We start from the raw sequence: 56,771 nt of genomic DNA on the forward strand, positions 1-56,771 counted from the left end.
CGCAAACCGCTGCCATTATCGTCAACCTTGCGCAAACGACTCTCGAGCTGCAGCGCCCGCACCAGCTCGGCCAGATCCCCTTGCAGGGTGAAGTTGAAGGTGACCTGATCCCCCTCCAGCTTGCCGATTGCCACCTTGCTGACGTTGGCCATCCCCTGCAGCATCTTCTGCACGGCGATCATGCTGTCCACTTCGGAGAGGCCATCCACCACCAGGGTCTGGCTGGTTGCCGGACCCGAAATGCGGGCACCGTAGTTTTTCACCAGCCAGGCCGCCAGGGTATCGGCGAACCCTTGCGCCACTTCGGCCTGAGTGCCGGTGTTATTGCCACGGGTCAGCTCGGCCACTTCACCGGCCGCTTTGGGGCCGTAGAGTCCCCAATCGATGCTCCACTTGTCACCTTCCGGTGTCAGCTTGCCCAACACCACCATCTCGGCGCCATAGCGCTGGCTTGCCTGCAAAATCGGGTCGGCAAAGCGTCCCCAGACGTCGGTGGCACTGACCGCCATGTTGTCATCGAGATCCATCAGCGGAATGCTGATGGGTAGCCCCAGCGTCTGGGCCTGCTCGCGCAAGGCTTGCGCCCAACCATCGCTGGATTGATCCGCCAGCAAGCGACGCTCACCCTGATCCACCACCAGCCAGATGGCCATCTGGGGACGCGCAGGGCCAAGCAGGGCAAACTGGCTCTCGGAGACCAGGCTGTTGACCTTATCACTCTTGAACTCGGCTTTCAGATACTTGACGGCGTCCTGATCCTGATAGCCATAGCTTTTGACATAATCGCCCGGGGCCGCCAGCGCCTTGACCACCACCGGCTGGGTGAGGATGTCGCGCTTGCCGGTCACCTTGATCAGCACCTGACCCAGTGCCTGCCCTTGAGCGGCCACCATGTCGCCACTGGTCGGGGCCTTGCCCTGATAGAGGTCGGTCACCTGAGCGGCCGAGGCCATGAATGACAAGCCGCAGCAGAGGGCGGTCACAACACGTTTGAACATGAACAGAGTCTCGAAATGGGAGAGTGTGCTTATGGTAGCGGCAAGGCGCATCCTGCGGCAAGGCTGGCACAAGCGGCCACAAACAGCAGAGCCGGCGATGCGCCGGCTCCGCTCACCCCTTCCACATGGGAAGCAGGTTAAAGCATTAAGTTACTTGGTACCGAAGATCTTGTCGCCTGCATCGCCCAGACCCGGCACGATGTAGCCCTTCTCGTTCAGCCCCTGGTCGACAGAAGCACAATAGAGCTCTACGTCAGGGTGTGCGGCTTCCAGCGCCTTGATCCCTTCCGGCGCGGCAACCAGTACCAACACCTTGATGGATTGGCAGCCTTTCTTCTTCAGCAGATCGATGGTGGCGATCATGGAACCGCCGGTGGCCAGCATCGGATCGATGACCAGCGCCAGACGCTCTTCGATGTTGCTGACGATCTTTTCGAAATAGGGAACCGGTTGCAGGGTCTCTTCATCACGGTAGATACCGACCACGCTGACGCGGGCGCTCGGCATGTGCTCCAGCACGCCATCCATCATGCCAAGGCCGGCACGCAGGATGGGTACGACGGTTACCTTCTTGCCTTTGATCTGGTCAACTTCTACTGGCCCATTCCAGCCATCGATGATAACCTTCTCGGTTTCGAAGTCAGAGGTCGCTTCATAGGTCAACAAACTGCCCACTTCTTTGGCCAGTTCACGGAAACGCTTGGTGCTGATATCGCCTTCACGCATCAGACCGATCTTGTGTTTGACCAGGGGGTGTTTGACTTCAACGACTTTCATTATTATCTCCTCTAACCTGCCGCAAAAAAATCGCGGAATCATACAACAAAAGCCACCGCTTGTAGAGCATTTCCGCGCAAAAACGCGCAAACGATTTCTTTTCTGGTTTTTCACCGCCACTGTTAGAATACGCCCCGAATTTTACCCTCCACTTCTTTATATGACGGGGAATACTCGTGACTGACAAAACCTCACTGAGCTACAAGGATGCTGGCGTAGATATCGATGCCGGCAATGCACTGGTTGAACGTATCAAGGGCGTGTCAAAGCGCACTCGTCGTCCTGAAGTCCTTGGTGGTCTTGGCGGCTTTGGGGCCTTGTGTCAAATCCCTGCGGGCTACAAGGAGCCGGTACTGGTCTCCGGTACCGATGGTGTGGGCACCAAGCTGCGGCTGGCCATCGACCTGAAGAAGCACGACACCGTGGGCATCGATCTGGTGGCCATGTGCGTCAATGACCTGATCGTACAGGGCGCAGAGCCGCTGTTCTTCCTCGACTACTATGCAACCGGCAAGCTGGACGTGGACACCGCAGCCGCGGTAGTCACCGGGATCGGTGCCGGTTGCGAGCAATCAGGCTGTGCCCTGGTGGGCGGCGAGACCGCCGAGATGCCGGGTATGTATGAAGGGGAAGACTACGACATCGCCGGTTTCTGCGTCGGTGTGGTGGAGAAGAGCGAAATCATCGACGGCAGCAAGGTCGGTGAAGGGGATGCCCTGATCGCGCTGGCTGCCAGCGGCCCTCACTCCAACGGCTTCTCCCTGATCCGTAAAATTCTGGAAGTCTCCAAAGCCGACGTGCATCAGCCGCTGGGTGACACCACCCTGGCAAACGCCCTGCTGGAGCCGACCCGCATCTATGTGAAACCTGTGCTCAAGCTCATCAAGGAGTGCGAGATCCACGCCCTCTCCCACATCACAGGTGGCGGCTTCTGGGAGAACATCCCCCGTGTCCTGCCCGCCAACACCCAAGCGGTGATCGATGAGCAGAGCTGGCAGTGGCCGGCGGTGTTCAGCTGGCTGCAGCAGGCTGGCAACGTCACCCGTCACGAGATGTATCGCACCTTCAACTGCGGCGTCGGCATGATCATCGCCCTGCCCGCCAACCAGCTGGAGAAGGCGCTGACTCTGCTCAAGGCAGAAGGCGAGAACGCATGGCACATCGGTCATATCGCCAAGGCAGCAGACGGTGAGGAGCAGGTCGTCATCAAATGATGCGGATCCTCGTCCTAATCTCCGGCAGCGGCAGCAACCTGCAGGCGATCCTCGACCACTGCGCCAGCGGCAAGATCGCCGGTGAGGTGGTCGGCGTTATCAGCAACAAGGCCGATGCCTATGGTCTGGTTCGCGCCAAAGAAGCAGGCGTGGCGACCTCCATTCTGGCCCAGCAGCAGTTTGCCAGCCGGGAGGAGTATGACGCCGCCCTGTTGGCGCTGATGGCAGACTATCAGCCGGATCTGGTGGTGCTGGCCGGGTTTATGCGGATATTGAGCGGCGATCTGGTGCGCCATTTCGCTGGCAGAATGATCAATATCCACCCCTCCCTGCTGCCCAAGTATCAGGGACTACACACCCACCAGCGCGCTATCGACGATGGGGAGCGCGAGCATGGCGCCAGTGTCCACTTCGTGACCGAAGAGCTGGATGGTGGCCCGGTGATCCTGCAGGCCCGCGTGCCCATCTTTGAAGGGGACACGGCGGACGAGGTAGCAGCACGGGTACAGGCGCAGGAGCACAGCATCTACCCGCTGGTGGTACGCTGGTTCTGCGAAGGCAGGCTGCAGATGGTGGATGGCGCCGTGCAACTGGATGGCGCCCTGCTGGGCCCCGCTGGTTACGCCTGCGAGTAACCGCTAACAACTGCATGTCAGATACAACAAGGGAGGCTTAGGCCTCCCTTGTCATTTCTACCTACCGCACGATGGCTTAGGTCAGGTCCGATTACGCCGCTACGCGGCCAAACGACCCTACACCGGATTGTCGATATCGATAAAGGTGACATCCAGCCCGTGCACGGTCGCCAGCCACTCCCCCAGCGCCTTGACGCCGTAACGCTCGGTGGCGTGATGGCCCGCGGCGTAGAAGTGCATCCCCATCTCGCGAGCGGTGTGAATGGTCTGCTCGGAGGCTTCACCGGAGATAAAGGCATCGATGCCCTGCTCCGCCGCCAGATTGATGTAGCTCTGACCGCCGCCGGTGCACCAGGCCACGGAACGGATAAGCTCGGGGCCGGTATCGCCACAATAGAGTGGTTCACGGCCAAGGCGCTCGGCAATCAGCTTGGCAAAGTCGCGGCCGCTCATCGGCTCTTCAAGCTTGCCCACCATGGCGACGCTCTTGCTGTTCCAAGGCTCCAGACCGCGACGCACCTTGATGTCGAGCAGCTTGGCGAGCTGGGCGTTGTTACCCACCTCGGGATGGACATCCAGCGGCAGATGGTAGGCAAACAGGTTGATGTCGTGGGTCAGCAGGGTCTTGATGCGGCGCTGTTTCATGCCGGTGATCTGGGCCGGTTCACCGCTCCAGAAGTAGCCGTGATGGACCAGAATGGCATCGGCTTCGGCAGCCACCGCCGCGTCAATCAGCGCCTGACTGGCAGTGACACCGGTCACTACCTTGCGAATGCGCTCGCGACCCTCCACTTGCAGGCCGTTAGGGCAGTAATCCTTGATGGCGTGCGGTTCGAGCAGATGGTTCAGTACGGTTTCGAGTTTTCGATGAGAGATCATAGGGGTCCCTTATTAAGGCTCGGTCCCCTGCTTTACCAATAAAAACAGGGCCCAGGCTCAAAGCGCCAAGGACCCCATGATAATCGAGCCGGGCCGTCAAGACCATGACAGCCCCCACGCAGTGCGGTTTCCCACATGCCTCAGGCTGGCAGGTCGATCCCCGCCTCCCGCATCTGGGCCAGCTTGTAGCGCAGAGTGCGCGGGCTGATGCCGAGTCGGTCGGCCACCGCCTTGCGGCTGCCGTTACAATCTTGCAGGGTGTCGAGGATGATCTGGTGCTCCTGCTGCTTGAGCTCGCTGCCGAGGCGATCGCCACCATAGCTGCGCTCCACGCTGACAAACTCCATCTCCTGCTCGTCCAGCTCCTCCAGAATGAGGTGGTCACAATCAATGACCCCGTCGGGGCTGAGGATCAGGGCACGCTGTACCACGTTGTCCAGCTCCCGTACGTTGCCGGGCCAGGAGTGAGCCAGCAGCCGTTCCCGCGAGGCGTCCGTCAACTGTGGTGTCGGCAGCCCCTGCTGACTGGCATGAAGCGCCAGCAGATGCTCCGCCAGCGGCAGAATGTCGCCGGACCGCTCACAGAGGGCAGACCAGCGCAGCGGAAAAACGTTGAGGCGATAGTAGAGATCTTCGCGAAACAGGCCATCCTGCACCGCTTTTTTCAAATCCCGGTTGCTGGTGGCGATGACCCGCACATCCAGCGGGATCATCTTGCGACTGCCGAGCCGCTCCACCTCTTTCTCCTGCAGTACCCGCAGCAATTTGGCTTGCAACCCCTGATCCATCTCGGTGATCTCGTCAAGCAGCAGGGTGCCCCCCTGCGCCTGCTCGAACTTGCCCGGGCACCCCTGCACCGCACCGGTGAAGGCGCCCTTCTCGTAGCCAAACAGGGTCGCCTCCAGCATGTTTTCCGGAATGGCGGCGCAGTTGATGGCGACGAAGGGCTGCTCGGCGCGGCTGGAGTTGTCGTGAATGTAACGGGCCAGCACCTCTTTCCCCGTCCCGCTCGGGCCGGTCACCATCACGGTCGCTTCGCTTCTGGCCACCCGAGTCGCCAGCTGGAACAGCTCGGCAGTTTTGGGATCCCCGTAGACCACAGCGCGCTTCTCCACCTTCTGGGCGGGCACATAGCGGCTGACCTGATTAAGCAGCACCTCCGGGGAGAACGGCTTGGCCAGATAGTCGATGGCCCCTTCGCGCATGGCGCGCACCGCGCCGTCGATATTGGCGTAGGCGGTCATCAGCAGCACAGGTATCTGCGGATATTGCTGGCGGATGGTGGCCAGCAGGGTGAGACCGTCCATCCCCCCCATCTGGATATCGGAGATCACCATGTCAAACGGCTGACGGGAGAGGGCCAGCAGAGCCCGCTCGCCGCTGTCCGCTTCACGGCACTCATAACCCCCCAGTAACAGGGTGTCCACCAGCGCTTCGCGCAGGCCATTGTCATCTTCAACTACCAGGATCCTGGCCTGTGTCATGCTACACCTCCAAGCTGCACCGGTTGCTGGTGCAGGGGGAACGACAGAGTAAAGCAGGTGCCTTCACCGGGAACCGAGGCCACACCGACCTCCCCCTGATGGGCACGCACTACAGATTGCACCACCGCCAGCCCGAGACCTGTGCCCTGGGAGCGAGTGGTAAAGAAGGGTTCGAATACCTGACCGAGCTGATGGGAAGGGATCCCCTTGCCATTATCGATGACCCGCATCTCCACCCGGGCACCGCTGCGTACCGCGCTGACCAAGAGTGAGGTGGCCCCTGCCTGCTGGGCATTGGCAATCAGATTGTTGATGGCCCCCGCCAACGCGCTGCTGTTGGCCAGCAGACAGAGATCGGGCTCCGGCGCCTCCATGTGCAGCTCGCAGCCCTGTTGCTGACAGAAGGCCTCGGCTCCGGCCTGAACTTCGGCCAGCAGCCCTTGTACCGAGATGGGGGTGACCACCTGATTGTCGCCATTGCGGGCGAACAGCAGGATGTCGTTGATCTGCTTCTCCAGATCCTGCAAACGGGCCATCAACTTTTGCTGAAACTGAGAGCGAGATTCCGGCTTGAGGGTGCGGTTGGCCAGATTGGCGGCATAAAGCATGGCAGCGGAGAGCGGTGTGCGGATCTGGTGGGCGAGCGAAGCCGCCATATTGCCCAGCGCCGACAGCCGCTTCATGTGGTTGATGCGGTCTTGCAGTTTGCGGGTTTCGGTCAGGTCGTTGATAAAGACCAGCTGGCCGGGCTGATCCGGCAGCGGTTGGGTCGAGAGCTGCACCCGGCGCCCGTCGCGCAAGGAGATCTCGTGGCCATCATCCTCGCGCGGTTCGAAGCAGCGAGCAATGATGTGACGCCAGAGCTCCCCTTCCAGCGGCTCCCCCAGCAGGGAGATGGCCGCCGGATTCGCGCGGGTGACCACCCCTGCCCCGTCAAGCAGCAACACCCCGGTGGGGAGCGCCTTGAAGATGGCATAGAGCTGGCTCACTTCGTGGGACTGGAGTGGCATGTCCTGCTGCTGGATTGTCATAAACCTGACCTCAAACTGGCTATTGGGTCAGGTTATTCAATTTCCATGCCACTAAATTATATTAACTAAAACAATGGATTGCGTATTTGCGTCAAGGCTTTGACCCTCAGACGTCCTTGCTCATCCCGTACTTTTTCATCTTCTCCACCAGGGTGGTACGGCGCATGCCGAGCAGATCGGCGGCGCGGGCCACCACCCCGTCCTGAGACTCCAGCGCCTGACGGATCAGCTCCACTTCGAGGTCGGCCAGCATCTCTTTGAGGTTGACCCCCTCCTCCGGCAATTGCATGGTGCGGGCCGAGGCGAGGGCGTGATCCAGCTCGGGCGGATCCTGGAATACCGCCGCCAGCGCATCCCGTTCATCCATCTCGGTCAACCGCTCATCCCGCGGCTCGCTCGGCAGCAGGCGATAACGGCTCGGCAGATCGGCTACATCGACGATCTGGTGCGGGTAGAGGATCAGCAGCCGCTCCAGCAGGTTGGATAGCTCGCGCACGTTGCCGGGCCAGGGGTACTGCATCAGCGACTCCAGCGCCCGCTGGGTCAGCCGGATAAAGCCGTGGTGCTGCTCGGCATGGCGGTTGAGCAGCTCCTGCAGCAGCAGCGGGATGTCATCGATGCGATCCCGCAGCGGCGGCGTCTCAATGGGGAAGACGTTGAGGCGGTAGTAGAGATCTTCACGAAAACCCTGAGTGCGGATCATCGCCTCCAGATCCCGGTGGGTCGCCGCTATGATGCGCACATCGGCCTGAATGGGCTTGCCGCCACCGACCCGGTCGAACAACCGCTCCTGCAATACCCGCAGCAGTTTGACCTGCATCGGCATCGGCATGTCGCCGATCTCGTCGAGGAACAGGGTGCCCCCCTGCGCCAGCTCGAAGCGACCGCGACGAGCCGCGATGGCGCCGGTAAACGCCCCCTTCTCGTGGCCAAACAGTTCACTCTCCAGCAATTCGGCCGGAATAGCGCCGCAGTTGATGGGCACGAAGGGGCCTTGGCTTCGGGAAGAGAGTTCGTGGATAGCGCGAGCCACCACCTCTTTACCGGTACCAGACTCCCCGAGGATCAGCACGTTGGCATCGGTCTCGGCTACCTGGCTGATGAGCCGACGCACCTCCTGGATCCCCTTCCCTTTACCCACCAGCAAACGCAGCAGGGCCTGCCCCTTGTCATGGGTCTGCTGACGGGGATGCAAGGATACAAAGGCCTGACAGAAGTGCAGATGACGGGTGAGGGATTCATAAGTAAAAGGCGAGAGCGCGACCCCGATAAAGTTGCTGTTGGGCAGATCGGCCTCAACCAGCGAGAGGAAGGGGGTACGGGGGAAAGCAGCCAGCAGCTCTGACAAGGGACGGTCGGTCAGCTCACCCACCAGCACCCCTTGCAGCGGACCGGAGGATTCGATGGCCACATCCAGATCGCTTTGTGCCACCTCCTGCCACGGGATCCCCATAAACGAGAGCACGGTTCCCAACTGTTGGCGCCGCTGCGCATCGGCATCAACAATCAACACGCCCATCTCCACCATATCCATTCCTCGCGATGTCCTGAACTAACTTATTGTTTTATTTAATGATAAAACAGCTACTGACTGTCTTTTTGCAGGCACACAAAGTGCCAAAATTCCGACACATTGTCAAAAATTGTCGTATTCAGGCTAAGTGTATCGACAGAAACGGGAGATTAGATAAATTTTGCCGAGGAATTTTCTGCATTGGCGCCGTTAACAAACGCCGCCAATGGCGGAAAGAAAACTGCCCTCGTCAGAGGGCAGCATGGGACACGGTGAAGCGCATTCAGTGGCGATTATGATGGTGCGGCGCCGCATAACGACACTCGGGAAAACGGCTGCAAGCCAGAAAGAGTCGACCGGCGTGGGGGCCTTTTTTCGCCTCCCGCTCCACCAGCGGCGCATCGCAACGAGGGCAGTGGTGTACCTCGTGCTCTTCATCATCTTCCACATCGGCGAACAGGCTATCGACCAGCTCACCCTCACTCTGTGGCGCCTCCATCACCCCCTTGGGCTGGATGGCGGGCTCGCGGAGCGACGCAGGCGAGACAGCCTCGGCATGGGCAGTGCGGCCACGCATCCCGGCACCGACATCTACGCCGTCCAGCAACAGAGGGTTGAAGGTGGGCTCGCGGCGCGCTCCGTGCGGCAAATCGTCGATCACCGGTTCGCTGGTTTTGACCAGCAGCGGCAGGATCTGTTCGCGCAGCTCTTCCACCAGATAGCTGGCACTTGCCGGGATCTGCAGCAACGGCAGACCGGCGCTGTCGCAGGCGGTTTTCAGAAAGAGATCCCGCGCCTTGCGCTTCTGGTGACGATGGGAGCTGTCATCGAGTTCGATGGCGCAGATAAAGGAGAGATCCGCGGGGTGGCAAAGCAGATAGTCGAAATGCTTGGCGCTGATCTTGTTGAAGTACTGCTGCCATTTGCTTTTGCCGATCCCGGCCTGCGGCGTCAGCACATCGGCCACCCGCACCTTGGCAAAGACCCGGGCCTTGTCACCCACCGCCAGATCCAGCACCCCGAGGAAGGATCGCTCGGCGGGACTGAAAAGGGTCTCCTGCACATCATAGGGCAGGCGCTTTTGCTGTCTGCCTCTGCTCCAGAAGATCGCCAGCACAAGCAGCGCCAGCAACAACAATCCCGATAGGACAAGGGTATTCATGAGAGCACGATCCAGTTCACGACACGAAAGGGGAATTACTTTACCACAGCCGCCACGGAGCAAGGCAGCAGACCCGTGTATAGAAAGTGAAAAGTCCCGTCTTTTTATCTATTTGTCAGCAGGCGGGGGTTCATATGACCAGTCCCAGCAGGCACAATAGGGATAGAGCAAGAAATCCCATTTCAAGGAGAGCAGGATGCAAAAGCAATTGGTGGTCACCGTGATCGGTGCAGACAAACCCGGTATCGTCGAGAGTCTGGCTGCAGTCATCAGCCGCGAGCAGGGCAACTGGCTGGGCAGCGCCATGAGCGAACTGGCGGGCCAGTTTGCCGGTATCCTTCATGTCTCTGTCCCCGATGAGCACTATCGCAGCCTGTGCGAAGCACTGGCCCTGCTACCGGGTCTGACCATCAGCTTTGCCGAAGGGACACCTACCGCCGAGCCAGCCCATCAAGTCATGATGACAGTGACCGGCAACGACCGCCCCGGCATCGTCCACGAAGTAGCCAGCATCCTGCGCCAGCTCGAGATCAACGTGGCCGATCTCACCACCGGCTGTGAACCGGCTCCCCACTCCGGCGCCCCGCTCTTCTATGCCCATGCGCTGGTTGCCCTGCCCGACGGGCTCGCGATGGATACGCTTATCACCGCGCTGGAATCCCTCTCCGACGATCTGGTGGTCGACATCGACGAAGCGTTCAGCGAGCAGTAACAATACTGCCATTTATTTGTCATATATTAACGCCATAACTGCCGCGCAGACGCGACCTGAAACAGAGGCACAAGATGAGCACCGACAAGCAGTATGAAGAGAAAGAGCTGAGCTGGCTCTCATTCAATGAACGGGTGTTGCAAGAGGCAATGGACAAGACGGTGCCCCTCATCGAGCGGGTTCGTTTCCTGGGGATCTTCTCCTCCAACCAGGATGAGTTCTTCAAGGTACGGGTATCGGACGTCAAGCGTCGCATCCTCATCAATGAAGTACATGGTGGCGACGATGAAGCAAAAGTGCTGCTGCGTGCCATCCAGCAGAAGGTGATGGCGCTCGGTGAAGCGTTCGACAACACCTATAAAGAGCTGTTGATTGCGCTGGCCCGCCACAACATCTTTCTGGTCAACGAGAACCAGCTCTCTGATGCCATTCAGAAGTGGCTGCGGGTCTTCTTCAAGGAGAAGGTGCTGCGTCACATCATCCCGATCCTGCTCAACAAAGAGGTCAATCCGGTCAAATTCCTCAAGGATGAGTACACCTATCTGGCCATCGAGATGAAGAAGAACGGTCAGGTGATCCAGTACGCCCTGGTGGAAGTGCCGACCGACGACCTGCCCCGCTTCTTCCAGCTGCCGCCGGAAGGGACCCGCCGCAAGAAGCAGATCATCATTCTGGATAACGTCATCCGCTTCTGCCTCGACGAGATCTTCAAAGGCTTCTTCGACTACGACGAGATTGCCGCCTATGCGGTGAAGCTGACCCGGGATGCCGAATATGATCTCTCCGACCAGCTGGACTTGAGCCTGGTGGACAAGATGAGTGACGGTTTGAAGCAGCGCCTCACCGCCATGCCGGTGCGCTTCGTCTACGAGCGGGAGATGCCCGCTGCCATGATAAGCTTCCTCAAGCTCAAGCTGCAGATCAGCTCCTACGATGCCATCATGCCGGGCGGGCGCTATCACAACTTCAAGGATTTCATCGGCTTCCCCAACGTGGGCCGTGACTATCTGGAAAACCCCAAGCTGCCTGCCCTGGATTGCCGCGATTTTGACGGCTTCGTCAACGCCTTCGATGCGATTACCAAGCAGGATATCCTGCTCTACTACCCGTACCACAAGTTCCACCACTTCACCGAGCTGGTGCGCCAGGCGGCGTTCGATCCGGCGGTGAGCGCCATTCGCATCAATATCTACCGGGTCGCCAAGAAGTCGCGGATCATCCACTCCCTCATCGATGCCGCCAACAACGGCAAGAAGGTGACCGTGGTGGTCGAGTTGCGCGCCCGTTTCGACGAAGCGGCCAACATAGACTGGGCCAATATTCTCACCGATGCCGGGGTCAAGGTGGTGTTCGGGGTGCCGAGCCTCAAGATCCACTCCAAGCTCTGCCTCATCACCCGCCACGAAAATGGCGAGGCGGTGCGCTACGCCCATATCGGCACCGGGAACTTCAACGAGAAGACCGCCAAGATCTATACCGACTTCTCGCTGCTGACCCGCAATCCGGATATCACCGCCGAAGTGGAAGGGGTGTTTGAATACATCGAGTACCCCTATAAGCGTTACAAATTCAATCACCTGCTGGTCTCCCCCATTAACAGCCGCCGTCAGCTCTATCGCCTCATCGACAACGAGCTCTCCAACGCCAAGGCGGGCCAGCCGAGCGGCATCATCCTCAAGATCAACAATCTGGTGGACAAGGATCTCATCAACCGTCTCTATGCCGCCGGACAGGCGGGAGTACCGATCCAGATGATCATCCGTGGCATGTGCGCCCTGCGTCCGGGCGTACCGGGCCTAAGTGACAACATCAAGGTGATCAGCATCATCGACCGCTTCCTCGAGCACCCGCGGGTGATGGTGTTCCACAACAAGGGCAACCCCCAGCTCTATATCTCCAGCGCAGACTGGATGAGCCGCAATATCGACGGCCGTATTGAGGTGGGCACCCCCATTTATGATGAGCGCCTCAAGCAGCGCATCATGGACATTCTCGAACTACAACTGAGTGATACCTGCAAGGCGCGGGTCATTGATGCCGACCAGCAGAACGAATATGTGAAGCGGGGCAACCGCCGCAAGATCCGCTCTCAGGTGGCGATTTACGACTATCTCAAACGTATCGAGTCAAACAATGGACAATAGTCTCTATGCCGCCGTGGATCTCGGCTCCAACAGTTTTCATATGGTGATCGCCCATCTGAGCGAAGGGCGTTTTCGCATCGTCGATCGCATCAAAGAGCGGGTGCGGCTGGCGGAAGGGATGGATGAGCAGAAACGCATGAGCCCGGAGGCGATGGAACGCGGTCTCACCTGCCTGTCGCTGTTTGCCGAGCGGCTCACCAACATCAAACCGGATCAGATCCGCATCGCCGGTACCTACACATTGCGCCGTGCCAGCAACGCGCGCGAATTTGTGAGTGAAGCAGCCAAGGTGCTCAACCACCCTATCGAGATCATCAGTGGCCAGGAGGAGGCACGCCTCATCTATCAGGGGGTCGCCCATACCCAGCATATCGAGGGCCAGGTACTGGTGATCGATATCGGCGGCGGCAGCACCGAGCTCATCATAGGTGAAGGGTTTGAACACAAAGCGCTCACCAGCCGCAAGATGGGCTGCGTCAGCTTTACCCAGAGCTTCTTTGCCAGCGGCAAGCTGAGCGACAAGCACTTCACCAATGCCGTGCTGGAGGCGCAGCACCAACTCGCCCCCATCGTCAACCAGTACCGCAAGCTGGGCTGGCAGAGCTGCCTTGGCAGCTCAGGCTCCATTCGTACAGTACGGGATGTACTGCAAGGTGAGGGGCTGACCGATGGCAGTATTACGCTGGAGGGGCTGGAGCGGCTCAAGGCGCTGATGATTGAGCGCAAGCGAGTCGATAACCTCAAGCTGACAGGGCTTACCGAGGAGCGTCAGGAGGTGTTTGCCGCTGCGGTCGCCATCCTGCTCGGGCTGTTTACCTCGCTGCCCATCGAGCGGCTCGACTACTCCGATGGTGCCCTGCGCGAAGGGTTGCTTTATGAATTCGAGGAGCGCTTGCAGCACCACGATATTCGCGAGCGCACCGCACAGGCGCTCGGTACCCACTACCGGATGGACAAAAAACAGGCAGCCCGGGTGGAGCAGAGCGTGCTGACCCTGTTTGATGCCTTGCAAGAGCCCTGGCAGATGGAAGTAGAGCCCTATCGCGCCATCCTCGGCTGGGCGGCGCGGCTGCACGAAATTGGCCTTGCCATCAACTACAGCGGCATTCATCGCCACTCCGCCTATATCCTGCAACACACCGACCTGCCAGGCTTCAACCAGGACGATCAGGGCCTGCTGGCAGCGCTGGTACGCTTTCAGCGCAAGGGGCTCAAGCTCTCCGAGCTGCCTCCCCTGCCCAACCACGACATGCAGACGGTGCTGCGCTGCATCCGCATCCTGCGCCTCGCAGTCGCCGCTCACCACAAACGTCAGGACAACCTGCTGCCCGAGTGGAAAGTCGCAGTGCAAGGCGATCAGCTGGTCGTGACCCTGCCGATCGACTGGTGCGAGGAGAACCGTCTCCTGATGCAGAATCTGGAGAAGGAGCACCGCTACTGTCAGGAGCAGGGCTGGCCACTGTTGTTCCAGCTCGGCTAAACCGGAAAGATAAATACAAAAGGCAGCCCACTGGCTGCCTTTTTCATCTCAATCTCCCGGTTACTGCAACTCAGGCAGCAACCACTTGGCCATCTCGAAGTAGATGATAAGGCCGGTACCATCCACCAGTGTCGCGATGAACGGCGCAGAGACCACCGCCGGATCGATGCGGAAACGGCGCAGCACCATGGGAATAATGGACGCGACTGTGGCACTCCAGAGCACGATAGCGATGATGGTAAAGGTCACCACCATGCCAATCTGTGGACCGACGCCAAGGCTCCATGCCCGCACCCAGGCCGCCATGGCAATGGCCCCCGAGATGAGCAGACCGGTGGAGAGCTCCTTTTTCAGCACTGTGCCGAGATTGCGCAGGCTCACCTCCCCGACCGCCATGGCACGTACTATGGTGGTGGTGATCTGGGTGCCGCTGTTACCACCAGTACCGATCAGCAAGGGGATAAAGAAGGCCAGCGCGATGGCCGCTTCCAGCTGCTCCTCAAATGCCCGCAGCACGGTACCGGTGTAAGCTTCCGCCACAAACAGGATGAGCAGCCAGCCCACCCGTTTGCGCCACAGCTGCCAGGGCGTCGCCTGCAAGTAAGGGGTATCGAGCGGTGATGAGCCTCCTTGCATCTCGGCATCCTCGGTGGATTCGAGCTCCAGAATATCCGCCGCATCATCGACATGGAAAATACCGACCAGTCGTCCCTGATCCTCGACCGGCAATACCGACAGGTCGCGGTCGATGAGCAGGCGCGCTGCCAGCTCCTGATCCGCACGGGCGTTGATCCGTACCGTCTCCCGGTCCATCAGAGTCGCGACACTGGCCAGCGGGTCGGCGATCAGCAAGGTCTTGAGGGAGAGGCTCCCTTGCAGACGACCATCCCCGTTGACCACATAGATATGGCGAAACAGCTGGGCATTGTCCCAGGCATCGTGGATCAGCTGTTTGGCGTGACCGACCGTGTCCTCCTCCCGCACCGCCAGATATTCGTGGCGCATGTTGGCCCCCACCGACTCGGTGGGCCAATCCAGCAGGGAGTAATACATGCCCTGCGCCAGGGTCGGGAAGCGAGCCAGCAACATGGTGCGATCCTGACGACTCAGTTTGCGCAGGATGGCGACCATATCACGGCGGGGAATGGCCTCCTGCAACACGCTGACGATGCTGCCATGGAGCCGCTGCAACAGGCGCCCGGCACTCTCGGCCGAGAGTGAACCAAGCAGTTCGGCACCTTGCGGAATTGGCAGGGTATCAAAGATACAGTTGAGCTCTTCCGGACGCAGGGTCAGCAGTTGATCGGCGCGCTGAACCGGATCCAGATTATGTTCCAGCCAACCCTGCAGGGCGGCCAGATCGAGCAGTTGGTGACGGTTAAGAATGGTATGTGTTTTCTTCATCACAGATATCCTCATGTGATTTCAGGCGAACCTGAATGCCTCCGGAAATAGCCGGAGGCAACAACAAGAAAACAGCAATTTGATTGACGAGTAATAGGCAGGAAATGACGCCGTTCGGCGTGTCATCATCCCCACGTACCAGCTTTAGCACTGTATAACGTATCCGGCATGCCGGAAGCCACTTGGGTTTACACCTTAATCCGATGAAAACTGTCCTGATCTTGGGCGTCTCTGGACGTCGTGAGATCAGTGGCCTGTGTTTATACAGGAGCCTCGCCTAACGAGATGCTGCAAATAATTCGCACAACCCTCTGTTGTGCGGGCGGCATGATTATCCAATCCCGCTGGGAGGTCAACCCCGCAACCACCATTAAATTGGCAACGGCAACAGCTTGTTACAATTGGCAGGAGATGACACGGAACCAATTTACAGAACCTGGATAAAAGAAAAGGCCCCAAAGGGCCCCTCTTTAATTAGCGAATATAGTCAAATAACGTCAGACGGCTTATTTTGCTGAAAGAGAGTTGCGAGGCACTCAATGCCGCATCCTCTTTTGACAGCGCGGAAATCACTTCATAGAGATCAGCTTCCGATACCTTGGCTCTCGCCTCGGCGTTGAGGGTACTCAATCCCTCGTTAGAATCCGTGACTGCCTCGAGACTGTTCATCCTGCCACCCAACTCCCCCAACCCATGATCGATATTCAGGCGAGCATTTTTCATATGGACGGTAGCATCGGCTACTTCCAGCGCAAAGTTGTCAGCGGTAATAGCGGGGTCACGCAAAGCGGTAATAAAATCCGACATACCATTCAATATGTTGTCATTCTTCGGTGGATTAAGGTCAAACTGCTGAGCCGCACCACCTGCAGGCAAATCAAGGGTCAACTCCAGACCATTGAAGGGGATCTTGGTGCCAGCAGTGTAGTTACCCGTTTGCAGGGTAGTACCACCGGCATCCTTGATATCATAGGTATCAGGCGGGCCTATGGTGGTTGATACGGTATAGGTGTTGCTGGGCAGTGCCGAGTTATAATTGGACTTATAGAAATTATCAAAGTTACCCTGATCGCCGACCCCGACCTTGATATTTGCAGTGGTTGCACTGGCAGTTCTTCTGGTCGCCACGATTTCAAACAGATCCTGCCCGGAATCATTGGCAGCAATTTGTACTGTGGGTGAGACCTGAATATTTCGCTGACCTGGGTCTCCCTGATAAATATATTTTCCGTTAGCGTCTTTGATATATGGCTGGGTCTTGCTCTGATTGCCACCGAATATAAATTCACCCGAGGAGTTTTTGCTATTCATCAGGTCAAACATCTGCTGCTGCAACCCTTCCAGCTCGCTGGCTATGGCCTTGCGATCATCCATGCTGATCGCGCCATTATTTGACTTCTGGATCAGAGTCTGGGCACTAAGCATCGCATTATTAATCGACGTTAATACCGTCTCCTCATGTCCCAGGCTGTTTTCCAGCAAGCTGCCATTGACACTGTACTGCTTGAACAGGTCAATCTCCTTGGTCAGTGCCATCTTCTGGCTCATCCCCGCAGGATCTTCTCCGGCAGTCTGAAATTTATTGCCGGTTTGCAGCTGTTGATAAGCAGTATTCAACCGCTCGTTGGCGCTGTTGAGGGAATAGATATTCCGGTCGTAGATCATGTTGGTGGTGATGCGCATGACGTTACCTCACGGAAGAGAGCAGTGTATCGAAAATGGTTTTGGCCGTGCTGACGATTTGCGCCGATGCCGCATAGGATTGCTGGAAGCGGATCAGATTGGCCGCCTCCTCCTCCAGATTGACCCCTGACACACTTTCAAAGATGCCAGTGCTCTGGATAAGCTTGGACTCATTGGCCTTGAGCAGCGTTTTTGCCTGACTGGTATTGTTACCCACTTCCATCACCAACCCGGAATAGGCCTGATTGAAGGTCATCTTGTCGTTGGTCGTCCCACCATTGGTGCTCTTGCGCACCAGATCCTTGTTTTGCAGCTCGGCCAGAACCAGGCCATTGCTGTTATCGGCAAAGCCATTGCTATTGTAACTGAGCTTGAAACTGTCTTTGGGATCCACCGTTCCGGTGATGCTGAACTCGTAGCCGGGCGCCTGTTTCGGGTTGGCATAGACTGCAGCTCCGGCGGGGAAAGGGTTAACGATAGCCGACATCAGGTTTTGCCCCTTGCTGCTCGCGGGGGCCGTGCCAATCAAGGTAGTGCCATCGGCTTGAAACACCTGATAGTTACCACTGCCATCGATTTTGACCACCTGAGGCGCTGTCGGGCTCAGACTATTGGTACCAAAACCTGACCCCGCACCTGTATTGAATACGCCACCCAGTTTGATATCCGCCCCGCCGCCATTATTGGTGGTCTTTTCCGCTTTAAGCGGAGAGGCCAGGGCCAAATCTTCCGGTCGGGTGATCAGCTGACCCAGACCGGCGGCCGCACTTTTGGTTGGTTGCAGCAACAGTTTGTCACCCGCAGCCGGCGTGCCGGTGAGATCGATCGAGATCCCGTGCCCAGTCAGCTCAAAGGTTGTTGGTGGGGTAGCCCCCGCAGTGATCAAGGTACGATTGCCAGACTTGTCGAGCGAGAACACCTCATAACCGGTAGCGCTGCTAAATTGCACTTCGTAATCAAACGGGGTCACTGATGTCCCCTTGCCCGGCACGAAGCTGACATTCGCCCCGACCGTCCCCGTGTTATTGCCGTAGGGTAAGCCCTTGCTGGTAGGCAGGGTGAAGATATCGCCGCCAATCTCGTTATCCAGATCCATCCCGAGGCGGTTCTGCTGGTTCATCGCATCCGCCATCGCCACGGCCAGCTGCCCCAGTTCGCGCTTGGTCGGCTCAAGGTCGGTACGCGCCTTGAACAGCCCCCCCATGGCACCACCAAACGTATCGTGATCGATGGTTGCCTTGTTCGCCCCCAGGGTCAGCTGCAGCTCCTGATCCCGGGAGTCAGGATCTCCTGCAATCACCTTGAACTGGGCGACGCCCCCATCGAGGATCAGCGAATGGCCGGTGCTCATATTGACCAGCATGCTGCCGTTGGGTTGGGCTACGGTGCGAATATCCATCTTCTCCGACAGCTGGCGGATCGCCTCATCCCGCTGATCAAACAGCATCAGGTTCTCTTCGGGTGACCCCTGGGTGCGGATGATGGCCTGATTAAGATCATTGATGCTGGTGAGCAGGCTGTTGACCTGCTTGGTTTCATCTTCAATGCGGGTGTTGAGGGTATCGCTCTGCTTGTCGAGCTGCGCCGAGAGGGTATGAAAACGGTTGACCATGCCACTCAACTCCGTCATCACCACCTTGCGCCCACCGATCTCGGCAGGCGATTCATTGGCAGAGTGAAATGACTTGAAGTAGGAGGTGATGGCCGCCCCCACGCTGTTGCTGGTATCCCCAAGCAAGCTGTCAACGCCAGCCAGCTGTTCATAATGGGTCAGGGAGGCATGATAGGCGGAAGTATCACGGCGCACCTCCCCCTGCATATAGTCGTTGATCACCCGCTCGGTCTTGATGTCACCGGTCCCCAGACCGATGGTATTGGTATACACCAGCGTACGCTCACGCACATAGCCCTGGCTATTGACGTTCACTATGTTGTTACTGGTGGTCTGCAGCAGGCGTTGCTGTGCCAGTACGCCCGATGAACCAATCCCAAGCAGGTCGCTTGCCATACGTTACAGCTCCATCTCGTTGTATTGGGCAATGGCATCACTGCGCAATACCTGTTTCAATTTTCTGGCGTAGTGCGGGTCGGTGGCATAACCCGCCTGTTGCAGCGCCTCAAAGTAGCGATCAGGACTATCCACCTTCGCCAGGGCTCCCTTGTAGCGAGAGCCGGAAGTGAGGAAGTCCACATAGTCGTTGAAGCTCTCTTCAAACGACTCATAGGAGCGAAATGCCGCTTTCTGACGGGAGGCAACACCTTGCTCATACTCGAGCGTGCTGACCACCGCCTTGGGCCCTGCCCAGCGCGGATCGGCCTTGATACCAAACAGGTTATGGGTCACCTGCCCCTCACCATCCTTGATCACCCGCTTGCCCCAACCGCTCTCCAGTGCCGCCTGGGCGACCAGTACCGCCGGGCTTAACCCCAGCTTGTCGGCCGCTTTCTTGGCCAGCGGCATCAGACGATTGACAAACTCTTCCGGCGTATCGAACTCTTTGCCCCCACTACCGGTGGCACTGCCCTCTTCGCTGGCCATGCGCCCCATGGGCGGAATGCTGCGGTGCGCTCGACGGGGCATAGTGAGTGCGTGGCTCTCCTTGACCCCCTCGGTCATCTCTTTTTCAGCAAAATCTTTGCCAACTTTTGATGCCGCGATCAAATCATCGGCAGCCGCCGTCGGTGGCTGATAGGGTTTGTAGGTCCGTTCGGTGCGCTGCGGCATCTTGAGCACCCGTCCATCCTGATGGGTAAAGGTCTCGGGAGAGAGCTGCTTGGCCACCATGTCAGCCAATCCCAGCCCACCCTTGCTGGACATGTCGGCAACCCGCTGCTCATCCAGCATCCCTTCATAGAACTGGGTATAGCTGCTATTCATCGGGTTGTCCTGAGTCAACACCCCGTTGGCCTGACGCATGCTCTGAAACAGCATCTGGGTAAAGATTGACTCGAACTGGCGTGACGCACTCTTGAGCGCTTCGGCCTGTCCCTCTTTGCTTTGGCTCATCTGGCGCAGACGGTCCAGGTTCTTGATGTCCTGTACCATCCCGAGATTCATGCCGCTGTTGCTGTCAAACTCCGCCATTTTGCTTACCTCATTGCCACCCGTGGCAACCACTTGCCGCTTGTTACAATATGACCAGTTGCCCTTCGATGGCGCCTGCCTGCTGCAGCGCCTCAAGGATGGCCATCAAATCACCCGGGGCGACCCCAACCTGATTGACCGCCCGGACCAGATCGTCCAGGGTCGCACCGGTATCAAATTTGAACATCCGCCCCGGCTCCTGCTGGACATTGATGGTCGAGTTGTTGGTCACCGTTGTCTCTCCTCCTGCCAGCGGGTTGGGCTGGGAGACCTGCTGGTTTTCGGCGATGGTCACCGTCAACCCGCCATGGCTGATGGCCGCCGGTTTGAGCTTGACCTGACTGCCGATCACTATGGTGCCGGTGCGGGAGTTAACGATGATCTTGGCCGCCTCGTTGGCCGGATCCACCTCCAGATTCTCGATGGTGGCGAGATAGGAGACGCGCTGACCCGGATCTCGCGGGGCATAGACCTTGACAGAGGTGGCATCGAGCGCCTGAGCGGTATTGGGCCCCACCAGATCGTTGACCACATCGGCCAGACGGCGCGCCGTAGTAAAGTCGGGGCGGTTAAGGTTGAAGGTGATGGTGTCCCCCTGACTGAAGGAGTTGGGCACCTCCCGCTCCACGGTCGCACCGTTGGCAATCCGTCCGACGGTCGGGGTATTGATCACTACCTTGGAACCATCAGCCCCCTCGGCCCCCAGACCACCGACCACCAGACTGCCCTGCGCGACCGCATAAACCCGCCCATCGAGCCCTTTCAGGAAACTCTGCAGCAGAGTGCCGCCCCGCAGGCTCTTGGCCTCGCCAATGGCAGAGACCGTCACATCGATGGTCTGGCCCGGCTTGGAGAAGGGGGGCAGGTCGGCATGGATCGCCACCGGCGCCACATCCTTGATCTTGGGCTTGATGTTATCCGGCACCTTGATGCCAAAGTTGTTGAGCATGGTACGGAAGGTTTGCTCGGTGAAGGCGTTGTTCTTCTCGCCAGTGCCGGGCAACCCCACCACCAGACCGTAACCAATCAGCTGGTTGTTACGCACCCCTTCAACCGAGCTGATGTCCTTGATCCGGGCCGCATTGGCCACACCCAAGGGCAGCAGACAGCAAAGCAGAGTGACGAGACGGAGTGACTTCATAACATCTCCTAGAGCGGCCACCAGGGACCATTGAAAAAGCTGGTAAGCCACCCTTGCTCCTGGCTATTGGCCAGATCGCCGGTACCACCGTAGTAAATGCGGGCATTGGCCACTTTCTGGGACGAAACGCTGTTATCAGACGTCACATCCTCCGGGCGAATAAGGCCGGTGATCCGGATATATTCATTGCCATTGTTGAGCATGATCCACTTCTCGCCGCGCACCACCAGATTGCCGTTGGGCAGCACCTTGGCCACGCTGACCGAAATATTGCCCTGCAAGCTGTTGCTCTGGTCCGCTTTGGCCTGGCCCTTGAACGCGCTGTTTTGTCCAATGGAGGCAGAGAGATCATAGGGACTGGCGGTGACCGGCACACCACCCAGCTTGACTGGATCCAGATTGAATTTATTGTCCTTGCCACTCTGGGTATTGGCCTTTTTCGAGGCTGAGGTCGACTCCGACAACTCGATGGTAATGATGTCGCCTACCTTGTGCGCCTTGATATCCGAATAGATGCCATTGACCTGATCCGGCTGGAAAATCGCCCCTGTCGGCCGCACCGACACCGGCTCCGACTCCCCGTAGACGGGGGAAAACTCGGGATCATCAGGCTTGGGCGTATTGGGAGTGCTGCTACACCCTCCCAGCACCAACAATCCCAGCATCCATAAGGCTTTCATCATGCACCTCCTAATTAGGTACGCTGGATCAGGAAGGACATCATGCCGTCCACGGCGGATAGCACCTTGGAGTTCATCTCGTAGACCCGCTGAGCCTGAATGAGGTTCACCAGCTCTTCGGTCACGTTGACGTTGGAAGTCTCCAGCATCCCCTGCTTGATCACCCCCAAGCCATCGGCACCGGCAGTCCCCTGGGCGGCAGCACCACTGGATTGGGTCTCGACGAACATGTTCTCCCCCATCGGCTGCAAGCCGCTGGCGTTGACGAAGTCGGAGATGTTGATCTGACCGACGACCTGAGACGCGCCATCTCCCTTGAGCTGTACCGAGACCTGGCCATCTTCACCCACTGTAACGCTCTGGGCGTTTTCCGGGATCTGGATTTCCGGTTGCAGCGGGTAACCATTACCCGGCGTCACTATGGTCCCTTCATCGTTGAGGGTGAACTGACCGTTGCGGGTATAGGCTGCACTGCCATCCGGCAGCTGAATTTCAAAGTAACCACGACCACTGATCATCAAATCCAGCGAGTTGTCGGTGGTTTGCACGTTGCCCTGGCTGTGGTTTTTCTGGGTCGCCACCACCTTGGCACCCGCCCCCAGCATCAAGCCGGAGGGGAGCTCGGTATCGGCAGAGGAGCGGCCACCGGGCTGGTTGATGTTTTGATAAAGCAGATCTTCAAAGATGGCCCGTGACTTTTTGAAGCCCACGGTGCTGGCGTTCGCCAAGTTGTTCGAGGTGACCGAAATATTGGTCTGCTGTGCATCCAACCCGGTCTTGCTGATCCAGAGTGCAGGATTCATAGGTAACTCCTTGATTAGCTGATTCGCAGCAGTTGGGTTTGAGCTTCATCATTCTCTTCGGCCGTCTTCATGATTTTGACCTGGGTTTCGAACTGGCGTTGCAGCCGGATCAGGTTGGTCATCTCATCCACCACATTGACGTTGCTCCCTTCAAGGGAGCCAGCAATCAGGCCGACATTGGCCGATGCGGGTTCATTCTGGCCATCCTTGCGGCGAAACAGACCATCTTGGCCCTTCTCCACCGCATCGGCGGCCGGATTGACCAACTTGATCCGCTGAAAATCTTCCGGCAAGTTGGCGGCAGCCCCCTCAGGACGACCGCTGATGGTGCCATCCCGATTGATCTCGAGTTTCTCCATCGGCATCGGCAACACGATTGGCTGACCGCCGTCATCCACCACATTCAGGCCAGTCGAGGTCTGTAAATTGCCGGTCGCATTGACCTGCAGATTCCCCATGCGGGTATAGGCCTCGCCGCCCTTTGGATCCTGCACGGCAATCCAGCCCGGACCATCCACCGCCACGTCCAGATCCCGTCCGGTGGTCATCAGCATGCCATGCTGCAGGTTCTGACCCGGGCGCTCAGCCATGGCAAACACCCGGCTTGGCAAGCCCTCTCCGAACGCCTGCATGCTTCTGGCCTGCTCGAAATCGGACTTGAAACCGGTGGTATTGGCATTGGCGAGGTTGTTGCCGCGAACAGCCAAGCTGTTCATGGTCTCTTTGGCCCCGGACATGGCGATATAAAGCAGGTGATCCATGGAATTCTCCGTCAAACAGATGACTCTGACAGGAGAAATGCAATTAGAGTGCCAACAGCAGAAATATGGGGGATAAGGAGGATGGGAATCCGACAGAAACAGAGAGGGGGCCAAGCCCCCTCTCATTATCATTTATTGCGCGATTAACGGATCTGCAGGATGGTCTGCTGTAGCGAACTGTTGACCTCCAGAGAACGGGAGTTGGCCTGGAAGTTACGCTGGGCCGTGATCAGGTCCACCAGCTCGGAGGTCAAATCCACGTTGGACTGCTCCAGCGCCGATGATTTGATGGTGCCAAATGTCCCTGAGTTTGGCGTCCCCGGCAAGGCATCGCCAGAGAGCAGAGACTGACGCCAGGAGGTATCGCCAACCTGAGTCAATCCTTGCGAGTTGGCAAACTTGGCCATTGCCACCATGGCCACCTTGATGGTGGTTGCGTTACTGTAAGTCGCGGACACGATGCCGTCCGGAGTGATCTCCACCTTTGTCAACCGGCCGACAGTGGAACCATCCTGAGTCAACTTGTTGACTTCAAACGGTGAAGCATACTGGGTCACCGTTCCGAAGTTGATATCCACCTGCTGAGTGGGATCTGCACCATTGGTGATAATGCCAGCACCTGCCGGGGGCGCGGCTCCCAATTGCTCTGTCTTGATGGTCGCCGGTGTAGTCGGGGTAATCATCTTGCCATCAGCCCCGAAGGTCACTCTTGCACCAGCAGGCGCCTGACTCAAACCAGTTGCCATAGTGGGTGTGACACCACCGACAATATCAATAGGCTTATCACCTTGGTAGAGGTACATACGCCAAGCTGTAGGATTGGCGGGTTTGGTCAGATCTGCCGGGTCAGCTTCTTTGACAAAATATTGCGTGATGGTATGCGGCTCACCCAATGAGTCATAAATCACCACGGAGGTAGAAGATGAGTAGGTTTTCGAATCTTTTGGATCAAAGGTTGATGCATCACCGGCACCGGCGCCAGCAGGCAACGGCGACGCTGTAGACGGCAGGTTGAAACTGGCGTCAATCTTGGTTGTCTTGATTGGTTCACCGGCCTTGTCAGGTATCTGAATCGGCTTGGTCGCATTGATACTTACCGCCTTAGGCGTGCCATCGGCGTTGATTTCATAACCTTGCAGGTAATGCCCCTGATTATTGACCATGTAGCTGTTTTCATTGAGCTTGAAGGCGCCAGCACGGGTATAGGTACGATCCAGATTGGTCAAGCCATCAGAGGTCACAAAGAAGCCATTCCCCTGAATCGCCAGGTCCAGCGCGTTATTGGTAAATTGCAGCGCACCCTGGTGGAACTGCTGAGCAACCGCACCTGTCGCCACACCGTTACCGACCTGGGTCTTGGCATTGACAAAAATGGAGTTGGCGTAGACATCCGCAAACTCGGCACGGGACTCTTTAAAGCCCATGGTGTTAACGTTGGCAATGTTGTTGGCGGTGACGTTCAAGTCTTTTTGTGCCGCGTTGACACCGCTCAAGGCATTGTTAAATGACATATCCAGCTCCTTAGATCGATGCTGTAGACGTGGTTTTTGACTGAGTTGTTGGTTTGTTCTGATTAGATCCTGAAATTTGCAGGATACTGTTAAGCGTTGTAGTGCCTAGACCTCTCAGATTAAGTTGAGTCGGGTTGGTTCCGTTCCCCAGGACCACACTATCAACCTTGCCATAGGTCAGGGCCGAGATGCTCTCCGACTTTCCATCCATGGTGCCGTTAGCTTTAATCACGTATTTTCCAGGCTTGGCCGGATTGCCACTCTTGTCTTTACCATCCCAAGCAAATTCAACATTGCCGCGTAAATCACCTTCCAGAGGAAACTCCTTTATCACCTGACCCTTTTCATCTTCCACCGTGATTTTCACATTCGAATACTTGTTCTCAACACCGACAGCCACAACCCCGGATATGGACCCCTCTTTCTCCAAATAACCGATATTGCTAGGGAGCAGCACATTTTGTCCGACCAGTGCAGAGGCTTGCAGCGCCTGACTAGATGTCATCAGAGTATTGAGATTGCCCATCTGGGTGGACAAGCTGTTGATCCCCTCAGAAGTCGACATGGATGTCATCTGGGAGAGCATCTGTGCGTTATCAACTGGTTTGAAGGGATCCTGATACGACAACTGCATGGTCAGCAGCTTCAGAAAAGAAGCTTGATCCAGCTCTTTCTTCGGCGTTGTAGTGGTGCCTGTCGTCTGGGTCGTGGTACGGCTGATGCCGTTCACATTATTGGTTGTATCGACCATGCTGCATCCCTCCTATCAGGACTTGCCAAGCTGGAGCGTCTGCTGCAGCATCTTCTTGGCCGAATCTGCAACCTGTACGTTGGTCTGGTAGCTGCGCGAGGCGTTGATCATGTCGGCCATCTCTTCAACCATGTTGACGTTTGGCTTGAAGATAAAACCGTCTTTATCCGCCATCGGGTGGTTGGGGTTGTACTCCTTGAGTAGTGGCGCCTTGCTCTCGACAATCCCCTTCACCTCAACCCCGACCGAGCCCTGCTTGTCAGACATCGCCTGATCGAGCTGGGCGGCAAAGACTGGCCGCCTGGCGTGGTAAGTATTTTCCACACTGGAGCTGACGCTGTCCGCGTTGGCCATGTTGCTGGCAACTGTGTTGAGGCGCACTGACTGTGCACTCATAGCCGAGCCTGCTATGTCAAAGACCTTGAACAAACTCATCACTGCTCTCCTTTCAGGGCCTTGAGCAGGCCACTGATCTTGCTATTCATAAATTCAAGGGAGGTTTGATACTCGAGGCTATTGCGCAGAAATTCGCTGCGCTCCTGCTGCACATCGACTGTATTGCCGTCACCGGTATCCGGTTGCAGCGGGTTGCGATATTGCACGGTACCTGGGGCGTCCATATTCAAGGCAAAGTGCTTTTCGCTGGTCGTTGCCAAACCAAACCCCTGATGCGACTGGGCCTCCTGCAATGCCTGAGCAAAATTGATATCCCTGGCTTTGAAGCCCGGGGTATCTGCGTTGGCAATATTGCTGGAAAGCACCTCAGCACGCTTGGCGCGAACGCTTATGGTGTGTTGATGCACACCGAATGCCTTGTCAAATGAAAGAGCCATAGCACACCTCCTGCTTGGTTTATTTTGTTTGCAAGAGGTGTGCCATAAGCAAATCACTCAGTTCGATGGTTTTGGTATGAGCACATTGCAAACCGAAAACGACAGGAACATCTCGTGCCCTGAGTCAGACGGCATCATTTGGCCACCTTAAGGTTTTAACCACTTTTGCAGTGGCGAGATATGGTAGGTAAATAGAAAGACTGAGCTGTAGATAAAGAAAGAGGGAAGCTCGCTGCTTCCCTCTTTGCATGAACTGGCAATATCCGGCAGACCCCGAATATCAAGGAGATCAGGCCTATTTGACCTTGTAGACAATCCCCGGATTGCAGCGGATCATCTCGAACCGGTCGGTCAACCCGGCCAGTGACTCCGACGCGCCCAACATCAGATATCCACCGGGATTGAGACTGGCAGCAAACTGGTTGAGGATCTTCGACTTCACTTCCGGCGCAAAATAGATGAGCACGTTACGGCAAAAGATAATGTCAAACTTGCCGAGCAGACTATAACTCTCCAGCAAGTTGAGTGGCCGGAAGGTGGTCAATTTTCTGACTCGCTCGGCAACCCGCATCTTGTTGTCACCGTAAGGCTCAAAAAACATCTTCTTGCGCTCCGGTGACAAACCGCGTGCCAGAGCAAGGCTATCGTAAACGCCTTCCTTACACTGATTGAGCATGGTCGTCGAAATATCCGTCCCGACAATCTGCACGCCACCAGGCAAGGTCCCCGGCTTTTTCATCTGCTGCTCCAGTGCCGTCATGGCAATGGAATAGGGCTCCTGACCTGACGAGGATGCGGCAGACCAGATCTTGATGGGGCGGCCACTTTTCCCCAACTCGGGGAAAATCTTGTCGGTAAGAAGCTGAAACGGATAGGTATCACGAAACCAGAGGGTCTCGTTGGTCGTCATGGCATCCACCACGGCCATTTTCAGGTCACGCTCTCGCACACTCATTGCACGGGTAACCAGATCAGACAGACTCTCGATGCCAAACTGAGCCATCAAAGGTGAAAGACGGCTCTTCACCAGATACTGTTTGTTATCCCCCAGCACAATTCCGCTCTGTACCGCCAGAAAGTTGCTGAACTGTTTGTATAAGTCGTCCGAAAGTGTCTTCATGCAGCTGTTCTTCTTTATTAGAGTGCGTTTTGTACGGCCTTGGCCAATTCATCAGGCTGGAACTTGGCGATAAAATTGTTCGCACCAACTTTCTGCACCATTGCCTGGTTGAATACTCCACTGAGCGAGGTATGCAGAATAACATGCAAATCCTTGAGATTGGGATTATTCCGGATCTCGGCAGTGAAGGTATAGCCATCCATTTCCGGCATTTCGATATCCGAAATAACCAGCGCAACCTGATCCTTGATAGGACCATTTTTGGTCATTTCCAGCAGCATGTTCAATGCTTCGCGGCCATCTTTTGCCAACACGCACTCGACACCGATAGCCTCAAGCGCACGTTGTACCTGTTTGCGTGCCACTGAGGAGTCATCCGCAACAAGAACAGGACGCCCCAGAGTCGGGTGGTCGACACTGGCCTGAACCAACTCCTCACTCACATCCGTTGCAACCGGCGAAATTTCGTTCAATATCCGCTCAACATCAAGAATTTCGACCAACTCGCCGTCGACTTCAGTCACGGCAGTCATGTAGTTGATGCGACCCGCACCTTTAGGCGGAGGCAGGATGGATTCCCAGTTCATGTTGATGATGCGCTCGACCGAATGCACCAGAAAACCCTGAATAGAGCGGTTGTACTCGGAGATGATAATGAAGCATTTGCTCAGGTCATCAATCGGGCGTTTGCCAACCGCCATGCTGAGGTCGATGACCGAGATAGTCTGGCCACGAATATGTGCGACCCCGCGGATGCAGGAGTTCAATTTGGGCATCACAGTCAAGGGGGGACACTGCAACACTTCACGCACTTTGAATACGTTGATGCCAAATCTTTGACGTCCATTGAGACGAAACAACAACAACTCCAGCCGGTTTTGCCCCACTAGCTGGGTACGTTGGTTGACCGAGTCCAGGATACTGGCCATAAACACTCCCTAAAAACGCTTGGCATTAATCATGCATGCGTGATGGATTGCGTCAGACTATCGATGTGACAACGAACAGATTCTGAAGCAATCATAGTTAAATATGGTGATATGCGTGAACAACTTATCGACCAACGAGCGAAAATGATTAACCGACTTTTACTCATCAGCCTCTTTTTTGGCAGCATATCTTCCAGCTACGCCTCGGACGTCACTACTTATCTGCAAGAAAAGGCACAAGAGTTCGTTTACAGCCAGCTGGATATTCCGTTGGATGCCAGAGCCGAGGTCACCTCTGCCACACTGGATGAACGGCTCCCACTGACCCGCTGCGAAGATCTGCTCACTATCAGCTTACCAGCAAAAATGGAAATTCGCCGTAATACAACAGTTTACCTTAAGTGTGAGGAAGACAAGCCCTGGGACGTCTATCTCCCGGTGCGGGTCAGCATTCAAAAGCCCTATGTCACTGTGACCAACCCCATCGCCAAGGGGGACCTACTGAGTGAAAGCCAGCTGGTGTTGGCCTATCAAGATCAGACCCTGATCCGCGGCGACTACCTGACTGACACAGCCCCTCTTGTCGGAGTACGCAGCAAGCGGGAGTTAAAACCGGGGCAACCCATCCGTTTGAGCCAAGTTTGTGTAGTGTGCAAAGGGGATCAGGTCACCTTGACGGCAGAAAACAGCAACTTCCAGATCAAAACCATGGCCCGAGCCTTGCAAGATGGCAGCTTCGGAGAGATCATCAAACTCGTCAATATTCGCTCCGGCAAAACCGTTGAGGGTAAAGTCAGTGCTGTGGGTGCCGTATCGGTCACGTTTTAAATTCGGATCCTTGACAACTTTTTTCTAAAGTTTTGACCTGCCGCACCGATAAACAGGTAAGCAAACCTTAAAGCAGACGAAGGTAACTAAAATGGCCATCAACAATATCAACAACTTGGCGAACAATCGGTTGCAAAATACCGCTAATAGCCAGGGGACAGGCAGCAAGTCAGTCACCTCATCGCCCGAAAACAAAGCGGCTACTGTCAAGCTGGACTCCGTCTCCTTGACCAGCGAGGCGCAACAATTGCAAAAGATGCAACAAAACCTCAATACCGCCTCGACCGGCAATGAGAGCAAGGTCGAACGGCTGAAAAAAGCCGTCGCGAGTGGCGAATATCAGGTTAACAGCGACGCTGTGGCCAAGAAGATGTTCAGTTTCGAGGCCAATCTGGACAAAGTTCTGGGATGATGGATTTACCTTCGTTACTGCACACCCAAGATGATTACCTCAGCCAGATGCAAGGCATTCTGGAAGAGGAGTTCAGCTTGCTCGAACAGCATCAGGCACTGGCCCTGCCCGCACTGACCGAGCGCAAACAGCAGTTGCTTGCTGCGATAGAAACGCTGGACAAGACCCTCGCAGAGATGCCGGAACTGGCACTGCAGCTGGCAGCCTATCCCGACGAGATGGCGCAGCTTCGTGCAAAACTGGATGCCTGCCAGGCACAAAATGATATCAACGGTCGCTTGCTTGAATTGAGCATCGTCTCAAACCGTCGTCTGGCAACCTTTCTGAGTCAGCTGCGCGATCGCAACAGCCTGACCTATGACGCCAAGGGTAACACTCGCTCTGGCACCCGCTCTTACGGTATCAAGGCCTGACATCTCTTATCAGGCCTTGCATTTTTGCACTCCGTTTTAAAGCACCAGTCGCAACAACTCTCGCCCGTCCTCACACGCATTGACGCGCAGTACCCCGTCCTCATAGCTCCCGTAACTGGCAGGCAACTCGCCGCGCGGGAAACAGATCGACCCCGGGTTCATCAATACCCGCTCCCCCTGCCACTCCAGCACCGGCACATGGGTGTGACCGCTCAGGAACAGACTACCCGGCGGTAGCTGAACCTCGTCCGGGCGATAAAGATGGCCGTGGCTAACAAACCAGCGCCGCTCGTCGATCAGCAACTGGTTGTAGGGGGCGGTGATGGGAAAGCGCAACAGCATCTGATCTACTTCGGAATCACAATTGCCCCGCACCGCGATGATTTGCGGAGCCAACTCGTTGAGCCGATCGGCCACAGCGGCCGGGTTATACCCTTCCGGCAGAGGATTGCGCGGGCCATGGTTGAGCAGATCGCCGAGCAGCAGATAGTGGTCCGGCTGCCAGGGCTCAAGTTGGGTCAGCACCCGTTCCAGCGCAATGATGCTGCCGTGGATATCGGAAATGATGGCAAGTTTCATGAAATGCTCCTCACTGCGGGCTGAAATAGAGATCCTTGGTGGCAATCGTCCCTTTCAAATTCTGGCTGGGCAGTCCCCGCAGGGTGGGATCGACCAGTCTCATCTGATTGTAATGATACACGGGGAGGATCGGCGCCTCCTCAAGCAGCAACTGTTCGGCATGCCGGTAGAGTTCAACCCGGCTCGCGCTGTCCAGCGTATTGGCAGCCTGCTCCAGCAACAGATCAAAGTCGGGATTGCAGTAACCGCTCTCGTTGCGCAGATCCTGACAACGGAAGCTGCCCAACATGGCAGACGGCTCCACGTAATCGCCAAACAGGAAGCTTCTGGCCACCTGGAAATCACCGCTATCCTTGGCCACCTGATAGGCACCCCACTCCAGACTGTTGAGGGTGACCTGTACCCCCAGCTTCTGCCACATGGCGGCAATGGCCATTGCCATCTGCTTGTGGGTTTCTGCGCTGTTGTAGGTAATGCTCAGCTTGAGTGGATTGGCACTGTTATACCCGGCCGCTGACAGCAACGCTGCCGCTTTGACCTGGCGGGTTGGCATATCTTCAAGCGCCACAGGCAATATCACCCGGGGGTAACCTAGCATCTCCGGCAACAGCGACCATGCCGCCTGTTCATCCTGCCCGCTCACCGATCCAATGAGCTGCTGTCGATCAACCGCCATGGAGAGCGCCTGACGCACCCTCACATCCTGCAGTTCGGGTCGCTTCAAATTGAACGCATAGAGATAGGTGCCAAACAGCGGCAAGCCCCAGAGCCGCTCCGGAGACTCGCGCTTCATCTTCTGGTAATAGCCGAGGGAGACCTTGTTGGTGAGCTGGATTTCACCAGCCTCATAGCGCAGCCGTTCGGCATGTTGCGAGGTGATCGGCAGGTAGGTGACCCGTCCGATACGGGTGTGAAGGTCATCCCAGTAGTGGATATTGCGCTCGGCTTCTATCCGCTCGTTTGGCGTCCAGCTTGCCAACCGATAAGCACCATTGCTCACCAGCTTGCCGGGCTCGGTCCACTGCTTGCCAAATTTGGCTATCGCCTTCTGATTGACTGGCACAAAGGGGCGCTGACTGATGAGTTGCAGGAAATAGGGAGCCGGCCGCTCCAGAGTGATTTTCAGGATCTGATCGCTTTGCGCTTCAATGCCAAGATTGCCGAGCTCCAGCGCACCGGCATAGATGGATTGCGCATTGTTGATCCCCGTGGCCAGCAGCAATCCGGCAGAAGGGGAGTTGATGGCCGGATCGAGCAGACGGCGCCATGCATAGACGAAATCAGCGGCCACCAGCGGCTCGCCATTGGACCATTTCAGTTGAGGGCGCAGGAAGAATCGCCACTCCAGCCCATCTTCACTCACCTCCCAGCGCTGGGCCTGAGCAGGAACGATATGCCCCTGACCATCTTCGCTGACCAGCCCTTCAAACAGATCGACCAGTACCGCCTCCCCCGGAAAACCGGAGCGCACCAGGGCCGGATCCAGTGACTCCGGCTCGGCACCGTTGCCCTTGACCAGGGTTTGCCGATCGGCAAGCAGAGGCTGCTGCTCAACGGTGGTAGCATGGGCCAGGGGCCCTGCCAGCACGGCAAGCAATAGCGGGGAGAGCCAGCGTTGCGCCAGCTTGGGGAAGAAACCATACCTCATGACAAAACCTCGAATAAAACCACTGCAGGAGGGGAAGGCCGACGGCGCGCCTGATGAATGCCTGATGCCGCTCTTGTTATCCCCGAAAACGCCCCGTATTGTATCGGGCTTGCCCGGGAGATGGAGTCTTTCGGGTTAATTTTTTCAGGAGTTTTTATGGGTTATGAGTGGCTGGCCCTCGCGTCGGCCAGTTTATGGGCAATTGCAGCGCTAATTTCGGTCAAACCGGCCCGTCATCTCGGCGCATTTGCCTACAGCCGCTGGCGCATGTTTCTGGTCAGCCTGATGCTCGGCACCATGAGTCTGCTCACCGGTGGCTGGCAAACCCTCACCGCAAGCGTCTTGCCCCTGCTCGCCATCTCGGGGCTGGTCGGCATCTTCGTGGGCGATACCGCGCTGTTTGCCTGCATGAATCGGCTGGGGCCAAGACGCAGTGCCCTGCTCTTCTCCTGCCATGCGCTGTTTTCCGCCCTGCTTGGGCTCTGGCTCTTTAATGAACAGCTGACAGGCTGGCGACTGCTGGGGGCCGTGCTGGTCTTTGCCGGCGTGATGCTGGCGATCCTGTTTGGCAGACGCAATAGCAGCAACGAGTGGGAGCAGATCCGTGGCAATCTGGCGCTGGGAATTGGCCTTGGCCTGACGGCGGCACTGTGTCAGAGCGTGGGAGCCATCATCGCCAAGCCGGTGATGATGAGTGGTGAGGTGGATGCGGTGAGTGCATCGGGTATCCGGATGGGCAGTGCCCTGCTGGCCCATTGCGTCCTGCGGCTGGGGCGCTTGCCGCTGGCCATGCCGCTCAAACCGGTCAATCGCCATATCCTCGCCATGATTGCCACCAACGGTTTTCTGGCGATGGGGCTGGGGATGACGCTGATCCTGATGGCGTTGCGGCAGGGCGAGGTGGGCATGGTGGCCATTCTCTCCTCCACCACGCCGGTACTGCTGCTGCCGCTGTTGTGGTGGCACTCGGGGGAGCGGCCATCCATTGCCGCCTGGGCGGGTGCACTGATTGCCACCCTGGGCACGGCGCTGGTGCTGGGTTTCAGCACTCACTGACACCCGGCACCATCCCAGATCAGAACAGGGCAATCTCCTCAACGGTCAGCTCGCGGTATTCACCAGGGGCCAGCTCTTCGTCAAGCGTCAGGCCACCCACCCGTTCGCGATGCAAGCCAACGACCTTGTTGCCGATGGAGGCGAACATCCGCTTGACCTGATGGTACTTGCCTTCGTGGATGGTCAGGCGGGCCTCGCACTCGCCGAGAATTTCCAGCTGGGCAGGACGGGTTTTATCGGTCTCGTTACGCAGGTAGACCCCTTCGGCGAACAGCGCGATTGCATCCGGGCTTACCGGATCGGCCAGCCAGACATGATAGGTCTTGGCACACTCGTGGCGCGGCGAGGTGATGCGGTGGGACCACTGACCGTCGTCGGTCACCAGCACCAGACCCGTGGTATCGAGGTCGAGGCGACCCACTACGTGCAGCTTGCCCATCGCCGGTTCATCCATCAGGAAGAAGACGGTCGGGTGATCCGGATCCTCGTTGGAACAGACATACCCTTCCGGCTTGTGCAGCATGAAATAGCGGTTGCGCTGCTCCAGCGTCAGCAACACGCCGTCAAACTCGATCTGGCTCTGCTCATTGATATGAAAGGCGGGCTGCTTGACCACAATGCCATCCACCATGACCTCGCCCTGACGGATCAGTTTGCCTGCCAGCGAGCGGGTCAAATCGGAACAATCGCACAGAAATTTATCAAGCCGCATTCACAACCTCGGAGTCCAACAAGTAAAGGGGCGTCATTATATCGGGCGGGGGCGACAACGCCACTGTTAAGGGGTTGCCAATTATGACGAACTGGTCATCCGATGTTACACTTCTCCGGTGTGACCCATCCGAACGATACTCATAATAATAAGAGTCAGGAAGCCCTCATGAAGTCTCAAGCATCCTATCCCGTCATTCCCGTCAACCAGCTGAAACCCGGCATGTATGTCATTGCTATCGCCAGCCAGACAGGTGGGATGGAGATCGCCCAGATGGGCTTGGTGACCAGCGTGGCGCAAATTGCCAATCTGGTGCGTCAGGGGGTACTCACGGTACGCATCGACCTAGCTCGCAGCAAGCTGGGCAGTGCCGAAAGTGACGCCGTTACCTCCCCCGACCTCAATGCCAACAGCGCCCAGGTAGGACGCCGTGCCAGTGCCAACGGCGAAGGACGGGAGCTTAAAATCCGCCGCCTCTATCAGGAAGCGCGCGAGCTGCAAGGCAAGTTCATTCGTCACCTCAAAGCGGGTGAGCCCATCGACATCACCCCGCTGGCCGAAGTCGCCGAAGAGATGGTGGACACCATGTTCACCCACGGCGATGCCATGCTCTGCCTGGCCCGTATTCGCGCCAAGGATGCCTACCTTATGGAGCACTCCATGAACGTGGCCATTCTGCTGGCCAACTTCGGCCGCTATCTGGGACTGGAGCGCAGCGTGCTCAAGGAGCTGACCCTAGGTGGCCTGCTGCACGACGTGGGCAAGATCATGACCCCGGACGAGGTGCTCCACAAACCGGGCAAGCTGACCGATGAGGAGTTCGCCATCATGCGTCAGCATGTGGTGCACAGTTACGAGATCCTCAGCAATACCCCGGGCATCACCCCCACCATGCTGGAAGTGGCAGCCAACCACCACGAGCGGCTCGATGGCTCCGGCTACCCGCAGCGACTCAAGGGGGAGCAGCTCTCTCTCTATACCCGGATGAGCGGCATCGTCGATGTCTATGATGCCATCACTGCGGATCGGGTCTACAAAGCAGGTATGCAGCCGACCCAGGCCTTCCGCATTCTGCTCAAGGGGATCAATCAGCACTTCGATGCCGAACTGGTCACCAAGTTCATCAAGTGCATGGGAGTCTATCCGGTGGGAACCCTGGTACAGCTCTCAAACCAGCGCCTGGCTATCGTGATGCAGCGCAACGAGCAGCAGCCGCTCAAGCCGGTGGTCAAGGTGATCTATCACGCCACCCAGCGTCACTACCTCGACGTACAGTGGCTGGATCTGGCCAAGTCAGGGGTACAGGAGAGCATCGAAAACACGGTCGACCCCAAAGAGTTTGGCATCAACCTCGCCAACTTCTTCTAAACCTCTCACCTCAGATATTCATGATTGGCGCTGGCTGTCGAGCCAGTGCCGGATCAGAAACTCCTCATCCAGCGGCGAGAGATCAAAACGCAGGCTGGCCTCTTCAATGGCGGCGATATCGTGCTGGTGATGCTCGCTGAGCCAAAGCACCGCACGACGCAAATCTTCACCATGGGGGAGCAGCAAATGGTCGCTCATGGGATACCTCCGGTAGACTGCAGGGCGGCCAGCGAATGTAGCCACCTCTTTCCAGTCTAGTCGGTCAATCCCCATCACCCGCGCTTCTTCACCCTCCCCCCTCAATCACGGCAATCAGCTTGTCACCGGGATCAGCGACCGAAGGCGCGCTGCCAATCCTGATCGAACTTCACCAGCGCCGCATCCACCGCAGGCACGTTCAGCAGCTGCTCCGCCACATCGAGCGGCAAGGTGATCGATTGGCAACCGACCAGCAGGCAGTCGAGCGCTTGGCGCGGGGTACGGAATGACGCCGCCAGCACCTTGCTGTTCGGTGCGTGCAGCGCAAGCAGCTGTTGCAACTCCTGCACGGTGGCAATGCCATCGCCCCCCTGGGCATCCAGCCGGTTAACGTAGGGCGCGACATATTCCGCCCCCGCCACTGCCGCCAGCCAGCCCTGCAGCGGGGTATAGACAGCGGTGCCCAGGGTCGGCACACCGTTGGCGGTCAGGCTCTTGATGGCTGCCAGCCCCTCTGCACACACCGGGATCTTGATCACCAGATCCGGGTCCAGTTCACGCAAGGCAAAAGCCTCGCGCACCATCTCGGTTTCGGTTTTGGCCATCACCTGGGCAAACAGGCGCGCCTTGGGCCCCAGTACGTCGCGCAGGGCGGGCAGCAGCTCACAGAGCGGCAATCCACCGGCCGCGGTAATGGAAGGATTGGTGGTGACACCGGCCAACGGCAGGATCCGTGACCAGCGACGCACTGCCGCCACATCAGCGGTATCGAGATACAGCTCCATCTCTGACTCCTTAACGGGATGTTCAATTTGTCGCCATTCTAGCGATAAAACATCTGCAAACAGCTTGATCGAAATCAAGTCAACTTTCGAATGAAAGCAAATAGAATGCAAATACAAAAGGAGGCGGTATGATTTTCGACCTGCAACGATATTCAACTCACGATGGCCCCGGCATTCGCACCCTGGTGTTTCTCAAGGGGTGCTCGCTGGCCTGTCTGTGGTGTCAAAACCCGGAAAGCCGCTCTCCCAAGCCGGACATACTACTCGACCGGCGCCAGTGCATCGAGGGATGCCAGCTATGCAGCCAGGCTTGTCCGGCAATCTTGCGTGACAGCGAGGGCATCCAGCTCAGCCGTTCTGCCCTCAAGGCCGGCGATATGGAACGGCTGCGCGGCCTCTGCCCAAGCGAAGCGCTGCAGGTGTGCGGCCGCGATGAAACGCTGGACACCCTGATGGACACCATCCTGCGGGACCGTCCCTTCTTCGAGCACAGCGGCGGTGGCGTCACCCTCTCCGGTGGCGAGCCTTTTATGCAGCCCGAATTTGCTGCCAACCTGCTGGCCCGCTGCAAGGCCGAAGGGCTGCACACCGCAGTTGAGAGCTGCCTCCATGTGCCCTGGCACCAGATTGAGCCAAGCCTCCCCTCATTGGATCTCGTGCTGGCGGATCTCAAACACGTGGATAAAGAACGTTTCTTCCACTGGACCCGCGGCAAGGTGGAGCTACCCATCGCGAACCTCAAACGCCTCGCCGAGCACGGCGTGCCGATGCAGATCCGGGTGCCGCTCATTCCCGGCTTCAATGCCGACCGCGCATCGATCGAAGCTATCACCGACACCGCAGCCAGTCTCGGCACGGTGCAGGAGATCCACTTCCTCCCCTACCACACGCTGGGGATGGGCAAATATGCCCTGCTGGATCAGCCCTATCTGGCGCCGGACACACCGCTCGACGATCCCGATTTACTCAGCTTTGCCCACGCATACGCCCAACGTCAGGGGCTGACCCCTGTGACCAGAGGATAAGATCATGACCCAGCTCGACCTCAATACCCTCAGCCCGCGGATCCGCGCCCACAAAGAGAGCCTGATCCACATCGTTCAGCCGCCGGTCTGTACCGAGCGTGCCCGCCACTACACCGAGGCCTATCAGGCCCATCTGGCCCGGCCGCTGCCGGTGCGCCGCGCCCTGGCGCTGGCTCATCACCTCAAGGAGCGCACCATCTGGATCAAGCACGACGAGCTTATCGTCGGCAATCAGGCCAGTCAGGTACGGGCGGCGCCGCTGTTTCCCGAATACACGGTGAGCTGGATTGAGAAGGAGATCGACGAGCTGGCAGACCGTCCCGGCGCCGGTTTTGCAGTCAGCGAAACCGACAAAGAGATCATCCACACCCTCACCCCCTTCTGGCGCGGCCAGACGGTGCAGGATCGCTGCTTCGGCCTCTTTACCGACGAGCAAAAAGCGCTGCTGGAGAGCGGCATCATCAAGGCCGAGGGCAACATGACCTCGGGAGATGCCCACCTCGCGGTCAACTATGAGGAGCTGCTCACGCTGGGTCTCGATGGCTTCAAGGCCAAGGTGGCCGAGCGCCGCAGTCGGCTGGATTTGGCGGATTGGGCCGATCTGCAGCGCGAGCAGTTCCTGCACGCCGTCGCCATCACTCTGGATGCGGTCAGCGCTCACATCGCGCGCTACGCCGCACTTGCCCATGATATGGCAGCACAAGAATCTCGCCCCGAGCGCCGAAACGAGCTTGAGACCATCGCGCTCAACTGCGCCCACATCGCCCACCAGCCACCCGAAACCTTTTGGCAGGCACTGCAGCTCTGCTACTTTATCCAGCTCATTCTGCAGATCGAATCCAACGGCCACTCGGTGTCGTTCGGCCGGATGGATCAGTACCTCTATCCCTGGTATCGCCGCGAAGTGGAGCTGTCAGAATCCCTGTCTCGCCCCCGCGCCATCGAGCTGCTGCAAGGGTGCTGGCTCAAGTTGCTGGAGGTGAACAAGATCCGCTCCGGCACCCACTCCAAAGCCTCCGCTGGCAGCCCGCTCTACCAGAACGTCACCATTGGCGGCCAGAACTGGCGGGATGGCAGTGCCCATGACGCAGTCAACGGCCTCTCCTACGCGATTCTGGAGTCCTGCGGCCAGCTGCGCTCCACCCAGCCCAACCTCTCGGTGCGCTACCACGCCGGGATGAGCGAGGATTTCCTCGACGCCTGCATTCAGGTGATCCGCTGCGGCTTCGGCATGCCCGCCTTCAACAACGACGAGGTGGTGATCCCCGAGTTCATCAAGCTCGGGGTGAGCGTGGAAGATGCCCACCACTACGCCGCCATCGGTTGCATCGAGACCGCCGTGCCCGGCAAGTGGGGCTACCGTTGCACCGGCATGAGCTTTATCAACTTCGCCCGCATCCTGCTGGTCTCCCTTGATGGCGGCCGCGATGCCACCACCGGCAAGGTCTTCCTGCCCCAAACCCAATCGCTGCGAGACGGTAACTTTGGCAACTTTGACGAGGTGATGGCCCGCTGGGATGAGCAGGTGCGCTACTTCACCCGCAAATCCATCGAGATCGACTGCGTGGTCGACAGCGTGCTGGAAGCCCAAGCCCATGACATCCTCTGCAGCACCCTGGTAGATGACTGCATCGAGCGCGGCAAGACCATCAAGGAGGGGGGCGCCGTCTATGACTGGGTCTCCGGTCTGCAGGTGGGGATCGCCAACCTCGGTAACAGCCTGGCAGCCCTGAAGAAACTGGTGTTCGAGCAGGGCGTGGTGGAGCAGCAAGAGCTGGCTGCCGCCCTGGAGCAAGACTTTGCAGGGCTCCAGGGCGAGCAGTTGCGCCAGCGCCTCACCAACGCCGCCCCCAAATATGGCAACGATCTGGACGAGGTTGACCTGCTGCTGGTGCAGGCTTACCAGAGCTACATCGACGAGCTCAAGGGGCTGCACAATACCCGCTTCGGCCGTGGCCCCATCGGCGGCACCTACTATGCCGGCACCTCCTCCATCTCCGCCAACGTGCCCTTCGGTGCCGCCACCATGGCTACCCCAGATGGTCGCCATGCCCGCACGCCGCTGGCGGAAGGGGCCAGCCCCTCCTCGGGGTCGGATCGTCTCGGCCCGACGGCAGTATTCAACTCCATCGGCAAGCTGCCCACGGCGGCCATTCTCGGCGGGGTGCTGCTCAACCAGAAGCTGAGCCCGGCGAGCCTTGAGAACGAGAGGGACAAAGCCAAGCTGATGAGCCTGCTACGCACCTTCTTCGAAGTGCACAAGGGGTGGCATGTGCAGTACAACATCGTCTCGCGGGAGACCCTGCTGGCAGCCAAGGCCCATCCCGATCAGTACCGGGATCTGGTGGTACGGGTGGCGGGCTATTCAGCCTTCTTCACCGCCTTATCCCCGGATGCGCAAGATGATATCATCGCCCGCACCGAGCACAGTCTCTGACGGGGCGCACCCATGGCGCCAGTGACGTCATATGATTGGCAAGCCACCCCACGGGTGGCTTGCCGCTATCCAACACCTTCTATGTGAGCGCACCATGAATCCACGCCACCAACTGATCCTCACTCTGGTCCATCAGGCTCGCAAGATGAGCGTGAGTGAACTCTCCCGGCACACAGGCGTGTCTGAGGTGACGGTGCGCAACGACCTCACCGCGCTGGAGAAACAGGGACTGCTCAGACGGGTACACGGCTCGGCCATGGCGCTGGAGACCGATGACCCGGATGCCCGGATGAACATCAATTACCTGCTCAAGGAGCGCCTCGCCGAGCGAGCCGCCCAGCTGGTGGAAGATGGCGAGACGGTCTTTATCGAGGGGGGCAGCGCCAACGCCATGCTGGCGCGCCATCTAGCCTTGCACAAACGGGTCACCATCATCACCATCAGCAGCTATATCGCCCATCTGCTCAAAGACACCCCAGCTCAGGTGGTGCTTCTCGGCGGGCTGTTCCAGCATCAGAGCGAGAGCGTGGTGGGGCCGCTCACGCGCCTCTGCATCGAGCAGGTGCACTTCTCCAAGGCCTTTATCGGGGTGGATGGCTTTCATCCCGAGATGGGTTTCACCGGCCGCGACATGATGCGGGCCGACGTGGTCAACAGCGTGCTGGCCAAGGGGATGACCAATGTGGTGATCACCGACAGCAGCAAATTTGGCGCCATCCATCCGAGCCAGCTTGGCGCCCCGGGCCAGATCAACGTGCTGGTTACCGATGATGCCCTGCCCGCCCCCATGCGGGCCGCCATCGCGGCCAAGGGGATCACCCTGCACTGCGTCGCGGCCTAGGCCGCCCGCTAATTCACGCTATTTCATTGACCTGACAGGATAAAATTTTCATGATGAGCCAGTCCCCATCGGGACTGACATCATCAGAGCGTGATCTGCAGGAAGCAGACTTCAGGAGAGCAAGGACATGCCATCGACCATCACCGCCGGGGAGCGCCGACTCCCCCCTATCATTCGCGCCACCGCCATCACCCTGACCCTGTGCTGGAGCCCGTTTGGCTGGAGTGCCACGCTGCCCGCTGACTTGAAGTGGGAGAGCAACAACCAGGATCCTCTCTATGCCGATCCGGCCGCCAAGCGCGGCGGCACCTTTCGCACCTTTATGACCAGCTTCCCCCTGACCTTGCGCAAATATGGCCCCGACTCCAACGGCGGCTTTGCCGGTTACGTGAGAGAGAGCAACCTGCCACTGCTGAGCACCCACCCCGTCACCGGCAACCCCATGCCGATGCTGGCAAACGAGTGGGCCTTCGGCGCCGACAACAAGACCCTCTATTTTCGCATCAATCCCAAAGCGCGCTGGTCAGACGGCCAACCGGTGACCGCCGATGACTGGCTCTTTACCCTCAAGATGATGCGCAGCAAAGAGATCAACGACCCCTGGTACAACAACTACTACAGCACCCAGATAGCCGATATCACCAAGTTTGATGATCACACCCTGGCCATCACCAGCGGTACCGAAAAGAGCCGCCAGGATTTGCTCGAGTCACTGCCCATCAGCCCGGAGCCGAGCCACGCCATCAAGCTCACCGCCAACTGGGTCAAGGAGTACAACTGGAAGGTGTTGCCAGTCACCGGTCCTTATCAGATCGATCAGGTGAAAAAGGGCAAATCGGTCACCTTCAAACGGATTGAAAACTGGTGGGGGGATGACGAGCGCTACTTCCAGCATCGCTTCAATCCTGCGCGGATCGAGATCAAGGTGCTCAGGGATCTGAACATCGCCTGGCAGCACTTCCTGCGCGGCGATCTCGACACCTTCCCGCTGGTGATGCCCAACTGGTGGCACGACAAGACCAAAACCGCGGAGTTCGAGAAGGGTTATATCGCGCGTACCTGGTTCTACAACCAGACCCCGCAATCGCCAATGGGGCTCTATCTCAACACCGCCGATCCGCTGCTGAATAATATCGATGTGCGGCTCGGGATCCAGCATGCCCTCAACCTCGACAAGATGCTCACCACCCTGCTGCGGGGGGATTACCAGCGACTCAACAGTTATGGCTCAGGTCAGGGTGAGTTTACCAACAGCGAGATCAAGGCCCGTCCGTTCGATCCCAAACTGGCACGGGAATACTTTGCCAAGGCAGGCTTTAACAAAGTGGGGCCGCAGGGGATTTTGCAAAACGACAAGGGGCAGTCACTGACCCTCGCCATCACCTACACCACCGCGGAACACGCCCAGCGGCTCACGCTGTTGCGGGAAGAGGCCAAGAAGGCGGGGCTTAATCTGGAGCTCAACCTGATGGATGCCTCGGCCGGTTTCAAATCGATGCTGGAGAAAAAACACCAGAGCGCCTGGATGGCCTGGGCGGGTAGCCGCTATCCCGCCTATTGGGAGTTCTTCCACAAGGTCAACGCCAACAAGCCCCAGACCAACAACATCATGAACATCGATGACGATGCCATCACGGCTCTGGTGGAGCAGTATGACAAGGAGTTCGACTTTGCCAAAAAGGCGGCCCTGTCACGGCAGATCCAGCAGCGGCTCTATGAGCTGGCAAGCTTCGTCCCTGCCTATCAGGTGCCCTACACCCGGGAAGGCGCCTGGCGCTGGATAAAACTGCCAAAAGTACCTGCAACACCCAAGAGCGAGCAGCTTTACTGGCCTCTTGGGGGCGACAACAGCGGTTACAGCTATGGCGGTCTGCTATGGATCGATGAAGAGCTAAAATCCGAGACCAGGGCAGCCATCAAGAGTGGCAAGACTTTCCCGGCCGAGCCTATCATCGACACCACTTATCGCCAGCCCTGATTGCATCAGCCCATCGGCAAAAGTCCTTAAAACAAAAGACCCCGCCAGATAGCGGGGTCTTTGTTGGCAACCGGTGTTGCGAATAGCTCGGTGATCAGCCGCGCTTGGCCTGCTTCTCGGCAATGGCGTCAGCCACGTCGGCCGGCTCCAGTACGATGCCTTCCTGATCCGGGGTCGGGAACACGGCAACACACAGCTCATCCTGCTCCATACCGTCAACCCAGCGCTCCAGCCACACCTTGAGGGTGATGGACTGCGGCTTGCAATCGGCCCACTCGCCTTCGGCCCACGCCTTGGCGTACTCCGGGTGCGGCCATACCGGGATGCAATCTTCATCGTCGGTGGTCAGCATCATGACGCCATGCTCGTCAGTCAGGACGAACAGCTCTTCATGCTCGACCAGCTTGCTGATGAAGTGATCGTAACGGTAATCAGCGTTCAGTTGCAGCGCGGCATTGCGCTCGGTGTCGCTCAGTTCATAGCTCATTGGCCAAGTCTCTCTCTCGATAAAGGGCGCCATGTTCACATCTTGTCGTCAGCTTGTCCAGCTTGCAGCCCCTTGGCACCGGATGGGGAGGGCAATGACGCAAATAAGGATAGAGCAGCCTCCTCGATAGCGAGACCGCCAGCCATCATATTGCCCCTTTTACAGCGCAGGGGTGATCAGCTCTACATCAGGCTGCTCGCTCAGCTTTTGCCGCAGCCAGTAGGCGGACTCCACCTCGACAAAGCAGAGCAGATCCCGGCCATTGGCCGCCATCGTCATCAATTGTTCAAAACGCTGCTGTTGCTGTTGCTCCCAGGCGGCAGCAAGTTTCACCCCGTGGGCTTCATCCACCACTTCGCGGCGCAACTCGAACAGGTTATCGGTGATCGGGCTGTTGATCTTGGCGGCGCAGTGCCAGTACATCAGCAGGTTATCCATCATCTCGCTGTCGTAGTTGGCCAGTGCATCCAGCTCGGGTGTATCACCGCTGTCGCTGGCGGCAAAATCACACCAGCCCGCATCGAGTGACGCCAGCTCATGAGCCCCCTTGGCATGCTTGCGTAACAGCGCAATGTCGGCCCCCTTGCGTGCAGGTAACCACACCTCGCCCTGATGGGCATCCAACAGGGACGTCAACGAAGCAGCGGGGTAAACCGGAAAGCGGGCACAAAGTGAATGCAGCAGGGATACCAGAGTGATCTTGACCATGAGCGATACCTTGAACAGGGCGAACAGCCACCAATAGACCGTCCGATATAAAGAAGTGCCCTATCCTACCACGTTTGGTCCGGCTCGGCCCTTGGCGAAGCTGTCAGCCAACCATCTGATTACGCCGAAATAAACAGCATTTGAAACGCAGCATCCAGCCAAAGATCAATAATTTGAGCCAGCGCCCACTAAAGTGGATCCGGGGATGCTAGTTTGCATACATCTTTAGCGTAAGGAGTAACTCCATGATTGGGATCGACCAGGTTTCTAACGAATTCGTGAACGATTTGAAAATACTGGCATGCTTTGATCCGGCCAACATGAGCCTGGGGATTAAATTACGCAGCGATATGTCTGAAGAGTTGTGCCAGGCGGCAGCCCGTCTGCATCAACAGGGGCTCATCAGCGCAGAAGATGGCGGCTATCTCACCCCGTTTGGCATGACCATGGTTGAACACCTGCAACATCTGCTGGTTGCACTCAAACCGCTTTGACCGGCTATGGTGACCAGAGGGAAAAGTTGAGTAGCTCCCAGCGCTCCCCTTGGTGAAGATGACAGGCAAACAGCAAAGGACCTTCGGGTCCTTTTACTTTGCCATCCACCAGCCACTCCCCCTCCCTTTCAGGCACCAGTCGCGCATTCACCTCATCGGGTTGCAGCGCCGCGCCCATCCGGACCTGGACAAATTGCTGACAGCTCACCTGTGCTTCCATCGCGGATTGCACAGGTACCGGCGCATCGGACGTCGGAGTCAAGGTGGCAGCAAGCAGGAGCGATAGCAGCATGATTCAGCACATGGGAGTCAGTAGCAGAAGCCAGATAAACAAAAAGCCGTGGCACCAGAGGTACCACGGCTTTCTTAAATTCTGTAAGAATTACAGAGCGGTTACGTTCTCAGCCTGCGGGCCTTTCTGACCTTGGGTCACAGAGAACTGTACGCGCTGACCTTCAGCCAGGGTACGGAAACCGTTACCTTGAATGGCGCTGAAGTGAACGAAAACGTCCGGGCCGTTTTCTTGCTGGATGAAGCCAAAACCTTTGGTTTCGTTGAAAAACTTAACGGTACCGGTGATCATGTTAGACATATCTTTTAAACCTGTATTCAAAATAATTACTTATGCTTTTCAGCGGGTAAAGCTCAAAAAACGGGATTAACTTATGAACAACAGGACAAGATGTGAAACATCGTATTCATTGACATAACTATCGCCCTTTCAAGCTGGTTTGGATTATACGTGGCTTTGTAGATTACGCAAACAAATTTGTGCCCTGCCAACGGCAGGGCACAAACCGTTATAAGGTGGCCGCTTCCAACGCTTCGACCAGCGCTCTGAGAAAACGAGCCGCCTCCCCGCCAGTACAGGCTCTGTGGTCAAATGTCATCGACAGCGGCAATGCCCTGACGGGACGCGCTTCACCATGGATGAACACCACTTTTTCGAACAGTTTGCCTGCCCCTATGATGGCCACCTGCGGCGGCGTGACGATGGGGCTGGCATAACGGCCTGCGATGGCACCGAAGTTGGTGAGCGTAATGGTCGCCCCCTGCAACATCTCGCGCGGCACGGCGCGCGCCTTCACATCGGCGATCATCCGATCCAGCCCTTGCCGGATATCTGCCCCCTCCCGCTCGGCCACGTTCTCCATCACCGGCACATAAAGGCCATGCTTTGAATCCACCGCGATGGCTACATTGACCTCTTTGAACAGCCGCCGTGACAGGGTGTCGCCATCAAACCAGGCATTCATCGAGGGCTCGGCGCGGCACGCCACGCCAATGGCCTTGATAAGGCGCACCGTCACATCCTCATCAGGGCGCCAGTGACGCAAATCCACCTCATCGGTGATGCTGACCGGCACCACAGTCTGATGAGAGAGCTCCATCGCCTTGGCCATGGCCCTCCGCGACCCTTTGAGGAATTCGTTGCCACTGCTCTGCTGTGACTCGAATGCCTGCTGCACATCCAGCTCGGTCACCATGCCGCCGCTGCCACTTCCCTTGATCCGGTCGATATCCAGACCCAGTTTTTGTGCCAACAGTCGCACCGCAGGCATGGCTTGCACCAGCGATCCCCCCGGGGCAATGGCCCCCACCACGAAGTGATCCTCGATATGTTGCTGATGGGCGCTCACCTTGCCCACCACGGTGCCATCATCCTCCCCTCCCTCGAACTCCACCAGCGGCGCACCGATATGGAGGATATCCCCTTCGGCGCCGCAGAGACGGGCGATCACTCCGGCCACCGGAGAAGGCACATCCACCAGCGCCTTGGCCGTTTCCACCGACAAGAGCACCTGATCGACCGTAACGGTATCACCGGCGCTCACCTTCCACTCGACGATCTCGGCTTCGGCCAACCCTTCACCCAGATCCGGTAATTTGAAAAATTTCATAGCCACTGGTTCTCCATCAGCTGGTGAGCGGCATCGGCGATATCCTGCTCGGTGATGAGGTAATACGCTTCGTTGCGATAGTAGGGAACGGCGGCATCCACGCCGGTCAGCCGCTTGGGCGGCGCCTTGAGGCTGGGGAGTGCCTGCTCGGTCACCCGCGCCACAATTTCGGCCCCGACTCCGAAGCTGCCACACGCCTCGTGTACCACCAGCAACCGGCCGGTCTTGCGCACCGAAGTGAGAATGGTCTCAATATCCAGCGGCTTGATGGTGGCCAGATCCAGCACCTCGCACTGGATATCCTGCTCGGCCAGCAGCGTCGCCGCCCGCATCACCTCCTGAATAGAGGCGCCCCATGCCACTACCGTGATATCCCGGCCCGGGCGCAGGGTGAAGCAGACATCCAGCGGCAGGCCGACACCGTCATCCACCACCTCGGATTTCATCGAGCGATAGATGCGGTCCGGTTCGAAAAACATCACGGGATCCGGATCGCGGATGGCCGAGAGCAGCAGGCCATAAGCACGCCTCGGGCTGGAGGGGATCACTACCCGTAGACCGGGAATATGAGCAAACAGCGCCTCGACACTCTCGCTGTGATGTTCAGGCGAATGAATGCCCGCGCCATACGGGGAGCGATAGACGAGGGGACAGGAGAGGCGGCCACGGGTGCGGTTTCGCATCCGCGCCGCCTGACAGATGATCTGCTCCATCCCGGGAAAGATGAAGCCTTGAAACTGGAACTCAGCCACCGGCTTGAGCCCCTGGGTCGCCATGCCGACCGCCACCCCGGCGATCAATCCCTCGGCCAGCGGCGTGTCGATCACCCGCTTGAAACCGAACTTGTCGCGCAGCCCTACGGTGGCGCGAAACACCCCGCCGTTGACCCCCACATCCTCGCCCAGTACCACCACATCCGGGTCGTGCTCCATCTCGTAGTGAAGGGCCATGTTGACCGCTTCCAGCAAACTGATCTCACTCATGGCCAACCTCCTGCTTCATCCCCTTGGCAATCACTCGCTCGCGCTGGGGCAAGAGTTCGGCGGGCAGTCTGGCGTAGTGATAATCGAGCATCGCCTCCGGCGGCTGGGGCGCCATCGCCTCATAGCGGGCGACCGCCTGTTCGACCTCCCGGGTAGCCTCCGCCAGCAGGCTCTGCTCCTGCTCCTCATCCCACCAGCCCTGGCTGTGCATAAACTGGCGCAGCCGCTTGACCGGCTCTTTCGCCCAGGCGGCCTCGACCTCGGCCCCATCGCGATAGCGAGTGGCATCGTCGGCCGTGGTGTGATCGCCGAGGCGATAACTGACCGCTTCTATCAGGGTCGGCCCCTTGCCGCTGCGGGCCCGTTCGACGGCATTGCGCGCGGCATCGTAGACCGCCACCACATCGTTGCCATCCACCTGCAGGCTGCGCACCCCTGCACCAATCCCCTTTTGGGCCAGCGTAGGAGCGCTCGATTGCAGCTTGCGCGGCACCGAGATGGCCCACTGGTTGTTGTTGACGATGATGACCATCGGCAGATGCCAGACCCCGGCGCAGTTGAGCCCCTCCAGAAAATCCCCCTTGGAGGTGCCGCCATCGCCGATAGTGACTACGGCGACACGCGGTTGATTACGCAGTTTGAAGACAGAGGCAATACCGCAGGCGTGGGTGATCTGGGTGGCGATGGGGACGCAGATGGGGAGATCTTCAGAGGGAGTCCCATCTGGTTTGAGAAAATAACTCCCCCGCTCGTCACCGCCCCAATATTGCAGGTTTTTCTCCATCGGTACGCCCCGCACATAGAGGGTGGGCATGTCCCGATAGTAGGGGACGTAGACATCCTGCGGCTGCATGGCCAGACCAATGCCAATCCCCACGGCTTCTGCGCCGAGATGGGAGGGAAAAGTACCGAGTTTGCCGGTTCGTTGCAGCGCAATCGCTTTTTTGTCATAGCTGCGCACCATCACCATATTGCGGTAGAAGGTGTGCAGTATCGCCTTGTCCAGCCAGGTCGGTAAGGTGGCGACCGGGCACCCTTCCGCATCGAGGTAACGAAGGAAAGGGATGTCGACATGGGTCATAACTGGCTCCTTGCCGTTGAGAGCGTCACCGATGCTGGTGACACCTAGATGTAAATACCTTGTTAAATAAAAAGCAAAGGAATTTACTCAGGTAAGACCAGTAGAAACTTCTTTAAAGTAGCGAAGGAGCTGAATTTTCGGCGATGAGTGGCAAGGTATGCCGTAAATGGTGCAACTTTGCAGCGCTGAATGCAGGATGCAAAATGTGAAAAAGGGGGGGACTTGCTCCCCCATTGAGTTACTCAAGTCAGCAGTTACTTCAGTTAGCTGTTACTTCGGTCCGCCGTTACTCCAACCAGCAGTTACGCCAGCCACTGTTGCAGCTGGCTGGCCATGCCAGCTGGCAGCAAGTGAGCGCGACTCAGCAAGCGGCTGCGCCAGGGCTCGGCCTGCAAGGTGGGGCAAATTCGCATCTCCCGTCCCCGGTCAGCCACGCGCACCAACCGATCGATGAGGGTCTCCAGCGGCGGATGCGCCGGCCAGTGAGGATAGAGGTCGGCCGTCGCGATCCCGGCCAGCTCGCACACCCGCTCCTCTTCCCCATCTACCTTCCCATCAACCATTGGCCTAGGGTGAAGGACATGCAGCCAGCCCGGCCGTGCAGCCTCCAGCAACTGGCCCAGCGTCGGCTGCGCAAAATGGGGATCCCCTGCGGCTTTGAGCAGATGACGCGCCCCCGCCAGCACCACCAAGCCGCGCTGGGGAAGTGTTAGAAGATAGTCGGCCAGCGCCTGATCCCGCCCCCTGTTGTGCTGCTGCCATCGCTCCGGGCTCATCTCCTGCCACTCGAATAAGGGCTCGCATAGATGCACCCGTAGCCGCATATGTTCAGGGCGCACCAGATTGCTCTGGCGCAGAGCGGAAAAGAGAGCCGGAAACTCGGGGGCCATCCAGGCAGGAAAAGCGCAGGAGTCGAGCCAGACCGGATAGAGTCGTACCAGCGTCAGCGGCTCACCCTGCCAGCTCTCCTGCCCCGTCAGCCAGGCATCGAGCAAGCCTTGATGGCGGCGGTTGCCGCACTCCAGCACCAGATCTGTCATGACTCCCCAGAGCGCCGGATCACACAGCCAGGCGTGCTGGCGCCGGATAAAATCCGGATGCCAATGCGGCTCCCCCAGCCCCACCAGTTTGCCCGCCAACAAAGCTTCCCTGATAGCGGCAACAGGGGTCATGCGTCCCCCTCCTGCCGGATGTGCGGTTGTTGCCCGACCCCATCGACCCGTTCACAAATAAAAGCGCCGATCTTCGCCAGCCAGTCGGGATGCACCATCTCCTGATGCAGACAGGGGAAGCGCTCATAGCGGATGTCCCCTTTTGTCAGCAACGCCCAACCGCGTCCATCCAGCCAGGGCTGGCGGGAGGCTGACGCCTCGATAAAGATCACCTCCCCGTGGTAGCAGTAGTCGACCGGCTGACGGATTAGCCTGTTGTTGTGGCCCACCAGCTCAATCATGGCGCTCACCACCTGCTCGTCGAGCATGGCCAACGCACTCCCCTCTGCCCCCAGTCGGGCCACCACCTCATCGCGAGTAAGGGAGTCGAGCGCCTCGTCCGCAACCGCAATGCCCCCCATCCGCAGCAGCGCATCAAGCATCCGCTGCTCGTCGGGCAACGGCTGGGTCTGCCACTGCTGGCAGGGGTAGGCGTCCAGCAGCAGCACCATGGCCACCTCCTGTCCCTGCTCTTGCAGCATGGCGGCCATCCGGTGCACCAGCATGCCCCCGAGCGACCAGCCGAGCAGCCAGTAGGGCCCCTCGCTCTGTTGACGACGCAGCTCGGTCACATAGTCGAGTGCCAGCTCGTCGAAACTGGCGGGCAGCGGCGCATCCGGCTGACAAAGCGCCCGCGCCTGCAGGGCATAGACCGCCATGTCGGTCGGCAGATGGGGCACCAGTGGCGCATAACACCAGCCGAGCCCCCCTGCGGGGTGGACGCAAAAGAGGGTGGGGCACGATGTGCCAGACTGCGCACCATGCGCCCGCAGGGGCAACAGCATGGGCATCGCCTCCCGCTCGCCGCCAAGACGACGCGCCAGCTGGGCAGGGCTCGGCGCTTCGAACAGGCTGGCCAAAGTGAGCGCCTGTCCGGTCGACTCTTCAATGCGCACCACCAGCTGCGCCGCCAGCAGGGAGTGGCCGCCGAGGGCAAAGAAGTTATCGTCGGCGCCGACCCGCGCCAGCCCCAGTACTTCGGCGAAGAGGCGACAGAGCCGCTCCTCCAGCAGGTTTTTTGGCAGTGACTGACCGACCGCCGACGCCATGTCGGGCAGTGGCAGCCCCTTACGATCCAGCTTGCCATTGGGGGTGAGCGGCAGCTCAGCCAGGTTTACCAGGAGCCCCGGCACCATGTAATCGGGCAAGGCAGCGCCAAGGGCGGGTGCCAGCTCGGCCAGCGTCAGCTCCCTGCTATCTGCGGCCACCACATAGGCCACCAGACGGCGATCGCCGGGGGCAAATTCGGGGGCCAGCACCACCGCCTGCGCCACCCGGGGATGGCGCAGCAGCACCTGCTCGATCTCCTCCAGTTCGATGCGTTGACCACGGATCTTCACCTGAAAATCGAGGCGCCCCAGATACTCGATGGCGCCATCCTCACGCCAGGCGGCCAGATCGCCGCTGCGATAGAGCCGTCCCGCCCCGAAGGGGTTGGCAATAAAGCGCTCGGCGGTGAGCTCGGGCTGGCCAAAGTAGCCCTCCGCCACCTGTACGCCGCCGATCCAGAGCTCGCCAGCCACACCGGGCGGCACCGGCTGCAACCAGGGGTCGAGAATGTGGATGCTGGTATTCCAGACCGGATAGCCGATGGGCACGCTGGTCACCGCCTCGTCTGCCCGGCAGGGATACCAGGTGACATCCACCGCCGCCTCGGTCGGGCCATAAAGGTTGTGCAAGGGGGCTGAAAATGTTCCATACCAGCGCTGCACCAGATCCGCGGGCAGCGCCTCGCCGGAGCAGAAGACCTGCCGCAGTGCCCTGCAACGTGCAGGCTCGGCTTGTGCGACGAAGATCTGCAGCATGGAGGGGACAAAGTGCAAGGTGGTGATCCCGGCCTGCTCAATCAGCTCGGCAAGGTAGGCGGGGTCCTTGTGGCCACCCGGTTTGGCGAGTACCAGTCGCGCACCGGTCATAAAGGGCCAAAAAAACTCCCAGATGGAGACATCGAAACCGGCCGGGGTCTTTTGCAGCACCCGATCCGCCGGGCCGATGGGATACATGTGCTGCATCCAGAGCAGCCGGTTGACGATGGAGCGATGGCTCACCACCACCCCTTTGGGCCGACCGGTCGAACCGGATGTGTAGATGATATAGGCCGCATCTTCCGGCCCGGGAGCTGGCAGCTCACAAGGTGCTATCGCCGCCACGTCTATCGTCGCCAGCTGCTCTGCCACACCGGGGGCATCGAGGCAGACAAGTGGTACGGCCACATCGAGCGGCATCTGAAACGTACGACTGGTCAACACCAGCGCGGGATCGCTGCTGGCGAGAATGTAGCCGATCCGCTCCGCCGGGTAGTCCGGGTCAACGGGTACATAGACGGCCCCCACCGCCATGATGGCCTGCTGGGCGAGAATAAGCTCGGGAGCGCGCGGGATCACCACCGCTACCCGACAACCGGGGCCCACGCCCCTCCCCGCCAGATAGCATGCCAGCTGGCGGGTACGCTGGCGCAGCTCGGCCACACGCCAGCGCTCGGCGCCACACTCCAGCGCGATAGCGCTCTGATCTGCCGCCGCCAGCCCTTCGGCCAGCAGTGCGCTCAGAGTGGTAGTCGGCAGCGGATGGTCGGTCTGGTTCCAGCGCGCCAGCTCAGCCTGCTCGCAGGGCAGCAGCAGCGGCAAACGCACCGCCAGGGCCTCGTCACCCGCCTCACTCCAGGCCGCCAGATAGGCGACCAGCCGGGCCAGATGACGCTCGCACTCCTGCTGGCTGAAGCGCCCCTGATGTGCTTCGAGGGTCAGGGTGATGGCGCCAGCCTCCTCGGCAAAGTAGAAGGCGCACTCCTCCACCGGCCCCGCTACCAGCACCTGCACCTCGCCACGAACCTGGTTGTGTCCTTCACCAAAGCTGAGGGTACGGGCAAAGGGCATCAGATTGACCTGAGGGCCAAACAGCGGCTGGCCCGGCTGACGCTGCTGCAACCACTCCTGACGGCAGCCCTGATGACGGCGCAGGGCGGCAAATTGCCGCTCGACCTGTGCCAGCAACTCCTCTACCCGGCTGGTGCCGCTCAGCTCGATGCGCAGGGGCACCACATTGACCTTCATGCAGGGGGTATCGGCCGCCGCTGAGCCCAGCCGCCCCATCAACGGAATACCCAGCACCACCTCGCCGGCGCCGCTCATCCGCTGCACATAACTGGCCACCGCCGCCAGCAGCAGGCTGTAGGGGTGACAGGCCGAGCGACTCGCCCGCGCCACCAATACCTGCCACTGGCGGCCTGCCAGCCGCTGTTCGAAACGATAAGTGGGGCCCGGCCCTTGCGCCGGACGGCGGGAGAGCGACGCCGGGTTCTCCACCCCGGCCAGCTGCTGCACGAAGAAATCGCGATCCCGCGCGGCGCGCGTTGAGTCCTGATAGGCAGCCTCCTCGGCCAGCAACTCCTGCTGAGTCGCATAACGGCAGGGGGCTGGCTGCTCACCGGCGCAGAGCGCCTCATACCAGCTCGCAACCCGCTGGCAGAGCAGGCTCAGGCCAAAGCCGTCGATGGCGATATGGTGCACGGCAATAAACCAGGCCCACCGCCCCTCACCAAGGCGATAGAGGGTGGTGGCAAACAGCGGCCCCCCGGCCAGATTGAAGGGGACGGCCAGCTGCGCACGCATCTCGGCCTGCGCGGCTGCGAGCGGGTCGGCTTCGCTGCGCAGATCCCGCTCGGTCAGTTGCCAGCAGGCGGGATTGGCCACCATTTGCGGGCCATCAGCAGTGGCCACAAAGGCGCAGTGCAGACCGGGGATCTCGTCGATGGTCTGGCGCACCGCACGGGTGAAGTGATGGGGAGCCAGCGCCCCCTCCAGCAGCCAGTACTCGCCGGTATTGCAGGCGGGACTCTGCGGGTATTTTTGCTGGGCAAACCAGATGCCCGCCTGAGCGGTGGTAAGCGGCCAGCGCGGGTGCTCACCACGCTGGTGGGTGGCGCGCATCGCCATTGTCTGTTCCATGGGAATGTCCTTGCGCAAACATCGAGCGGGCAGCGACTTGCCCCTGCCCGCATGGCTGAAAAGCGAGGAGGCCAGGCCTCCTCCATTAAAGAGAGTGTCACGCCTGCCAGATCGGCAGCGCGCGGGCTAGACCCCCAGGGTGGCACCGCCATCGACCACCAGATCCTGCAAGGTGATATGGCTGGCGGCATCGGAGGCGAGAAACAGCACGCAGGCAGCCACCTCGTCGGGGGTCCCAAGTTTGCCAAGGGGGATCCCCAGCTTGAACTGCCCGGGCAGGCCCGCGATGGTGCGCAGCTCTCCTTCCTGCTGCTCCGCCTCCCCCTCCTGCCACATGCCGTACAGCATCGGGGTACGGGTCGAGCCCGGCGACACCAGATTGCAGCGCACACCGTAGGGAGCAAGCTCCAACCCCGCCGTTTGGGTGAGACTGGTCAGCGCCGCCTTGGAGGCGCCATAGATGCCCATCCCCACTCGCGGTACTCGACCGGCATTGGAGGAGACATTGACGATGGCGCCCCTGCGCCGTCCCTGAAACCAGGGGGTCAGGGCCCGCATCAGGTAGAAGGGGGCGAAAGTGTTGATGGCGAAGGTGCGCTGCAAGAGGGCGTCATCCACCTCATCGAGCCTGCCGGTCGCCAGTACGCCAGCGACATTGACCAGCACATCGGGCCCCAGCCCCTCATCCTGCAGCTGTTCGCAGCAGCGGGTCACGGCCTCGCTGTCGCTGACATCGATCACCACTCCCTTCACGTTGCCGGGCAGTGCCTCGGCCAGTTGCAGATCGAACGCCACCACGCTGGCCCCTGCCTCGGCAAAGGTGCCCGCCACCGCATGGCCAATTCCCTGCGCCGCGCCGGTCACCCAGACGGTTCTGCCTTGCCACTCGCTCATGGGGTGCACTCCGGTTCGCTGACGTGCACTTCGTTGACCTGATTAGCTGTTGCCTGATTAACAGTGGGCTGACAGACATTCAGCTGACGGGAGAGGAGCGCCCACCAGTGAGCCAGGGTCGGCGTGCGGGCCAGCTCGGCCAGCTCCACCACCAGCTCCTGCTGACGCCACTCTTCCACCAGCCCCATCACAGCCAGCGAGTCGAGACCGTAATCGAGCAGGTTATCATCCTCGGTGGGCTGCTCCTGCTGCATCTCGGCGGGCAGCCGCGCCAACACCTGAGCACGCAGCGACTCGCGAGTCAGGGGGCGTTTGCTGGCCGCCATCACCTCGGCCACGGTAATCACCCGACCTGCATTGCGGCTGACGTAGGAGAGCGCCAGCAGATGATCCTCGCGGGAGAAGTCGGCGATGGCATCTGCCACCAGGAAGGGGCGGATATCGCGCATAAAGGCATCGACCGCCGTCTGCATCACCCCGATATGGCCGTAGATGCCGCAGATCACCAGCTGATCCCGCCCCCATCCGGCCATCAGCTCGGCCAGCTGTGAGCGGCAAAAAGCGCTGTAGCGCCACTTGGTCAGCACCGTATCCTGCGGCTCGGGTGCCAGCGCCGGGACGATGGGTTGGCGCTCCGGCGCTCGGGTCAACCCCGGCCCCCACATGTCGTTGAGCAGCGCCCGATCGGCCTGGCTCTGCTCGGCGGGCTGGGCGGTATAGACCACCGGCATGCCAAGAGCTCGCGCCTGACGGATCAGGGCCGCGATATGGTCGATGACCTGATTGATCAGCGGATTGTCTGGCCCGTAGAAATCGACGAAATAGTGCTGCATATCGTGGACCAGCAAGGCGGCGCGGCCCGGTTCGAAGGGCCAGTTCACCCGCCCGGTTGGCAGCTCCTCGGCGGTGGGCAGCGGATAGGCGGCGAGGGATTGAATGGTCATGCACACTCCTTGGCGAGCTGCTCGCGCAGCGTCTGTTTGTCTATCTTGCCGACCGGGGTGTGGGGCAGTTGCTCCACCAGCACCAGGCGATCGGGCAGTTTGTAATCGGCTACCCCCTGCTCGCGCAGGAAACGGCGCAAGCGGGGCAGATTGAGGGGCTCGCGGCACATCAAAAAGGCGCAGCTGCGCTCCCCGAGCATGGGGTCAGGCATGGCGACCAGCGCCGCCTGCCGCACCTCCGGGTGGGTCAGCAACAGCTCTTCAATCTCGAGGGCGTCGATCTTTTCCCCACCCCGGTTGATCTGATCCTTGTTGCGCCCCACCACTATCAGATGACCACTGGGCAAGCGGCAGACCAGATCGCCGGTACAGTAGAAACCGTCCCGGTCAAAAGCCCGCTGATTGTGGGCATCAGCCTTGAAGTAGCCGCGAAAGGTGTAGGGGCCACGTGTCCAGAGCTCGCCGCACTCGCCATCGGGCAAGGGGCGTCCGTCGCAGCCTCGCACCTCCACCTCGTCGCCCGGGCTCATCGGGCAACCCTGGGTATTGACGATGTGCCACTGGTCATCCTCGGTGCGGGTGTAGTTGACCAGCCCCTCGGCCATGCCAAACACCTGCTGCAAGCGGCAACCAAGGAGGCTCGCTACCGCATCGGCATGAGCCGGGCTGAGGCGCGCACCGCCCACCTGCACACACTCCAGAGAGGTCTGCGGATAGTGGCTGGCCGCCTCCAGCCAGAGCGCCAGAGCCGGTGGCACCAGTGCTGCCCAGTTGACCTGATGGCGCTGCACCAGCGGCAGACAGGTTGCTGCAGAGGGATCCTTTGCCAGCACCACGCAGCCGCCGGCATAAAACACCCCGAGTGCCCCAGGGGAGCTCAGGGGAAAGTTGTGGGGCGCTGGCAGAGCGCATAGATAGATCACCCGCTCATCCCAACCGCACACCGCTACGCTCTGGCGCACGCTGTAGCCATAGTCATCGTGGGTACGGGGGATCAGTTTGGGGGTGCCGGTGCTGCCGCCGGAGAGCTGGAAAAAGGCGACCTGATCGGCTGGAGTCGGTGTAGGGGTTGGTGCAGTGGCCGCCGGCGGCGAACCATCAGCACGGGCTA

At 58.9% G+C, this 56,771-nt stretch carries 53 protein-coding genes and 1 riboswitch (1 of these 54 cut by a window edge); of the genes, 15 read left to right on the forward strand and 38 right to left on the reverse strand.

Going from position 1 to position 56,771, the window contains the following annotated elements:
- Both AB5Z02_RS13460 and upp read right to left on the reverse strand, forming a co-directional pair.
- The coding region (locus AB5Z02_RS13460; protein ID WP_368216157.1) for a DUF2066 domain-containing protein at positions 1-998 on the reverse strand (998 nt) is incomplete at its 3' end.
- Positions 999-1,148: 150 nt separating this feature from the next.
- On the reverse strand, positions 1,149-1,775 hold the full coding sequence (gene upp, locus AB5Z02_RS13465; protein ID WP_005334115.1) for a uracil phosphoribosyltransferase: 627 nt from the start codon (positions 1,773-1,775) through the stop codon (positions 1,149-1,151).
- 176 nt (positions 1,776-1,951) lie between these two features.
- Here upp and purM point away from each other — a divergent pair, with 176 nt between their 5' ends.
- Positions 1,952-2,989, forward strand: coding sequence for a phosphoribosylformylglycinamidine cyclo-ligase (gene purM / locus AB5Z02_RS13470; protein ID WP_021231046.1), 1,038 nt, complete (start codon positions 1,952-1,954; stop codon positions 2,987-2,989).
- The gene (gene purN, locus AB5Z02_RS13475; protein ID WP_115521051.1) at positions 2,986-3,624 is read left to right on the forward strand and encodes a phosphoribosylglycinamide formyltransferase; all 639 of its coding nucleotides are present in this window, start codon (positions 2,986-2,988) and stop codon (positions 3,622-3,624) included. Before purM ends, purN begins: the two co-directional genes overlap by 4 nt.
- A gap of 117 nt (positions 3,625-3,741) precedes the next feature.
- On the opposite strand, the gene AB5Z02_RS13480 is transcribed toward purN, so the two are convergent.
- The 5 genes from AB5Z02_RS13480 to AB5Z02_RS13500 all read right to left on the reverse strand — a co-directional run bounded on the left by AB5Z02_RS13480 (position 3,742) and on the right by AB5Z02_RS13500 (position 9,693).
- On the reverse strand, positions 3,742-4,503 hold the full coding sequence (locus AB5Z02_RS13480) for a Nif3-like dinuclear metal center hexameric protein (RefSeq protein ID WP_139477106.1): 762 nt from the start codon (positions 4,501-4,503) through the stop codon (positions 3,742-3,744).
- Positions 4,504-4,643: 140 nt separating this feature from the next.
- Positions 4,644-5,987 carry a sigma-54 dependent transcriptional regulator gene (locus tag AB5Z02_RS13485; protein WP_231721218.1) on the reverse strand — a complete coding sequence of 448 codons (1,344 nt, stop codon included), beginning with the start codon at positions 5,985-5,987 and terminating at the stop codon, positions 4,644-4,646.
- Entirely contained in the window at positions 5,984-7,018 is a 1,035-nt protein-coding gene (locus tag AB5Z02_RS13490; RefSeq protein WP_076492076.1) for a PAS domain-containing sensor histidine kinase, read from the reverse strand. Before AB5Z02_RS13490 ends, AB5Z02_RS13485 begins: the two co-directional genes overlap by 4 nt.
- 106 nt (positions 7,019-7,124) lie before the next feature.
- The gene (locus AB5Z02_RS13495) at positions 7,125-8,546 is read right to left on the reverse strand and encodes a sigma-54 dependent transcriptional regulator (protein WP_042080359.1); all 1,422 of its coding nucleotides are present in this window, start codon (positions 8,544-8,546) and stop codon (positions 7,125-7,127) included.
- A 268-nt stretch (positions 8,547-8,814) separates the two neighbouring features.
- Entirely contained in the window at positions 8,815-9,693 is an 879-nt protein-coding gene (locus tag AB5Z02_RS13500; protein ID WP_231721220.1) for a DUF2726 domain-containing protein, read from the reverse strand.
- Between the two features lie 196 nt (positions 9,694-9,889).
- Between AB5Z02_RS13500 and AB5Z02_RS13505 the strand changes: the two genes are divergently transcribed.
- From AB5Z02_RS13505 to ppx, 3 genes are all read left to right on the forward strand, one after another.
- Positions 9,890-10,405, forward strand: a complete 516-nt coding sequence (locus AB5Z02_RS13505; protein ID WP_047437655.1) for a glycine cleavage system protein R — start codon at positions 9,890-9,892, stop codon at positions 10,403-10,405.
- A gap of 74 nt (positions 10,406-10,479) precedes the next feature.
- Entirely contained in the window at positions 10,480-12,549 is a 2,070-nt protein-coding gene (gene ppk1, locus AB5Z02_RS13510) for a polyphosphate kinase 1 (RefSeq protein WP_005350671.1), read from the forward strand.
- On the forward strand, positions 12,539-14,029 hold the full coding sequence (gene ppx / locus AB5Z02_RS13515; protein WP_231721222.1) for an exopolyphosphatase: 1,491 nt from the start codon (positions 12,539-12,541) through the stop codon (positions 14,027-14,029). Before ppk1 ends, ppx begins: the two co-directional genes overlap by 11 nt.
- Positions 14,030-14,089: 60 nt before the next feature.
- On the opposite strand, the gene mgtE is transcribed toward ppx, so the two are convergent.
- The 14 genes from mgtE to AB5Z02_RS13585 all read right to left on the reverse strand — a co-directional run bounded on the left by mgtE (position 14,090) and on the right by AB5Z02_RS13585 (position 28,730).
- Complete coding sequence (mgtE, locus tag AB5Z02_RS13520) at positions 14,090-15,433, reverse strand: magnesium transporter (protein ID WP_368216158.1); 1,344 nt, start codon at positions 15,431-15,433, stop codon at positions 14,090-14,092.
- 122 nt (positions 15,434-15,555) lie between these two features.
- Positions 15,556-15,725, reverse strand: a riboswitch (M-box (ykoK) riboswitch).
- Positions 15,726-15,907: 182 nt separating this feature from the next.
- Complete coding sequence (flgL, locus tag AB5Z02_RS13525) at positions 15,908-17,116, reverse strand: flagellar hook-associated protein FlgL (protein WP_108614393.1); 1,209 nt, start codon at positions 17,114-17,116, stop codon at positions 15,908-15,910.
- 4 nt (positions 17,117-17,120) lie between these two features.
- Entirely contained in the window at positions 17,121-19,124 is a 2,004-nt protein-coding gene (locus tag AB5Z02_RS13530) for a flagellar basal body rod C-terminal domain-containing protein (RefSeq protein ID WP_075115511.1), read from the reverse strand.
- Positions 19,125-19,127: 3 nt separating this feature from the next.
- Positions 19,128-20,201, reverse strand: coding sequence for a flagellar assembly peptidoglycan hydrolase FlgJ (gene flgJ, locus AB5Z02_RS13535; protein ID WP_368216159.1), 1,074 nt, complete (start codon positions 20,199-20,201; stop codon positions 19,128-19,130).
- A 43-nt stretch (positions 20,202-20,244) separates the two neighbouring features.
- Positions 20,245-21,342 carry a flagellar basal body P-ring protein FlgI gene (locus AB5Z02_RS13540; RefSeq protein WP_005350664.1) on the reverse strand — a complete coding sequence of 366 codons (1,098 nt, stop codon included), beginning with the start codon at positions 21,340-21,342 and terminating at the stop codon, positions 20,245-20,247.
- Between the two features lie 8 nt (positions 21,343-21,350).
- Positions 21,351-22,022, reverse strand: coding sequence for a flagellar basal body L-ring protein FlgH (gene flgH / locus AB5Z02_RS13545; RefSeq protein WP_368216324.1), 672 nt, complete (start codon positions 22,020-22,022; stop codon positions 21,351-21,353).
- 14 nt (positions 22,023-22,036) lie between these two features.
- Positions 22,037-22,825: a flagellar basal-body rod protein FlgG gene (gene flgG / locus AB5Z02_RS13550; protein ID WP_005334158.1), complete on the reverse strand. Its 789-nt coding sequence runs from the start codon at positions 22,823-22,825 to the stop codon at positions 22,037-22,039.
- A gap of 14 nt (positions 22,826-22,839) precedes the next feature.
- Positions 22,840-23,586, reverse strand: a complete 747-nt coding sequence (flgF, locus tag AB5Z02_RS13555) for a flagellar basal-body rod protein FlgF (protein ID WP_005334159.1) — start codon at positions 23,584-23,586, stop codon at positions 22,840-22,842.
- Positions 23,587-23,729: 143 nt separating this feature from the next.
- Positions 23,730-25,097 carry a flagellar hook protein FlgE gene (gene flgE, locus AB5Z02_RS13560; protein WP_139477114.1) on the reverse strand — a complete coding sequence of 456 codons (1,368 nt, stop codon included), beginning with the start codon at positions 25,095-25,097 and terminating at the stop codon, positions 23,730-23,732.
- 10 nt (positions 25,098-25,107) lie between these two features.
- Entirely contained in the window at positions 25,108-25,848 is a 741-nt protein-coding gene (locus AB5Z02_RS13565) for a flagellar hook assembly protein FlgD (protein ID WP_005350659.1), read from the reverse strand.
- A 15-nt stretch (positions 25,849-25,863) separates the two neighbouring features.
- A complete protein-coding gene (flgC, locus tag AB5Z02_RS13570) occupies positions 25,864-26,283 on the reverse strand; it encodes a flagellar basal body rod protein FlgC (protein WP_005350658.1) in 420 nt (139 codons plus the stop codon).
- Positions 26,283-26,681 carry a flagellar basal body rod protein FlgB gene (gene flgB / locus AB5Z02_RS13575; RefSeq protein ID WP_005334169.1) on the reverse strand — a complete coding sequence of 133 codons (399 nt, stop codon included), beginning with the start codon at positions 26,679-26,681 and terminating at the stop codon, positions 26,283-26,285. The genes flgC and flgB overlap by 1 nt, the downstream gene beginning before the upstream one ends.
- Before the next feature lie 295 nt (positions 26,682-26,976).
- Positions 26,977-27,801: a protein-glutamate O-methyltransferase CheR gene (locus AB5Z02_RS13580; protein ID WP_005350656.1), complete on the reverse strand. Its 825-nt coding sequence runs from the start codon at positions 27,799-27,801 to the stop codon at positions 26,977-26,979.
- Positions 27,802-27,818: 17 nt separating this feature from the next.
- Positions 27,819-28,730 (reverse strand): chemotaxis protein CheV, encoded by a 912-nt coding sequence (locus AB5Z02_RS13585; RefSeq protein WP_005334174.1) that lies wholly within the window; start codon positions 28,728-28,730, stop codon positions 27,819-27,821.
- Positions 28,731-28,874: 144 nt separating this feature from the next.
- Between AB5Z02_RS13585 and flgA the strand changes: the two genes are divergently transcribed.
- The 3 genes from flgA to AB5Z02_RS13600 all read left to right on the forward strand — a co-directional run bounded on the left by flgA (position 28,875) and on the right by AB5Z02_RS13600 (position 30,383).
- A complete protein-coding gene (flgA, locus tag AB5Z02_RS13590; protein WP_081042809.1) occupies positions 28,875-29,558 on the forward strand; it encodes a flagellar basal body P-ring formation chaperone FlgA in 684 nt (227 codons plus the stop codon).
- A 91-nt stretch (positions 29,559-29,649) separates the two neighbouring features.
- Positions 29,650-29,970, forward strand: coding sequence for a flagellar biosynthesis anti-sigma factor FlgM (gene flgM, locus AB5Z02_RS13595; protein WP_005334177.1), 321 nt, complete (start codon positions 29,650-29,652; stop codon positions 29,968-29,970).
- Positions 29,967-30,383: a flagella synthesis protein FlgN gene (locus AB5Z02_RS13600; RefSeq protein ID WP_040066163.1), complete on the forward strand. Its 417-nt coding sequence runs from the start codon at positions 29,967-29,969 to the stop codon at positions 30,381-30,383. Before flgM ends, AB5Z02_RS13600 begins: the two co-directional genes overlap by 4 nt.
- Positions 30,384-30,419: 36 nt before the next feature.
- Here AB5Z02_RS13600 and yfcE read toward each other — a convergent pair whose 3' ends face one another.
- Together yfcE and AB5Z02_RS13610 are read right to left on the reverse strand one after the other, a co-directional pair.
- A complete protein-coding gene (gene yfcE, locus AB5Z02_RS13605; RefSeq protein ID WP_219594060.1) occupies positions 30,420-30,962 on the reverse strand; it encodes a phosphodiesterase in 543 nt (180 codons plus the stop codon).
- Positions 30,963-30,972: 10 nt separating this feature from the next.
- Positions 30,973-32,610, reverse strand: coding sequence for a peptide ABC transporter substrate-binding protein (locus tag AB5Z02_RS13610; protein ID WP_368216161.1), 1,638 nt, complete (start codon positions 32,608-32,610; stop codon positions 30,973-30,975).
- Between the two features lie 156 nt (positions 32,611-32,766).
- Here AB5Z02_RS13610 and AB5Z02_RS13615 point away from each other — a divergent pair, with 156 nt between their 5' ends.
- Positions 32,767-33,666 carry a DMT family transporter gene (locus tag AB5Z02_RS13615; protein ID WP_368216162.1) on the forward strand — a complete coding sequence of 300 codons (900 nt, stop codon included), beginning with the start codon at positions 32,767-32,769 and terminating at the stop codon, positions 33,664-33,666.
- Between the two features lie 19 nt (positions 33,667-33,685).
- Here the strand turns inward: AB5Z02_RS13615 and rsuA are convergent, their stop codons facing one another.
- Positions 33,686-34,378 carry a 16S rRNA pseudouridine(516) synthase RsuA gene (gene rsuA, locus AB5Z02_RS13620; RefSeq protein ID WP_069555270.1) on the reverse strand — a complete coding sequence of 231 codons (693 nt, stop codon included), beginning with the start codon at positions 34,376-34,378 and terminating at the stop codon, positions 33,686-33,688.
- Between the two features lie 168 nt (positions 34,379-34,546).
- On the opposite strand from rsuA, the gene AB5Z02_RS13625 reads away from it, so the two are divergent.
- On the forward strand, positions 34,547-35,746 hold the full coding sequence (locus tag AB5Z02_RS13625) for an HD-GYP domain-containing protein (protein ID WP_005350638.1): 1,200 nt from the start codon (positions 34,547-34,549) through the stop codon (positions 35,744-35,746).
- Positions 35,747-35,764: 18 nt separating this feature from the next.
- On the opposite strand, the gene AB5Z02_RS13630 is transcribed toward AB5Z02_RS13625, so the two are convergent.
- Complete coding sequence (locus tag AB5Z02_RS13630) at positions 35,765-35,944, reverse strand: hypothetical protein (protein ID WP_005344504.1); 180 nt, start codon at positions 35,942-35,944, stop codon at positions 35,765-35,767.
- Between the two features lie 131 nt (positions 35,945-36,075).
- Complete coding sequence (gene fsa, locus AB5Z02_RS13635; protein WP_227273392.1) at positions 36,076-36,729, reverse strand: fructose-6-phosphate aldolase; 654 nt, start codon at positions 36,727-36,729, stop codon at positions 36,076-36,078.
- 128 nt (positions 36,730-36,857) lie between these two features.
- Here fsa and AB5Z02_RS13640 point away from each other — a divergent pair, with 128 nt between their 5' ends.
- The 4 genes from AB5Z02_RS13640 (at position 36,858) to AB5Z02_RS13655 (ending at position 43,010) form a co-directional block, all read left to right on the forward strand.
- Positions 36,858-37,754, forward strand: coding sequence for a glycyl-radical enzyme activating protein (locus tag AB5Z02_RS13640; RefSeq protein WP_368216163.1), 897 nt, complete (start codon positions 36,858-36,860; stop codon positions 37,752-37,754).
- Between the two features lie 4 nt (positions 37,755-37,758).
- A complete protein-coding gene (locus AB5Z02_RS13645; protein WP_368216164.1) occupies positions 37,759-40,191 on the forward strand; it encodes a formate C-acetyltransferase/glycerol dehydratase family glycyl radical enzyme in 2,433 nt (810 codons plus the stop codon).
- A gap of 94 nt (positions 40,192-40,285) precedes the next feature.
- The gene (locus AB5Z02_RS13650; protein ID WP_005350628.1) at positions 40,286-41,032 is read left to right on the forward strand and encodes a DNA-binding transcriptional regulator YciT; all 747 of its coding nucleotides are present in this window, start codon (positions 40,286-40,288) and stop codon (positions 41,030-41,032) included.
- Positions 41,033-41,159: 127 nt separating this feature from the next.
- Positions 41,160-43,010 (forward strand): extracellular solute-binding protein, encoded by a 1,851-nt coding sequence (locus AB5Z02_RS13655; RefSeq protein ID WP_368216165.1) that lies wholly within the window; start codon positions 41,160-41,162, stop codon positions 43,008-43,010.
- 94 nt (positions 43,011-43,104) lie between these two features.
- Here the strand turns inward: AB5Z02_RS13655 and AB5Z02_RS13660 are convergent, their stop codons facing one another.
- Positions 43,105-43,497 (reverse strand): DUF2750 domain-containing protein, encoded by a 393-nt coding sequence (locus tag AB5Z02_RS13660; protein ID WP_005334204.1) that lies wholly within the window; start codon positions 43,495-43,497, stop codon positions 43,105-43,107.
- 159 nt (positions 43,498-43,656) lie between these two features.
- Positions 43,657-44,205, reverse strand: coding sequence for a hypothetical protein (locus AB5Z02_RS13665; RefSeq protein WP_368216166.1), 549 nt, complete (start codon positions 44,203-44,205; stop codon positions 43,657-43,659).
- A 245-nt stretch (positions 44,206-44,450) separates the two neighbouring features.
- On the opposite strand from AB5Z02_RS13665, the gene AB5Z02_RS13670 reads away from it, so the two are divergent.
- Positions 44,451-44,699, forward strand: coding sequence for a TIGR02647 family protein (locus AB5Z02_RS13670; protein WP_005334209.1), 249 nt, complete (start codon positions 44,451-44,453; stop codon positions 44,697-44,699).
- A 4-nt stretch (positions 44,700-44,703) separates the two neighbouring features.
- Here the strand turns inward: AB5Z02_RS13670 and AB5Z02_RS13675 are convergent, their stop codons facing one another.
- The 10 genes from AB5Z02_RS13675 to AB5Z02_RS13720 all read right to left on the reverse strand — a co-directional run.
- A complete protein-coding gene (locus AB5Z02_RS13675) occupies positions 44,704-44,991 on the reverse strand; it encodes a hypothetical protein (protein WP_368216167.1) in 288 nt (95 codons plus the stop codon).
- 90 nt (positions 44,992-45,081) lie between these two features.
- On the reverse strand, positions 45,082-45,291 hold the full coding sequence (locus tag AB5Z02_RS13680; protein ID WP_005302803.1) for a cold-shock protein: 210 nt from the start codon (positions 45,289-45,291) through the stop codon (positions 45,082-45,084).
- 208 nt (positions 45,292-45,499) lie between these two features.
- Complete coding sequence (locus tag AB5Z02_RS13685; protein WP_139400654.1) at positions 45,500-46,600, reverse strand: dihydrolipoamide acetyltransferase family protein; 1,101 nt, start codon at positions 46,598-46,600, stop codon at positions 45,500-45,502.
- Positions 46,597-47,583 (reverse strand): alpha-ketoacid dehydrogenase subunit beta, encoded by a 987-nt coding sequence (locus AB5Z02_RS13690; RefSeq protein ID WP_368216168.1) that lies wholly within the window; start codon positions 47,581-47,583, stop codon positions 46,597-46,599. The genes AB5Z02_RS13685 and AB5Z02_RS13690 overlap by 4 nt, the downstream gene beginning before the upstream one ends.
- Positions 47,576-48,664 (reverse strand): pyruvate dehydrogenase (acetyl-transferring) E1 component subunit alpha, encoded by a 1,089-nt coding sequence (gene pdhA, locus AB5Z02_RS13695; protein WP_368216169.1) that lies wholly within the window; start codon positions 48,662-48,664, stop codon positions 47,576-47,578. Before pdhA ends, AB5Z02_RS13690 begins: the two co-directional genes overlap by 8 nt.
- Positions 48,665-48,966: 302 nt before the next feature.
- Positions 48,967-49,836 (reverse strand): hypothetical protein, encoded by an 870-nt coding sequence (locus AB5Z02_RS13700; protein WP_368216171.1) that lies wholly within the window; start codon positions 49,834-49,836, stop codon positions 48,967-48,969.
- Positions 49,833-53,822 (reverse strand): amino acid adenylation domain-containing protein, encoded by a 3,990-nt coding sequence (locus AB5Z02_RS13705; RefSeq protein WP_368216172.1) that lies wholly within the window; start codon positions 53,820-53,822, stop codon positions 49,833-49,835. The genes AB5Z02_RS13700 and AB5Z02_RS13705 overlap by 4 nt, the downstream gene beginning before the upstream one ends.
- Positions 53,823-53,948: 126 nt before the next feature.
- Positions 53,949-54,716: a 2,3-dihydro-2,3-dihydroxybenzoate dehydrogenase gene (dhbA, locus tag AB5Z02_RS13710; RefSeq protein WP_368216173.1), complete on the reverse strand. Its 768-nt coding sequence runs from the start codon at positions 54,714-54,716 to the stop codon at positions 53,949-53,951.
- The gene (locus tag AB5Z02_RS13715) at positions 54,713-55,660 is read right to left on the reverse strand and encodes an isochorismatase family protein (protein ID WP_368216174.1); all 948 of its coding nucleotides are present in this window, start codon (positions 55,658-55,660) and stop codon (positions 54,713-54,715) included. The genes dhbA and AB5Z02_RS13715 overlap by 4 nt, the downstream gene beginning before the upstream one ends.
- Positions 55,657-56,771, reverse strand: the 3' portion of a protein-coding gene (locus tag AB5Z02_RS13720) for a (2,3-dihydroxybenzoyl)adenylate synthase (RefSeq protein WP_323892492.1). It continues 538 nt past the right edge of the window; 1,115 of the gene's 1,653 nt are visible here — the last part of the coding sequence; the start codon falls outside the window, past its right edge; the stop codon is at positions 55,657-55,659. The genes AB5Z02_RS13715 and AB5Z02_RS13720 overlap by 4 nt, the downstream gene beginning before the upstream one ends.

Origin of the sequence: Aeromonas sp. R2-3, assembly GCF_040908375.1 — a bacterium.
GTDB lineage: Bacteria > Pseudomonadota > Gammaproteobacteria > Enterobacterales > Aeromonadaceae > Aeromonas > Aeromonas veronii.

Bases quoted from the DNA above. Each gene is read 5' to 3' on its own strand.
- flgM (WP_005334177.1), top strand. From the start codon at position 29,650: ATGGCCATCAACAATATCAACAACTTGGCGAACAATCGGTTGCAAAAT.
- flgB (WP_005334169.1), bottom strand. From the start codon at position 26,681: ATGGCTCTTTCATTTGACAAGGCATTCGGTGTGCATCAACACACCATA.
- AB5Z02_RS13485 (WP_231721218.1), bottom strand. From the start codon at position 5,987: ATGACACAGGCCAGGATCCTGGTAGTTGAAGATGACAATGGCCTGCGC.
- AB5Z02_RS13685 (WP_139400654.1), bottom strand. From the start codon at position 46,600: ATGAAATTTTTCAAATTACCGGATCTGGGTGAAGGGTTGGCCGAAGCC.
- yfcE (WP_219594060.1), bottom strand. From the start codon at position 30,962: ATGAAACTTGCCATCATTTCCGATATCCACGGCAGCATCATTGCGCTG.
- AB5Z02_RS13615 (WP_368216162.1), top strand. From the start codon at position 32,767: ATGGGTTATGAGTGGCTGGCCCTCGCGTCGGCCAGTTTATGGGCAATT.
- AB5Z02_RS13655 (WP_368216165.1), top strand. From the start codon at position 41,160: ATGCCATCGACCATCACCGCCGGGGAGCGCCGACTCCCCCCTATCATT.
- AB5Z02_RS13580 (WP_005350656.1), bottom strand. From the start codon at position 27,801: ATGAAGACACTTTCGGACGACTTATACAAACAGTTCAGCAACTTTCTG.
- upp (WP_005334115.1), bottom strand. From the start codon at position 1,775: ATGAAAGTCGTTGAAGTCAAACACCCCCTGGTCAAACACAAGATCGGT.
- fsa (WP_227273392.1), bottom strand. From the start codon at position 36,729: ATGGAGCTGTATCTCGATACCGCTGATGTGGCGGCAGTGCGTCGCTGG.
- AB5Z02_RS13665 (WP_368216166.1), bottom strand. From the start codon at position 44,205: ATGGTCAAGATCACTCTGGTATCCCTGCTGCATTCACTTTGTGCCCGC.
- AB5Z02_RS13670 (WP_005334209.1), top strand. From the start codon at position 44,451: ATGATTGGGATCGACCAGGTTTCTAACGAATTCGTGAACGATTTGAAA.
- AB5Z02_RS13505 (WP_047437655.1), top strand. From the start codon at position 9,890: ATGCAAAAGCAATTGGTGGTCACCGTGATCGGTGCAGACAAACCCGGT.
- AB5Z02_RS13660 (WP_005334204.1), bottom strand. From the start codon at position 43,497: ATGAGCTATGAACTGAGCGACACCGAGCGCAATGCCGCGCTGCAACTG.
- flgC (WP_005350658.1), bottom strand. From the start codon at position 26,283: ATGAGTTTGTTCAAGGTCTTTGACATAGCAGGCTCGGCTATGAGTGCA.
- ppx (WP_231721222.1), top strand. From the start codon at position 12,539: ATGGACAATAGTCTCTATGCCGCCGTGGATCTCGGCTCCAACAGTTTT.
- AB5Z02_RS13610 (WP_368216161.1), bottom strand. From the start codon at position 32,610: ATGAGGTATGGTTTCTTCCCCAAGCTGGCGCAACGCTGGCTCTCCCCG.
- AB5Z02_RS13715 (WP_368216174.1), bottom strand. From the start codon at position 55,660: ATGACCATTCAATCCCTCGCCGCCTATCCGCTGCCCACCGCCGAGGAG.
- AB5Z02_RS13645 (WP_368216164.1), top strand. From the start codon at position 37,759: ATGACCCAGCTCGACCTCAATACCCTCAGCCCGCGGATCCGCGCCCAC.
- mgtE (WP_368216158.1), bottom strand. From the start codon at position 15,433: ATGAAGAAAACACATACCATTCTTAACCGTCACCAACTGCTCGATCTG.
- AB5Z02_RS13705 (WP_368216172.1), bottom strand. From the start codon at position 53,822: ATGGAACAGACAATGGCGATGCGCGCCACCCACCAGCGTGGTGAGCAC.
- AB5Z02_RS13530 (WP_075115511.1), bottom strand. From the start codon at position 19,124: ATGGCAAGCGACCTGCTTGGGATTGGTTCATCGGGCGTACTGGCACAG.
- AB5Z02_RS13600 (WP_040066163.1), top strand. From the start codon at position 29,967: ATGATGGATTTACCTTCGTTACTGCACACCCAAGATGATTACCTCAGC.
- AB5Z02_RS13490 (WP_076492076.1), bottom strand. From the start codon at position 7,018: ATGACAATCCAGCAGCAGGACATGCCACTCCAGTCCCACGAAGTGAGC.
- AB5Z02_RS13585 (WP_005334174.1), bottom strand. From the start codon at position 28,730: ATGGCCAGTATCCTGGACTCGGTCAACCAACGTACCCAGCTAGTGGGG.
- AB5Z02_RS13480 (WP_139477106.1), bottom strand. From the start codon at position 4,503: ATGATCTCTCATCGAAAACTCGAAACCGTACTGAACCATCTGCTCGAA.
- flgH (WP_368216324.1), bottom strand. From the start codon at position 22,022: ATGAAAGCCTTATGGATGCTGGGATTGTTGGTGCTGGGAGGGTGTAGC.
- AB5Z02_RS13630 (WP_005344504.1), bottom strand. From the start codon at position 35,944: ATGAGCGACCATTTGCTGCTCCCCCATGGTGAAGATTTGCGTCGTGCG.
- pdhA (WP_368216169.1), bottom strand. From the start codon at position 48,664: ATGACCCATGTCGACATCCCTTTCCTTCGTTACCTCGATGCGGAAGGG.
- AB5Z02_RS13565 (WP_005350659.1), bottom strand. From the start codon at position 25,848: ATGGTCGATACAACCAATAATGTGAACGGCATCAGCCGTACCACGACC.
- purN (WP_115521051.1), top strand. From the start codon at position 2,986: ATGATGCGGATCCTCGTCCTAATCTCCGGCAGCGGCAGCAACCTGCAG.
- AB5Z02_RS13540 (WP_005350664.1), bottom strand. From the start codon at position 21,342: ATGAAGTCACTCCGTCTCGTCACTCTGCTTTGCTGTCTGCTGCCCTTG.
- ppk1 (WP_005350671.1), top strand. From the start codon at position 10,480: ATGAGCACCGACAAGCAGTATGAAGAGAAAGAGCTGAGCTGGCTCTCA.
- AB5Z02_RS13690 (WP_368216168.1), bottom strand. From the start codon at position 47,583: ATGAGTGAGATCAGTTTGCTGGAAGCGGTCAACATGGCCCTTCACTAC.
- AB5Z02_RS13675 (WP_368216167.1), bottom strand. From the start codon at position 44,991: ATGCTGCTATCGCTCCTGCTTGCTGCCACCTTGACTCCGACGTCCGAT.
- flgG (WP_005334158.1), bottom strand. From the start codon at position 22,825: ATGAATCCTGCACTCTGGATCAGCAAGACCGGGTTGGATGCACAGCAG.
- AB5Z02_RS13500 (WP_231721220.1), bottom strand. From the start codon at position 9,693: ATGAATACCCTTGTCCTATCGGGATTGTTGTTGCTGGCGCTGCTTGTG.
- AB5Z02_RS13625 (WP_005350638.1), top strand. From the start codon at position 34,547: ATGAAGTCTCAAGCATCCTATCCCGTCATTCCCGTCAACCAGCTGAAA.
- AB5Z02_RS13640 (WP_368216163.1), top strand. From the start codon at position 36,858: ATGATTTTCGACCTGCAACGATATTCAACTCACGATGGCCCCGGCATT.
- AB5Z02_RS13495 (WP_042080359.1), bottom strand. From the start codon at position 8,546: ATGGTGGAGATGGGCGTGTTGATTGTTGATGCCGATGCGCAGCGGCGC.
- AB5Z02_RS13650 (WP_005350628.1), top strand. From the start codon at position 40,286: ATGAATCCACGCCACCAACTGATCCTCACTCTGGTCCATCAGGCTCGC.
- rsuA (WP_069555270.1), bottom strand. From the start codon at position 34,378: ATGCGGCTTGATAAATTTCTGTGCGATTGTTCCGATTTGACCCGCTCG.
- flgE (WP_139477114.1), bottom strand. From the start codon at position 25,097: ATGTCATTTAACAATGCCTTGAGCGGTGTCAACGCGGCACAAAAAGAC.
- AB5Z02_RS13700 (WP_368216171.1), bottom strand. From the start codon at position 49,836: ATGACCCCTGTTGCCGCTATCAGGGAAGCTTTGTTGGCGGGCAAACTG.
- dhbA (WP_368216173.1), bottom strand. From the start codon at position 54,716: ATGAGCGAGTGGCAAGGCAGAACCGTCTGGGTGACCGGCGCGGCGCAG.
- flgL (WP_108614393.1), bottom strand. From the start codon at position 17,116: ATGCGCATCACCACCAACATGATCTACGACCGGAATATCTATTCCCTC.
- flgF (WP_005334159.1), bottom strand. From the start codon at position 23,586: ATGGATCACCTGCTTTATATCGCCATGTCCGGGGCCAAAGAGACCATG.
- flgA (WP_081042809.1), top strand. From the start codon at position 28,875: ATGATTAACCGACTTTTACTCATCAGCCTCTTTTTTGGCAGCATATCT.
- AB5Z02_RS13680 (WP_005302803.1), bottom strand. From the start codon at position 45,291: ATGTCTAACATGATCACCGGTACCGTTAAGTTTTTCAACGAAACCAAA.
- flgJ (WP_368216159.1), bottom strand. From the start codon at position 20,201: ATGGCGGAGTTTGACAGCAACAGCGGCATGAATCTCGGGATGGTACAG.